This is a genomic window from Paraburkholderia madseniana (assembly GCF_009690905.1).
Taxonomy (GTDB): domain Bacteria; phylum Pseudomonadota; class Gammaproteobacteria; order Burkholderiales; family Burkholderiaceae; genus Paraburkholderia; species Paraburkholderia madseniana.
The window spans coordinates 1-47,587 of record NZ_VOSW01000071.1 but is presented as its reverse complement, the minus strand read 5'-3'; the positions used below and the strand labels follow the sequence as shown (position 1 = coordinate 47,587).

The window sequence follows — 47,587 nt, the reverse complement described above, 5'->3', positions numbered from 1 at the left end:
CATCCTAAGCCCCGCCGATCCGGCGCCGCCGGCAGTTCGTCGTCTTCGGCGGCTACGCCGCCTCCGACTCCTCACTACCGGCCAAGATGAATGTCGGTACACCGGACGTACTCATTGTCGCCCCCCAGCCTGCTGGAATTCGCACACCAATCCTTTCACATGCATTTAAGCTCAGGCTCTTGATCCGATCGAGGCGCACGCAAATTATAGGTGCAGAGTTTTGAATCCAAGGTCGGGGCAGCGGCGCTCGGCCTGACGATCTAGGATTTTCCCGACGCATTGTGGACCAAGAGAAGCATCGACCCATCTCGCAAACGAGGGAATCGATCCGGTGTTCGGCAATTGCTGTCGTTGAAGACTGCTTCTGGCGCCCACAGACAGACGGAGATACTCAAATGATTGCTCTAGCGCGACTGCTTCCACTACTCTCAACGATCGCTACAATAGTGCTCTATTGTTCAAGTGCCTTTGCTGATCAACCTTTTACTTCATCGCCACTCGGGCTGCAGAAGGTACTGGTCATCCCTGTCGAGTTCCCGGTGGGCAGCCCGTGTCCAAATTCTACCGAGACCTGTCCCGTTAAGTCCGCTTGGTATGCGGCAAATGTCGGGGCGCCACGGCACACTCCAGCCGAGTGGGAAAACCTCTTGAATTCAGTGGCAGGCTCCTGGTGGCAGCAGGTTAGCTACGGTCAGACGAGCTTCGAATTTACGGTATTGTCGGACCCACAGACTGCGGACGGTTGGTGGCCTGCACCGCATAGCTGGCAGGACTATGGAAGAAACAACGGTAACTGGTATCAGACAACCACTAACATCCCCCCGAGCTATGCACTCGTTCCCGATGTGACCGCGAACGTAGTGCAATCGATCTGCTCGAATCCACTGTTGCTTTTTGTGTGCCAAGTTTTGCCGTCGTACAACCGCCTGGTCATTCTGCAAAATGTCCACTCCTTTGGCGATCAGAGCCTTGGCAATGACTTTCCATTCACCATTGCAACGGGGACCGCCCTCGGAAACCTGGTGGTGAGCGCAAGCTGGGCGAACGAGGACAGTACGGACTCGGGGGTGACGTCCCTGATGCATGAACTGGGGCATCAGTCAGGCGAGCTGTCGCACTATGGGGACTGCTCTGCGTATTTCAGCTTTACGTCATTCAATTCAACCTTACCCGCAAGCGGAGCCGAATGCATCTCCGGCTGGGACATTATGGGCATATCGTATTCGCTCACCCAGTTCTCGGGTTACTCAAGGGTGAGCCGAGGTTGGATCAACGCGGCCAATACACCCAGTTTCGATCTTATTTCCGGAGGCCCGTTTACTCAGACATTTCTGATGAACCCATTGGAGGTGCCACCCACGGACACCAATCCCAATGTAATTCGACTCTCGATCGGGGACCTTTCGTGGCCGACGTTCTCGGGCTACTTTGTTGAGTGCCGGGAGCCGATCGGCGGTGACGTGCCCTCACCCTTCCCGTCGATCCCCGTAAGCACAATCCCCGATCAGGGGGTATTGATCACAAACATCCACGAGTTCAGTGTTAGTGACATTCCCGGAGCACCTGCGCACCATGTAGAGCGAACACTGTTTCCGGCGGACCAACTGACAAATGCCACGCTAAAACCGGGACAAACGTTCAGCGATTCCGTTTTGGGGCTGTCGATCCGATTCAACGGCTACGTCGGCGGAGACGCCAAAGTACGGCAATGCAGCGTGTCGATCGCACATCTCGAATCGCTTCCGCCACCCCAACAACGAATAATCCGCTTCGCTGGTAGTGCGATCCTGAACGGCCTCGCGCAAACACAGGACACAGCGTCCATTTCAAGCGATATCGCGATCAACGATCTTATTGACGCAGATGCGAGGGTCCGTGTTCCGATTCCGCTGGTGCCGCCTTGGACCGGGCATAAAAACCAGATCTTTGTTCGCGTGCACGATCGAAGCACAGGAGCCGTCGACAACGTGAACGTGGGTGTGAGTGTGCAGCAGCCGGCGGTCATTGCGAATGTTTGCGCGGCGGCTCCGAAAAGGCCGAATCTGGGAACCGTCAACCTCAAGCAGCTTGTGGCCGGCTCTAGCGCATTGGCAGAGCTGGAATGGACAACGGCGAAAGTCGGGTCGGTAAGCGTCGAAGCGGTCGCCAGCGGTCCGGCGAACCGAATCCATACCTCGACCCGGTTCGCATTTCAGTTCCATCACCAGGACATCGAACGCGGCGGCGTCCGCACGCAATTCAAAATTGCATCCGACCCGAGCTGTATGATGCCAGAGACGTACTTCGTGGCGCCCGCGGTGTCGCTGCCCGACTGGAAAGTACAAGCAATGCCGTCTGCAGTTACGCTCAAACCTGGCCAAGATGCAGTGATAACAGTGCTGGTGACGCCGCCTGCAAAACGGCGTCCGGGGCAGCACGCAGAGCTCCCCGTCGTGGTGCGAATGCAACAACAGATGCTGACCGACACAGGGCGCATTCCCAAAGACACGCCCGCAAACCTGATCCCGGGAGTGCACTACATGGCTCTTGGCGCGATAACGATCCTGGCGAAGGTCACAGCGGGACCAGGTTCCGTCGATCTACATTGCAAGCAGAAACAGGGCGACGACAGTGGCCAGTTGGACCCGTGCATCGGGCACATCGACCGGCCGCTCGCGATACGAGGAGCGGTTTCGCCAAAATCAGCAAACAGTCCAACGATAGTCGAATATCGTTCACCTTCCGGGACGGTCATCACACACCTAGTACTAACAGACGAAAACGGAAATTTCCGTGACAGTGTAGTGCCGCAGGATCGCGGTCGTTGGAAGGTCCAAGCACGCTGGTCTGGCGGTGAGATGAATGATCCAACGGAGTCTTCCACCATGAATGTTGATGTCCGATGGGGCCGATGACGTGCCCGCCACCGACTGAACTTGGCGACCGGTGTACTGCAGAAGCAACCTCAACCACGATTCAATATAAGTTGAGAGCCGACTCCAGTACATCGCAGTATCCGATCAGCGCAAGGTAACCGAACACATCTTAGCGCGCCGGAGAAACGCCTCCCTAGCTCCTTCAAGAATGGCGCACGCCGCGTCCCGTGTCCTTGGATGATCGATCCACGGGCAACTATCTCACCTTTGTCGTTGGCAGCCTTCACGACGATCTCTTCGGCGTCGCCCAGAACTGCCACGTTTGCGTAGTGGGTGCCTTCGTGACGTCAAAGGTAGGCGGCAGAGGTAAAGATTGCAGGTTTCACAGGTTTACCCTATGTCGCTTTTCCCAACTATTCTCCTAATATCATTAGGGAACACGAGCGCACCTAAGCCGCCTTGGCAAATCATTGCTCAGGCTCATCGGAATTTCCGTTGAGCGAGAATCCAGGGGCTGACACATCAACTAGAGCTTTAGTTCAAACATATACTTAGCATCACTACTTTTTAAGTTAACGCAAAACATACCCAGATCTTCATTCACGACGTAAGCGGAAATCAATCGGTGTTCGCGGCGGAAGAAGGACGGTCATTTGCAGACAAGAACACTCTAGCGCCTCGACAGTAGCTTGCCAAATTGAACACCACTCGCCTGTTGAGCCCTCGCGATATCAAATGCGTAGTACTCTGGGTCGCACATAACTTCGCTCTTAAAGACTATGGAGAAGTGCTAATGGTCGCCATCTATGTACCTATCCGTGGAAGCGAACGAACACTCCTACCTGATTCTCGACCGGCAGGCCCCATCGATCCCAAGGAAATAGCCAGCGTGACAGTGCGCGTCCGTTCAGTGGGAGATCCTCGCGCGCTTGTTGCAAAGGCGTACGAACTCGCAAGCAAACCGTTGGCGCGAAGGAAATATCTCACGCTTGAAGAGTTGGAGAAGAAACACGGGGCGGACCGCGCAGATCTCGACAAAATCGAGCATTTCGCATACGCGCACAATTTGACAGTGGTACATCGGAGCGCTATAGAACGGTCGATCGTATTGAAAGGTAGGCTCGGGGACTTGCTGGCGGCGTTTCATGCCGACGTCCAGTTATATCACCACGCAACGGGAACATATCGTGGACGACGCGGCGAGATCTCTGTCCCACAAACCCTCGAGTCCGTCATAACGGGGGTTTTCGGACTAGATACCCGCCCAAAAAGCCGATCGCCGCACCGCCTTAAGAGTGCGACGTTTGATGGACCCGGTGGACAGAACGGCGTGGCTGCGACAGTTTTCGCCTCCCGCTATAACTTTCCCGTCGAGCTAGGGGATACAACACTGGACGGAGCCGGGCAAACAATCGCCATCATCGAACTGGGCGGTGGCTACCAGAATAGTGACCTGCAGGCATTTTTTCAGGAAATAGGCTCACCCGTTCCGGACATTTCTTCAGTCTCCGTCGACCACGCGGGAAACAATCCTACATCCGGAGATTCGGCCGATGGCGAAGTGATGCTGGATATCGAAGTGGCAGGGGCTGTAACGCCGAAGGCGAACATCGTTATATATTTCGCCCCTAACAACAATGGCGACCAAGGCATGCTAGATGCCATAAGTGCTGCCGTTCACGACTCGGAACGAAAGCCGGGGGTCATTTCGATAAGTTGGGGTATGCCGGAAGACTACGTCGACAAGCAAGCCCTCGATGCGTACCACGAGCTATTTGCCACAGCCGGCACGCTTGGAATCACCGTCTGCGTCTCGTCCGGCGATCACGGAACCGCCGACCTCAGTGCAAGCCAATGGACCGACCGAAAGATTCATGTGGATCATCCCGCGAGTGACGATTTGGTGCTCGCCTGCGGCGGCACCCAGATCGATTCTGCTTCCGGTCAGGATGTGACCTGGAACGACGGCACGCCGTTCAACGTGAATGTATACGGTGGAGGTGGGTGGGCAAGTGGAGGCGGAGTCAGTGAGAAATTCCCCGTGCCAGACTATCAAGCCAACGCAAATCTGCCAGTCTCTCTAGACAACGGGCAGCCTGGCCGCGGTGTTCCCGACATCGCGATGAGCGCCACGAATTATTTCACCCGCGTTGATACGTACGAGGGCGCGTCCGGTGGAACAAGCGCGGTCGCACCTCTCATGGCCGCCCTCATAGCGAAGATCAACCAAGCAAAGCAAAAAAACGTCGGGTTCCTGAATCCTTTCCTTTACGGCGCGGCCGCAAACGGTGTCGTTCATGACGTCACGGTCGGAACGAACGCGATTACAGATACCGTCCAAGGCTATGACGCCGGCCCGGGCTGGGATGCGTGCACGGGCCTTGGGACGCCGGACGGAACTGCAATTCTCAACGACCTGCCGTAGATCTTTGAAAACGGACCGTGCTATCGCCAAGCGGCTAATGTCGCCGCCAGCAAATTGAGGTCGCATTGGACATGTAGTGACTACGGGGGCGCGATGAAGCAAATTCAATGGTTGGTGCTCGCAAGCACAATCACGCTGCTGTGCGGTTGCTCAACCTTGCCAAAATTTGATAGCCCATTTATTCCCGAGAAAGTGAGTCCGAAAGTGTCAGATGTATTGGATGAGATTCAATGCGAGGTACTCATTTCCGTGAACAAAGCCAAGGATTCGAATAGCCCCCTAGCTGGCCTGCAGGACGGGCAATACGTCGCAAACATCAACCTGACGCTAGACGTGACTGACAATCAGGGCGTCAATCCCTCGTTAAGCTACATTGACCCGTTAGCCGCGACAGGAACAAACTTTACTGCAGCCTTGAGTGGACAGGTTTCCGGGCAGCAGCATCGGAACTTCAATGTAACGTTCACTTTACTATTCGACAAAAATACGCCCACGGAACAAAGTCTCAAAGAGTGTCAGAACCAGAGCAATGGATCGGGCTTGAAAGGCAGTCTTGGCATTGAGGAGATCATTAGCACCGGCCTCAAATATGAAACCGGGTTCGCATATCAGAACGAGTACCCCTATAAAATTCCGGCAATTGCTGTAGGCACGGCTTCGCTTCCCAACGATCCCCTTACCGGTGGCGCAGCACTGGCGCCCAACTTTGGCTCGACCGTGGACTTCACTTTGATCTACGGACTCGGTGGCGGACCCAACTGGACTCTGACACATTTTGCCGGTCTAAATCCAGCATCGGGAGGCTTATTGAGCTTTCTGCGAACAAACAAGGACACGTTGGTTATCTCGATCGCACGAGTTGTTCCGACGGCAGCACCTGGCGCAGCAGCCCAAAGTGCCGCATCTCTTGCAGTACAGGCCGCAGGCAAGGTAGCTCAGGACAACGTGACGCGCATGATCTTACAACGCCTTCTTACTCCGTAAATGCGCTTCATACTTTATATGGATCTGCTACGGACGAACCTAGCAGCTTCAGGGTGAATGAAGTCCAAGATATGCTGAGGTTGGGTGTATGAAGACTCCAAGGCAGTTGCGATGTCAGGTACTGCCGAAAAGCTCCTGCTGCGACACGTCCATGCCTACGTCATCAGAACGGAGGGGGGAGAAGAGTTGCTCCATGCTTCCGATGCACAGGTCGAGAGCGATCCTTCTGCCGTTCCTGATGCAGCTTGCTGAAATGTCGCATATTGGTCAAATCCGCTTTGAACTGACGATGGAAGCTTCCCTCGCCTCGCTTGCGAACGGCCCAATCCGGGAGCGCCACCCAACGTCAACCGCATCGGAAATCATCTTGAAGTCGGGATTGTTATCGGAGACTCATCATGATCGAATGGCTTGGCTTGATCTACACGGTAGCAAAGGACATCCGCAACCGTCTGAAGTGCGGCGAGCAAGAAGGGCAGATCGACCGCGACTGGTTAGAGAAGTCCAGTTTTCACGCAGAAGCTGAGGCAAACTACCGCCGGCAACTTAGCAATAATGCCGCTGTGCCCGAATTGACTTAAACCAACCAGCCTCCACGATTCCCGGGGGGGGTTCACAACCGGACTTTTTCCTTATTGCATGTCATGTGGGCACGGCGCACGCATTTGAAGCGTAGATCCGTCAACTTGCCGATAGAACTTGAGCGCCTCACTTCGCGATTACATCGCCCTTCATCACCGAAACCGCGCAAAGATCAAATTGCCGAGATTCTGCTCTTCAAGGTCTTTGACCACGGCATCGAGCGATACGCCGTAGGACGTGCGGTAATCGGTTTTCTCGTCACTTCGGACAATTTTTCCCACGTGCATCGCGATAGGCAGGAGCGTACGAGCGTCGAAGCAGGGAGCACCGGACGAACCCAGCTGCGTGTCAACGCGATAGTGCAGCGGACGATCCGCTATGAGGACACCTAGATTGATCGCAAGCGGACCGGCACCCGTCGACTGGGCGATCATAATTCTTTCCCCACGCTCAACCTTGGGGAACCGTCGTGGCAATTCAATCCATTTCCGCAGAACAGCCTTCGATTCAGCTATTACGCCACCGACCGGCTGCGCACCCGGCGCCCCGTCGAGTTTCAACAACGCGTAGTCAAGCCCGCGCAATCCGCCATCCGAAAGCGATTCCCGCGCCCGGAACAGGGAGCCCTGCGTAAGCGTCTCGCCGTTTGCGTCGGTTCTATAGTCGAATCTGAAAATCGCGTCATGGATTCTAGACGCGCCGTTGGTCGTCGAGCCGATCAGATGATCGGCAGTGAGCAGTAGGTCAGGTCCGACCAGGAATCCGGTGCCGTACTTCCCGTTGAGCTCGACCCGGCATACGCTGCGCTCAATCTGGCTAAGGCGCGCGCGTACAATATCAGGATCGACCATTGGCCCCGAGCCATGGGCAATGCTCTCGAGCGTGTCCCTAAGGTTTGCGTCGCCCGTGACCGTCGAGATTCCCAAGCGCGATGCGACGCGCGCAATGCGCTCATTGTTGGGACGTGCCTCAAGAAGAGTAGTGACCAACGTTACGAGCCATCCTTCTCGCTCGGCCCCACTCAAGAGCTCAAAAACTACTCGGTTGAAAGGCTGCTCGGGCGTCCCGTACACTTCCAGGCTGCGATTAAGTCGGTACCGCAGCGACGCACGTAGGTCGTCGAGAGTGAAGGCCTCGACGATCGCGGCCATCAATTCCGCCGTCTGCGAGCCAGTAAGTCCAGCGTTCTTCTGACGTTCCGTCACGTCGTCAGGCGGCACCTCTAGGTGGGGCAGGTGACTCCTGATGAGCCCGAGCGCATCGGCCATCACTTCTTGAATCGCCGAGATCAGCTGCGCGCGATTAGGCGAGTTGTCGAGATCAAGCGCAGCCTCGACGGTGTGCTTCAGCTGTGCTGGCGACGCCTCAAGCACATACGCACTCCACGACTCGGTGAGCGAGTCACTCAGTGGGACATTCAACGCGCGGGCGAGCGCTCCCGGTTCAAGCCCGGTAGCAGCGGAGTACTCGACGTCGAGGCCCGTTAGCGCTAGCGCAAATCCACGCATCGACGCATCGGATGCGCGCGGGATGCCAATTGCGCGGACCACCGCGACGACGCGCGAGTGCGCAGCCTCCCCCGGAGCCGCGGCGGCCCATTGCCCGGCCGCAGGTGAGCGGCCCAGCACCGCTTTCGACACCTTCTCAATCAGGGTGCCGAGTTCGAAGCCCAGCGGGGGCGACACCCGCAACGACTGATCAAGCTCACCGAGGAAGATCCGCTGTCCCATGCTTTGGACGCGCTGCGTCATGGAAAGATGATGACTTTTCTCTACATGTATTAAGCGTTGATAAGCCCCTGCCGCATTTCCGAACTGCCTGAAACGGATCACGTATTCGGCATAAGCCAACGAAAGCAACACGGCGGCGTCGCTCTCCTCCCCGCGAACCGCCCGATCGTAGGCCCGGTCGAGAACCCGAAGTGCTTCTTGGATGTGCCCCAGACGCACCAGCGCAGCCGCCTCAATTGATACCAGCGGACTCGCGGCAGTGCGCTGCGGACGTTCCGCGATTTGCTCCAATGCGCCCTCGGCGTAGTCGTCATCGAGACACGTCGCGGCGCTACGCGCGACGATTCGCTCCCAATCCGCAAGCCGAGCCGCCGCGCGTGCTTCCGCGTCCACTGGCACCTCGAGCCGCGAAGCCAGAAATGCCCGCCGAACTGGATCAAATTCCGCCAAAGCACTGCATAAATGCCGTCGGACTCCGCGCCGCCACCGACTGTCAATCAGCTCAGGCGGCTGGTCGAGCGACAGTCGGTGATAGATCTCTTCCGCCCGCTCCATGTCGCTCTCCGTGCTCTCATAAAAGCGCACCGCTCCCTCGTGGATCAGGCGAGCCTTCGCGGGCTCGTCTTCCTGCAGCGGACCGAGCATCAGTTGACGGAGGTCCTGGCGGTGACGCAGCGCGCCGTCAGGATCGGCCTTCACGAGCGAAATTTCCTGCTTGAGCTTCTGAAACAGCACGTGCGCTTCCTCAAGCGAATTCACCGCAATACCACACGGCCTCGCCAGCACTTCGAAGATCAGTTCCGGCGTGATGCGGCGAAGCACGAGACCCGGATGGGCCAGCTTCTCAATCTCTGGAGTGTGAACATGATGGAGGACGCGCTGATACAGCTGGCGCTGGATGTTCTCCTCGCTCAAGCGGCGGAAAAAACGATCACGCGTTGCCACGCCCAACGACTCCGGCGATGCGTCGTCCTGAAGCGCGAGCTCGGCCGCGAGCTTCAGGGTGAGCGGGCTGCCACCGAAGTGCTGGAAGATCTCACGCGCAATATGTGAGTCGCGCATACCGCGAGCCTGAAGGTAGCCAATAGCGGAGGACTCATCGAAAGCCGTAAGTACAAGTGACTCGATGCGCTTTCCTTCGACAGCGGCACGGCCCACGATTACGATGCGAAGGGGCGGCATCGTGGACTTCATCGCTTTGAGAAATTCCCAGAGCTCATTGACCGCATGATCCCCTCGAAACTGCAGCTCCTCGAACGTGTCGAGGACAAGCACGAAGGGACGATCGCCGCCCATCAGACGAGTCAAGGCTGATGCAGCGTCGCGGATGGCGCCTGCGCGAATCCGCGCCATCATAGGGCCACGCTCGATCGCCGGCGCCCCGCTCTCGGCCGCAATTTTCTCCAACCACATTACCCGCAGCCGCTCGCATGTGTCACGTACCTCAGGATACTCCACACCAAGCTGTCGGATTGATTCTGCGAGGACCGTAAGCGGTTCGTCCGGAGAAATGTCCGGCCGATCGAAATCGAGGTAGGCGAACGGGAAGCGATCGTTTTCATGTGCGCGGGCGTGCTCAAGAATAAAGCGCGCAACGAGTGTCGATTTGCCGACGCCGCCTGGTCCAGAGACCATGAGAGCGAAATTCGGGGAGCGGCGCAAGAGAACATCAGCGACACGATTGACGACGGAACCGGTGATATCTCTCGCCGCGTCGACATAGGAGCGCGGCGGCACGACACCTACGAAAGCTCGCAGACGTCGCAGCTCTTCATTGCGCCCGCGAAAATGCTCGCCTGCCAGGTGCTCGAACGGCTGCAGAAGCGTCAACCATTCCACGCGGTTCGTGATCTCGCAAGGCGCGGGCGACACCGTAAATCCCGCCGCCTGCAGCCAGGTTGCGACGTCATATCCGGCCTGTAGCTCGCTGAGGGTTTGGTCCTCAAGGCGCACCGATTCGCCCCGAAGCCCGTGCTCGAGCGCCTGCTGTACCGGATCAGACTGTGGCGGCTCATTGGCGGCGAGCGCAGCCTCAATAGCACCTCGGTCACGCAACTCCCGAAGGCAAGCGATTCGGAGGTCCGGACGCAGCGCCCAGCGTCGAATGCCTTGCGCATCCGTAATTCGAATCGAAACGCCAAGCAGGTGGTCGATCTCTTCATCACAACCGACGTCCGAAACTGTTCCAAAGAGCGGCTTTAGTCTCGCCGGTTCGAACCAGGCTAGGACAGACGCGCTCTCCTCGAAGGCGCTCCTATTAGGGGTCGCCGCCGCAGCAGCACCATTCGGCACAGAGCGCGCGAGTCGCGCAGCGACACGCGCGGAGAGATCATCAATCTGGGACTCGGGGATTTCGGAAGCGCGGAAGGACGGTGACATCGATCAGCCCCCCTCGGGAGAGAAGCGCGCAAGTGCTACGCGGGCTCGGTTGCCAACTTCCTCAAGGTACGCGTCCGCTCCGGGATCGAGTCCCATGAGCGCTTCGGATGCTGCCTCAACTATCCGTTCGTCATCGATGATCAGATGCCGTTGTTGCGTCGCGCGAATGAAGAAATCGACCACATCGCGCTCGGAAAGCGCCCGGTCGATAGTCTCCTCTTCAACGTGAGGGAGCACTGCGGGCACAAAGGTGTCACGATAGCCAAGCAGGATAAGCCGGAACTGTGTCAGCGTCACGGCAACCCTGGCAGCAAGCTGCTTGACGACGTCAAGCGTAGCCTGTGGCAGTCCGACTTTGTTGAATTCATCGATGACAATCCAGACACTGCGTCCATCACCATGCGTCTGCGCCTCGAAATCGTCGCAGAAGTCGATCGTCCAGCGCGACCACTGCGAATCCTTCGGCTCGGGCGGAACTTTGCTAACGTCGTATCCCAATAGGCGAACAAGCTTTACTCCAAGATCACGCGGCTGGATCTGCACGCCGCTGCCAAGTTGATCATTGAAATTTCGCAAGTCGATCCACGCGAGTTCGAATCCGTGCAATTGCTGCTTGAGCGCGGAAATGAACTGCACACTGAGGCTCTTGCCTGTCTTGGTGCAAACGAGCGCGCCGTCCGTTGGCGGTGTCTTATCGCGCACGATCAGGATGCGCTTGCCGTGCGGCGCGCTCATGCCCCGCAGCGCACAACGCAAATGCTTGCGATTTACCATAACGTACTCGCCGCTCAGGCAGCACATCTCAAAAGGGTCGAAGTCTTGCGGTAAAGCGACTTGATTGAGAGCGCTCTCGATCCGTTGCAACACGACGTCTTCCGGACGTTCCGCCAGCGCATTCGCAATAAGCTTGTCGAGCCAATATTCCTGCGCTGCGCTCGTCACGATGGCCCTCACCTGATTTTTATAAGGAGGGTATCCAGCGTAATCAACGAAGTCGCGATTCATTCCAGTCAGCAGATCGCTCAAGGCTGCCTGGTCGAACGCGTCTTTCAATGCCGTAGAGAGTTCCAGCAACTGAGGCCCGGTGAACTTGACGTAAGCCATCATCTGCTCCCTAAAGCCACGAGCTTGCCGCGTTGCTCCAGCAAATTAACGATGGCCGACACCAGGATGCCCTGATTCCAACGCGCCGGATATTGAGGGCCGCCATACATCGGATCGCCGCTATGGTGAAGGGCAATCCACTGCCAGTCGGGCCCAAAACAGGGAGACCCCGAAGAACCGCCCTCGGTATTAGTTCTATAGCGCAAGCGGGTCTGGTTGCCGAATACGCCCGTGATCGAATCCGTATCGAGCGCGACCTGCATCGGCTTACCGTCGGGGTGCTGAACGATGAAGAGTGCCTTCTGCCTCCCGAAGTCGAGCTCTGCACGCCCTGGCGGTACCTCGATCCAACCTCGCGCGGCTGAGTTCGGATCACCCGGGAAAAGAGGCTCGCGTCCCGGCGCGCCAGCGGTCCGCATGAGCGCGTAGTCGAGCTCGTCCACGGCCGGCTCGCCAGTTGGAATTGCTTCCAGGTCGTGCGCGCTATAGGGGCTGTGATCGATAAGCCAGTCAGCGGCGAGACTATAGGTCTTGTCTTCACCGAGCTTCACGCCGTCGGATAGTACTTTGTAGTCGAAGCGCAGCAGCACGTGCTCCGGCGCCCACGTCCCATCGATCACGTCCTTCACGACGTGATAGTTGGTGATCACCACATCCGGACCGACCAGAAAGCCGGTGCCGCGCGCCTTGCCGGGGGGACATTCGACGCGGCACACACGCCCTTCGATCTCGCCCAGCCGCGTTCGCCAGACGAGGACATCGAGCATCGGGTTTGCGGCGCGCACCTTGGCCTCAAGGTCACCTGCCGGGATGCGTTCCGTCCCGCGCGCGGTCGTCTCGACCGGAATTGGCGCGAGGTTAAACTCCGCAGCGAATTCTGCAAGAAGCGGGTCAGTAGGCCTCGCAGTGTGAGCGGCGGCCAATAGCTCCATCCACCATAATTCTTCGTTCGCCCTGTCGACAAGCTTCTGCACGGCCTCTGGATAATCGTCGCCCATGCCATAGTAGTCGTCGAAGTCACGGTTTATCGCGAGCAGGAGATCCTTCATACGCGGTGGTGTCTTGAACGCATCGCGCAAAACTTTGCGCATCGTAAGCCTGTCCACCGGTTTCAAACTCCCTCTTTCCATCAGCCGCGGCATTGCGCCTCTCCTTGTGGCGGCCCCTCGCCACTTTCGTTCGCGGTTTGTACAGCGCAGTGCAAGTTCCGACATACCTAAACTTTACATATCACATACACATAGTTTGCCAATTTAACCAACCGATGACGGGGCTAAACCGCGTTGTTGGGGCCGCGTCAATGGATCAGGCGCTTCCAGGCTTTGTCTATTGCAAAGCTAAACGAGCGATTCACGTCGGTGACGTCAGGATGTTGAATCCAGGTGGAAGCAGAGCAACGCCACTATCGTATTAAACCTCTTGCACACCATCAATTACCAGACGCATACGCCTGCGACCGTTTCCAAACGCACACTACGCGATCGCCTCACTGGTCCGGGGCCGATCTCAGGGCTCGAGCCTTGCGACTGCGAAACCCAACGGCGCGACGTTCCGTGGCGCACCCTCGAAAGCCAACCGGAACAAGCCTGGGTGGTGCAGTGGTCCGACAACCAGACGCAAATTGGCGACTGGTGGCCCGCGATAGGTTACGTCTGCCAAGGTTTCCTCACCCCGTATCGTCGTGCCATCCTTCTCCATGGACTGAAGTACAAGCTTCCCCACGATTTCGGTTATCGGCGTCCCCGGCACCAGAAGAATCTCGAACTCGCATCCGCATTCAACGATCGGCGAAGCAATCGAGAGACGCATTGGATCGTCACGTTCACCAAGGGTTTCCAGCGCGGAGCCGAGATTACCTCCAAGAAGACGATAAAACACTCGTTTGAAGGGCATCCCCGCAAAAACGCTCGAATGCTCGCCAATTACAACCTCTCTTTGACCAGCTCGTGGTAGCGCGCTCCACATAGGAACGGTGCCGTCTCCGGAATGATTCGTCCTGGTCACGATGATTCGATCCCGATCAACATTCCCTGCGTCATCCAGATAAACGTTGATCCGGGTGACTGTCTCGTGGCCGGTGCCGGCGAAGTAAAAATATCGTATATGTTGCGGGGGCGGCTTTGTATTAAGACGCTGATGAACATAGCGCGCACGTTCGAGCAGTTCGGAGTCTAGTCCTAACCTCTGCGCGACTAGGGGATTGAAAAAGTCGACTGGCTGGAGACCCTCGGTACTCTGCTCCCAGCAAGCGCCCTCTTCCGCGCACGGAAGCAGCTGATATCCAGACGGATATCGACTATCCCCGGCAATTCTTTGAAAATCGCTCTTGCTGATGCCCAAGCTGCTATCTACACCTAGAATTCGCGCCAGTGCGAGTGGTGCCCCCTGATGCGGCACCGCAAGCGCAATAAGGTTTTTAACCTTTTCGTACCAGGGCTTCTGGTCGTACTTTCCGCCCTCGAGAAGAAGGCGTGCGACTAGTCCCCCCATCGAATGGGCAACCAGGGAAATTTGGCTCGCGCCCGCACTTTCGGCGGCATCGATCTGGTCAGCCAGCAACTGTGCGGTATCTTCCAGATCCTTTCGCCAGTCATACGGAAACTGATAAAGTCTTTTATGTCCGCCGTCTTCCCGAAACCCTAGGTCCTTCAACTGGTCGAGTATCGGTCCATAAAAGCTAAAACATGAAACGTTGCGAATGATCTCGCCGTGACGGACGCTCTCCGCTAAAAGCTGATCGGTCCGGCGATAGCCGACTTGGGTCTCGATCAGGGTTGGTGGCCACACTTCCTGCCCGTCAGCACCAAGAAGCCGCGTGCCCATGATCCCCGGAATGAAGAAGACCGCATGCATTTCGACCTCCATAACAAGGGTAACCACCGATTACTACGGAGACCGACAACCGTGCAAAGCACGCGACGCTCAACCCCGTCGCCGATAAAAGGACAACCACGTAGATAGGTGCCCACGCAATGGCATCCGACAATCGGTCAAAGGTGAAAGATTGTTGGACGTCACATCAAAGCTGGGCGCGTGAGGCAGTACGCGCGATGCGAATCTGACCGCGGCGTTGGGGCTCCGCCGAAGAGCCGCATACACATGCGGAGTCGCCTAAAACAAACAGCCACCGTTGAAGGTATAGATGGCTGCGCTCCAAAGTGCAAGCGGATGGTCCCCGTCTTTGACGAAATACCAGTCTGATCGCCGGGTCTAGCTAGGCACTTGGACTGATCCGGACCACCAATGGTAGCCATGCCGCGGTTGCTTTCGGTCTATTTTCTGTAGTGCACACGGATGAGAGATCCAAATGCACGCTCTCGCTATTGGACCGAATGCGCCCCGGTTGAGTCATTCGAGAAAAATTCGGAACGGTCTGTCCGTGGGCGGGCAAGCGACGCCCCCTTCGAACCGAGGTGCCAGTACAGATTGTTACGAGCGACCTCTAAGCGGCGAATTACCTAGAGTCACTCCGCAGGACCATATTGGGTATCCGCCGCGACATTCAACGCGGAAAAAGTGTGAACGATGCATACGTATCGCAGCAACAGGCTGTGTGGGCCCTGTCAGGCAACACCAAGGCGGCAACTTCGTTTGCGGCACTGCAGTCACGCCACCGCGATCTTGCGAGGTCCCCTGCCCTGACTCGCGCGTGTTTCAACGTCCGCGCCATGTGCGCAGACATGGACGCAACTCCCTGACTCCGGATCTCGAAGAAGCAGTAAGACGTCGGCCCATCTGGGATTTTTTCGCGGATGCCCGGAGCAGTGCGGGTAGCCAAGCCTAGACGGGCGGGTGTGTGCGGGCGCAGTCAATAACTGCAATGCATGAGACGACAGCGAAAGCCGACCTTTGAGATTTCAGATCGAATGCCCGAAATGCGAGTCCCTGCGCGTCGATGCGCTCAAGCGCCCCGGCTGAAGGCGATTCGCGGGACGGCATAGGCAGGTGCGCTACCCGGCGCACCTGCCATCGAGACCGTCATCTTTTTTTTGCCTGCCGCGAGCATGACAGGCGTTCGTCAGCGCCCTGCCGGCTTCCCCATCTCTTCCGCTGATAGAATCCCCACGAAACGACCGAACCTCGGGTCAGGAGAATCATGGATTACCGCGTCAGCTACGAACATAGCCTGAAAAGTGCACCGGACGACTTTATCGTTCACGTGCCGTCGCAGCTCGTCGACGATGTGCCAGCCAACGTGCCCCGCGCACTCCTGCCTGAATACATCACTGACCTGATCCTGAAGCGCTCGCCCCAGATCGGAAAAATCCGCCACCTCCGGCTTCTCTAACGAAGCGAACCCGGCGGTTCCCGCCTCGGTCGCGACACACGCGGTAACAGGACGACGTATGATCGAAGCTCGGGATCTCAGGATCATGCCGATAGCCGATCTTGACATCTACTACCGCTGCCACACGCGCGACACGACATCGCTGAGTATTCACATTGATGGCGTGACGATCTACACGCTAGACGTGCGCGGATTGATCAAACCCAACTCCCGCACAGGGACGATCGGAGCGTTCAGGAGCACCGACAAGCGCTCGCTCGTCGCGTGGATCGATCCGGTATCTGGCAACGTCATCACCAGCGATCCCACGGTCTACGATTCCGCTCTCGCCATCCCCGTCCTGGCGATAATGGCGGTGTTCGCAACGATGATGTTCCATCTGGCTCTGTTCGTCGCCGTTCCGCTTGCAGGCGTTGGCGTCATCTGGGCGACCAGACGTATCGTACGCGGACGCAGGAACAACGCCGAACTGGAGTCTATGCTGCGCGACGGCACCTGCTACCAGCCGAAATCAGCCCCTAATGCTTCCCGAAACACATAGCCCCCTTTTCTCGAACACGGACAAACGCGAGCCGCATAGTCGACATGCATCGCGCGCCGCCATATCGACGCCGCTCGTCGAACGTGCGATCATCGCCCGTCCATTTGCCCATCTGTTGCATATGCCGATCCGGAACGCCTTGGCGACCTGCCTGCTGACGACCTGTCTTATCCCAAACGGCCCGGCTTGCATGGCCGCCGGAACATCCGGCGCACCGGCGATCGGAAGCACAACGCTGCATTGGAAAGAACAGGGGCAAACGGCCGACGTCACGGTTGCCGAAGGACCGGCGATCGACGGCAGACGCTCAGTGCACTATCGCGTCGAATTCGCTGCGTCTGCGCAATGTCACGCCGTATTCGAGGGCAATGCACAGTTTTACTCGACGACCGACGACGCGGGCGACACCAGCGTAGCCCTGCCGAACGGCAACTGGGGCACGCTCAACCAGTTCCGCGACGCGAGTGCCAACGGCCTCGTCGACATCGAGCTCGATATCGATACTGCGCATCCGCGCTTTGTCGACTTTGTTCTGGAACATCCGTCGGGCGCCGCACCTCGTTGTCTCGGCGCTGAAGGCGTCGGGTTCATGGTATTCGCCGGCCCGCAGGCGAAGCTTTCAAATCCGCCGCGCAAGCAGGCCGGCAAACCGGCTGCGACTTACGCAAACGTGCGCTACGCGTACACGATTGACTATCCTGACGACCTGCTGTTCGCTGGCCGGGAAGCTGACAACAGCGACGGCGTCGTTTTTTCGGCGAAATCGGGTAAGACGCAAGTCGCCGTCTGGGGTCGGTTCAACGCGAACGAAGACACACCGGCGCAAATTTTGCACAGCGAAGAAGAGCTTCCCTGCGCTGGCGCGCGGGCGAGCTACGAGGTCAGCAAGCGGGATCTCGTCGCGTTTTCCTGCCAGACGCCGAAGAACGAAATCGTTTATGAAAAGATGATCATTCACGGCGATACGCTCGTCGCCGTGCAATTCACCTATCCCGTCGCGGAGCAGGCGACCTGGTCGCCTGTAATCAAGCAAATGGCGGGTTCGCTGCGTATCGAATAATCGAAAGCGCTTGTGCAAGGGCATGCCGCGCAGATTGCGCCCGAACCCGACGTTCTCGATCACGGTTAGCCACAGCAGCAGCGCATGCTTTGGGAGCACGCTTTCGCCACGTGGGTTATGTATTAATAGGAATCTTCCTACGCACCTTATGTAGGAGCAGGAACATTCCCACTCCCATTGACTGACGCGATAATTAAAAACAGAACTGTTAAATATCGTTAGCGATACTGACATTAGTCAACAATGGCGTCCGATGGCACGTTGAGAGAGGCACGGTATCCACCGTCTGTTTCGAAACCTTTTAAGGAACGAGTATGAAAACTCTCATCGCGTCTGCATTCCTTGCGAGCCTCGGGATCGGCCTCACCGGTTGCATCGTCCCATCCCCGATGGTAGTTGCGCCTGCGCCTGTCGGAATTACAGTTGGTTGGCATGGCGACCAGTATTACGACGGCCATCGTTACTGGGCACACGACGACTGGATGCGTAAGCACCCCGATGATCGAGGCTGGCACGGTCAACATGACGATCACCACAACAACGGTCATCGCAACGACGATCATCACGAGGACGATTACTAACGGTCTGCGTACCGCGCTATCGTCGTTCCGCCGAATGAACAAACCCTGTTTGTCACGCAGACACCACTGACTCCCGCGGCGCCGCAAGCACCCTTGTCCGCGAGTGCCGCAGTCGAGCAGAAGAGATAGCGACTGTGCAATACGGCCCATCTGGCCGATAGTCAGAGCTATCTACTGTTGAATAGTAGAGACGCCGTTGTCAGGTCGCATCACGGGATTACCTGCGTGGGCGACGCACCTGAACGTGATCGAAGCGCCACCGAGCCGGACGCCCGGTATGTTATCCGTCACGTGTTGCGTAACCAACTCAAACTCTTTGCCCATCCCCTCGCAGAACTCGTTCCCTTCGCCCATCAAACGACCAGCTACAGCCGACACATCGCCGAAGATCCCCGCTGTATTTGTCCTGGACGCGTAGTAGGTGTCTGCGCCAATTTTCGTTGGCGCGGTGCTGGCGCATCCGCAGAGACTCGCTGCGGCAACAATCAGAATGGTTTTTTTCATCGGAGTGACACGCTTAAAATTCTCAATAGCACGTAGCGTACTTGAAATGACGGCTCCTATTGGCAAATCTAAAGGGCTGTTCGGGGTCGCGTGCACCCGACCAACGTCGTCCAGGAGCAAAGCGGGATATGCAATTTGCATGAGATGGCATCCGGCCACAAGCAGCCGCTCGCCAAAGTCCGCTATGCGGCGATACCATGCCAGGGGAATACATCGGACTATCATCCCCTAACGCCCGGTGTGTATAGGCGAGTGATTTCGATCTCTGGAGGTCTTATGGCGACAAGTCTCGACTTGGGTGACGAAGAGCATGTTCGGCTGCTCTACTCGTATCCGAACAACTTCAACGAGGTGGGTTTCCTCAAGCAAACTCTCGAAGAGACTATTGAAATCTGGGTCGGGTGGACCCTCAAGCGAGACGGATTCACTGGCGCCGCGACTGTCGCAATTCTGGGCGGCCGGGTCATGCTGACTCTGTCGGGTGACGGTGAGGGAGCGTACGGCCAGTTGCTTCCGGACTACCTGGCTGCTGGGGCGCTCGCGCTGCAAGGCAGCATTGCGCTCAATGGCGCCAGCAAGTGGCGATACAACTGGCGATTCTTGCTACCCCATGGGCTCGCGATGGTACGCCACCGCAGCATCCAGCTCCTGCACTTTCCTCCAGACTATGTTTTGGAGAAAGATCAGGACTACCTGAACGCCCACACGACCACACGATGGGCTTCACTGCTTGTCGAGAACGGCGCGGTCGAAGCGGACACCATGCAGTATCAAACCATCATCGACATTGCGCCTATCGCCGCGCCTTCTGATGCAGGCCGGGACTTGCAGGGCATCTATGATTCTTACACCGGCTACATCACCGACTTGATGAAGTTGTGGCTTCCGAGGACCGATGGGTCGGTTAGACCCATGGTAGCGTTCGGCGCGCCAGTGAAGCAGTGGCTCAAGTCTGTCTATGGCATTGACCTCGCCGTATTGACCACCAAGCCATTGCAGGTCAACGGCGGCCCGCTGGTTCAGGTGCTCGGATCGAATCACCCAAGTTTCATCTACAACGCGGCAAAGCAGCAGCCTGACGAACCGCCACAGACACCAGAGGCATTGCTGCAAAGATCGATGCGCATCATGCAACAGGATCTGATCGCAGCAGGCTGGCAGGTGGCAATGGCCGCGAGTCCGAACGCTGACCCGAACCAAGTTCTGGCCGCAGCGACGGCGCGCTGGTCCGATCCGGCGCAGCAGGGTCACATCTGCGAGTTGACCTATGTGCAAGCGTTCAACAAGACACCAGCGGATGCCAAGCAACTGTGTGCTCTCCTCCCAACGCCGCATCCGACGCTGTTCTCGGCACCGGCGGGTCTGACTCAACTTGCCGCGCTGGATCAGGAGATAGACAGACTTCGAGAATCCCTCGGCGCCCTGGATGGACGGGAGCCGGACCAGATATCCGACGCTTGAGTACCTCTTGACTTCCCTGCGTGCTGCTCACATATTCAGCCATGGCTCGGCCGCTACGGTGGCCGTTAGTCTGTTGCCCACGGTCTCAATGGACGTAAGGCTATGCCGATCCCAGGAGCGACAGATTCCCGCGCAGGTGGTGATCGGGCAGCTCGCGTACCTAGGCCAATGCTGGTCCAATAACTGCTTTGTAGGAACTCAGTTCAAGATTCTCGATGTCAGCTTGGGGTCGCACTCTGTCTCACAGGCCACGGAGGGCATCAGGCAGTAGTGCTATCCGCTATCAGGCCAAGCGCCGCCAGTTGCTGGATGAGCGAAGCGAGTGCGGCGTTACCGCCTTTTGCTCCGCTGACCGTCGGCCGCGTTGTGCTCACGCCAGCGCCGAAGAATCCGACGCCAGATAGAGAAGCCTTCTTGAAGGTCGACACGCCCTGCGACGGCTCGATCACGATGGGCGTGTCAATCGAGGCTCCGGTCGAGGGGTTGTACCGGATCAGCAGCAGATTGCCGCTTGTATCGCGGGTCCATCCCCAGGCAGAATTGCCATTGTTTCTGAACAGCAGCTGAGCGATGTTCCCCGTTACAGAGTCGACGATCAGATCGCCGTCACCGCTGACAGGCTTGACCGTTACCTGGCCGAACAGGTAGTTACCCACGCCGCGGTTATCGAGCAACACGCCAACCGCGCCGCCGGCGGCAGTCCACGAACCGGGAGAGGCCAGGTTGATACCGACGAACCGGTTGTTGTTCCCGTTCGTGGCGTTGATGGCCGCGACGGCAGGACCGCTGCCGTTCGACCAGACGAACTGTCCGCCAATCCACGTGTTCTGCGAGACGTTCTGTTCATCGATGACGACGCAGGTGTTCACGACCTCACAATCGTGGGAAATGAACGTGTTGCCGTAGCTGTACCCGCCCGTCAGGTGGATGGCGGTATCCGCGTTGCCTGAGCTGCCGAAGATGTGCGAAAACTGGGTCTGCCTGATCCGAAGCGCATCCCCGTGACCATGACAGTTGCTAACCAGGAACGCGCTGCAGTTATAGAGGCCATTGAGTTCGGTACCGCAGGCGCTCTCCGTCGTATTGTTGTTCTTGACCTGAACCTTGATCTCGAACTCGTTGAAGGCATCGCTGTAGTCCTCGTTGCCGATCTGGAGCAATGGGCCGGGCACGTCGCCGATGAAGCCTATGTCTTTGAACGTGCCGTAGAAGCAGGCGTCGCTTCCTGTCGTGTCGGTCATCAGCCACGCCGGACTCGTTGTGACGGACGACAGGTCAAAGACAGACTGCGCCGCACCGTCACCAACGAATGTCGCGCCCGTCGTTGCCACCGGACCCCAGTCCATCGCGACCGGCTGCGTAACCTTATACGTCCCGGCAGGGGCATATCCGGTAATTCCGGTAGCAAAAACGAACGCAATCCAGTTGAGCACCGCCCGCGTATCGTCCGTCGATCCATCTCCTTTTGCGCCAAACCTTTTAAGGCTGACGCCGCCATCGATCTGCAGCTTATAGCGACCGCCGTCGGCGGCGACGATGATCGTTCCGTCGTTATCGGGACTCGTCGAATCGTCGGCGTCCAATACGTAGACACCCTGCGTTTCGCCCGTACTCGCGCCGTCGTAGTTTCTCACCAGCACAGTGGGGAACATTGCACCTGTCAGAGCGCGTAACGCCGCGATAGAAGTTGTTGGCGTGACGAGCTCGGACGCCGGATGCAAACCGGGAGCGAGCCCAGCAATTGACGCCGACAGCGCGGCAATTGAGGAGGAAAGTTGCTGTTGAGGAGTTGCCATAACACACGCCGCGAAAGGAATGGATGAGGAAAGAACACATAGGATTTGTGCTTTCCACGCTCCCCTTTATCGCGGCAGGATCGTGACGTGTTCGCTATCGGTCGGCACTCTCACCAACGTTGGATATGGCCTGCCACCCGGACCAGCGTGAATTTGGTGCGCTACTCATCTTTCCGCAGGTATCTCCGGGTGCTGTGCCAACCTGTGATTGCGGAATTGCGGCGTTGGCGAGCCCGCCTATCTCCTCCAGTGCGCTGACTGTGCCGTTTCCCTATTCTGAGTCGCGCTTGCGCGACTGCTCCCCGATTTCTGACTTAATTGTGCGGCGTGTCGCGAACACCCTATACATGCGTGTCGATAACCATCGCAAGCTGTGAATGAGGATCGACGCGAGTCTATGCATCAGTCCAAAGCATGCGCAAATCCATCGCCACATGTAGCGAATGAATTGCAGCGGCAACACGGCGAGCTTGCGCAGGGCATAAAAGCCACGACGTGTTTCCGAGTCTTCTCTATCGTCCATCTCTACCAGCTTGACCGTGGAGCCTGCGATCTTTGCGCCGACGAGGGCCGAAAAGATCAGATAGTAAAGCCACCTATAGGTTTTCCCTCTCGTGTCGCTGCTAACCTGTTTATTGAGACGCTCCTGAGTGTTGCGAAAGTCGACCAGTGCAGGAATGATGCACTCGCTCGAAATCGCCATAGTCGCAAGCATCTCGTCGTGATTGATCTTGCCGTCGATAGGATCAGGATATGCCGTACAGAACATGGGGGGCGTCATTTGACAACGTTCTGACGTAGGTGCAAGTTTCTGTACGCCCTTGCCCAGGTCCTGGATCGGGCAGATCACCCGGTTGTATGCAGCGATCTCTCGTCGGATGGTCAGGATATCCTGAGCGTCAAATTGCCTTCCGTTCCCTTTATACAGATCTGCTGACGACTTCGGTCCAAACGCCTCAAAGATCACGGGGATGTCGGTCGTGTATTCCAGCAGCATTTGCTGTACGTCCGAAGCCCATTGGCATGACAATGTGTTGTCGTGCCCACTTTCGCGGCACCAGGCCTTATATGCCATGGTCTGCTTAAGCAGGTACGCGCTTGCGGTCTGAGAGGTGCTGGAACTTGCCCGCCACTCGGCGATGTGCTCGTTCGTCTGCGCGTCTACTACAAAGAAAATGGCCGCCAAAAGGCCCAATGCAGTCCAAACGTGATCGTACAGGTGCCAGAAGTTTTTTCTGAAGCGGCAAATGTCGACGAGCAGAATCGACGTGCTCCACCCTAGCAACATCCCCTCAATGACCAACGTCACTGTCCCAATCGTACTTCCGTATACCCCTGCACTTTCGGCATAGTACCTTTCCGGCACGGGGGAAAGCTCGGGCCAAAGCGAGGCAAGGCTCAAGGCTCCGGGAACTACGATTAGCGCACTCGCATACACAGCGCCTCTTTTTCTTGCGACGACATAGCCGGATAGTATCGTCCAGCAAGCGATGCAGACTGTTCCCACAATGAGCAAGCCGAAAATGGGCATCGTCGCCTCTTGTGCAGACCAGTAGCTCGTCACAATACCGCCCTGTGGATCGCGCTCCACAAAGTTGATGGAATGCAATCCAAGACCGTCAAGCGCTTGTTGAATGTTGTACGCAGCGCCTAGCGAAGTGGAAATGTAAGGCAGCAGGAATGTAAAAAGGATGTTCTTCATTTTTTGAATTGTGCAAATAACTTGCGACTCGGCGTGAACCCAGGCAACGTTCGGAATTGGTGTTGCGATCGCACCGGCCGCCCGCTTGTCAAGATAGTCCGCCCAGATTTGTATCACGTGAGGGCGCTCATCCAAAAAGGCCGTTCGGTCGTTCGACACTCCTACGGCCGAGACGATAAGGCTAATCCATGGTCACGCAAGCACCGCACGTCGTATCAATTGCCAGCGAAGCAGATAACAAGCATCGGAGTTCGTGTATGGGTCATCTAAGTGGAAAGTTTCTTTTTGCCGCAGCCTTTTTCGCCGGGGCATGTATCGGATGGTTTATTCGGTTTCCACCTGCGGATAGCTCCTCAGCGGCCAGTTGGGCACAAGCGGTAGGTACAGTGGCCGCTGTCATAGGCGCGTTTGGGGTGGCGAGATACCAGATCCAGGCTGAAAGGAACAGACTTGCACGGATCGCAATTGCGGACCAGGCGAGAGAACTCCTCGGACTGCAGCAGCTCGCGGCGGAACTGGCACAGATACGCGTCCTCTCGAATTTTGAAAAATCCAATCGAGTCGAAACGACGATCTATCCTGATGCGGCGGCAGAGTTTCGCTATATTGCTGACATGCTCGCGGCGTTTCCGACAGTCGCGGTGACCGCCCTGGGAAAGATGGAAGAAGTACTGTATCTACGCAGAATTGCTATCGGCGCCTCTCGCATCTTCGCCGGCGACCCTGACCTTACAGGTGATGCCTTCGTCTTGAAGCATCGGAAAATCTTTGAAAAATACCGCGGCGACAGTCTGAGAATTTCCATCGCCCTCGCCGAGCAAATTGAAGAGGTAGCGCCAGGTGAATTCACATCGCAGATCCGTAGACACCTCTAACGCACAGCCTCAATCGAAAGGAGCATGTCGCATGACGTCATCCCCAACAGAATTCTTGACAATGTTGACGGCGCTGACCGGTGTATACGCTGCGGGTCTGTGGGGCCGAGCCAGCAAGGTGTCGATCATCGCTCCTGCCTCGGTGCATAACGGCGGTATCGAACCCGGCGATCCACTTCAGGCCATAAATGACTGGCTCACCGGGATACAGCAGGCCGGCAACACAGCGGCTGTACTCAATCAACGTGCTGCACGGTGGACAGCCGTCTCCGTTTCCCTAGCCGCGATCACAACTGTTGTCGGCAACGTACTATAGGGAAAACCGCCTCTGCCGCGCCAGTCACTCCGCAGCTCGCTATTGGCTTGCTATCAGTCACCTAGATCATGATCGCTATTCGAACAGAAAAGCTTCGATTCACCCTAGAAGAGATGCAAATCACGCTGTATTTGACGGAGCATCTCACAGATCCCTTCGTAAGCCGCACCCTTGCTCGCCATATTCTCATCCGAGCCAGGAGCTTCATCGATATCGTCCGCAGTCTCCGCAAGCCGCTAAATGTTGCCGGACACGATACGCAGGAATTTCATAAAACGAAAGAGGCTTATGCAGACACGTTTGATGAGTATTTTCAGATGTCTAGAGACCGGCTCGGCGCCCATGTCCAAGACGTCGATTTTGGCGAACGCATCGAACTGTGGAACGACATCGAGATCGGCAAGATCGGATTCTTCGTTGACGGGGCGCGCCAGGTATACGACGGCCTGTCGGCATTTAACCTGCAAGGATACATCCCGTACGCTGAGCCGGCAGAAATCACCGACGCCAGTCTACTGGCGCAGCTCCAGTCCTATCAACGCGGCCTCGACAGCCGCACTGGCATTGAGCTTGGAGCAGACTCACTTGCAGTGACCCGCAACAATACGAGCGCCGCGTTAAATTTAACGCCCGTGCATTCGAGAGCAGCACAACTGGCATTGATCCGCCGCTGGATCACACTCGAACGAGATCTTCTCCAAGCATTGAGTTCGCCTCCCAGTATCGCCAGAATCGTCAAGGCGCGCCTCGTTACCGATATTGTCAGTTTCTGCGACTGTCTTGTCACGCGTCAGTTACAATCCGGTGCTCCTCAGGAGATGGACGGCCTGGACATGTTGGTTGAGGCCTCCGGTCAGTCTGCGTCACCAATCAACGATTTCGTCTCAGCGTCAAACTTCGATACCGAATCGCAGTTGACACGAGAAGTACGGAACCACATTGGCGCCCATATCGAAGCGAGCGATACCCCCACTATAACGTCGCTCATCGCTGACCTTGATGCCTATGATCTGGATCGAGGGTTGAGGCTTTATGAGCGTATGCTTGCCGCCTTTCTCAAGACTTGCCGCAACGTCTTATTCTTACGGTCGTACGCAGCGGACGGCGTTCGTATGTACGGCGTCACAATGGCCGGCGCCCACGCCATCTCATATACAGGCGACTCTCCCGCCAGTCTCGTCCCGATTGGACACCAGGCAATCGACGACGAAAGTGCTTACCACCAAAATCTGCTTCGTTGGATAGCGGGGAACGACTCCCAAAAGGGAGATGCTCGCCAGTTCTTCCAGCATGCATTCATGGCATCTGCGGTCGTCGAGACCATCGAAGAGACCGAGCATTTCAGTCAGGGCTACAATCAATCGCACCATAAATTCAGACACGCCCATCAATTCCTTACCATCACCCTAACAAGTGGTGTCAGCGACCCCGAGTTCATCAGTCTCCTCGAGCTGATTCAAGTCTGTGCTGGCCTTACACCCTACCAACTTGTCGAAGCGCTTGTCCGGTACGCACGAGGCAACCATAACCTATCCCCCTTACGGACCTTTCTAACCTGTCGGGTGCTCGGTGAGATTGAGAGGTGGCCTCACTCGTTCGGACAGTCTTCTGAGATTTTTAAGTGGAACGTCCGGGGCGGTCATGCTGCCAATTTGATCGCAGGCAGCGTCGCGAAGTATGCCTCATCCGGCGTGCGGTCTTCCAGACTCGAATGAGGTCGTCTCTGGTTATATAGATTGATGTAATCGCCGATTGAGCGCCGGGCGTGGCCGACCGATTCATAGGCTTTCAGATACACCTCTTCATATTTCACGCTTCGCCACACGCGCTCGACGAACACATTGTCTCGCCAGGCACCTTTGCCGTCCATGGACAAGCTGATACCCCGGCTGAGCACGGCCTCGGTGAACACTGTCGCGGTGAACTGGCTGCCCTGGTCGGTATTGACGATCTCCGGTTGCCCGTGCTTCGCGAACGCTTCTTCCAACGCCTCGACAGCGTGCATCGCCTCCATCGTGATCGCTACGCGGTGGGCCAGTACCTTCCGGCTGGCCCAGTCCACCACGGCGGTCAGATACACAAAGCCGCGTGCCATCGGGATATAACTCGTATCCAGTGCCCAGACCTGGTTTGCCCGATTGATCGTCATGCCCCGCAGCAGATACGGCCAGATCTTGTGCTGCGCATTGCGTCGGCTCGTGTTCGGCTTGCAGTACAGCGCCTCGATACCCATGCGCTTCATCAGCGTGCGCACGCGCCTGCGGCCAATCTCGTGTCCCTCGCGACGCAGCAGGCGCGCCAGCATCCGCGCTCCCGCAAACGGAAACTCCATGTGCAGTTCATCGATCCGGCGCATCAGCAACTGGTCTGCCTCGCTCACCGGTTGCGCCTGGTAGTACACGCTCGATCTTGCGATACCAACGAGTCGCGCCTGCTGCGAGACCGGCAATGCGTGCGTACGATCTATCATCGCTTTGCGCTCAGCAATCCCGCCTTGTTGAGCGCGCCGCTTAAAAAATCGTTCTCCAGCGTGAGTTGGCCGATCTTCGCATGTAGCTCCTTCAAATCGACTTGCGGCTCGCTCGACGCCGCGCCACCTGCGCCAAACACTTCGACGGCACGTTCCTGCAACTGCCGCTTCCATTCGGTGATCTGGTTCGGGTGCACATCGAACTGCTGCGCCAGTTCGGCTAGCGTCCGCTCGCCCTTGACCGCCGCCATCGCCACTTTCGCTTTGAACGCGGCTGAGTGCGTCCGTCGGGTTCTCTTCGTCATCTTCAAGGTTCCTTTGTCGGCATTATCGCCGGCTCAGGCCCCGAGCGTTCCACTTATCCGACTGTCCGAATTTGCGCGGCCACCTCTTTGCCAGTGCGCCACATACATCGGCACGGACATTTCTCGAAACTCAATCCCAGCACGGAAACTGGCAGATCGAGCTGGAAGCCATACTTGCGCGCTTCAAAACGTATGTCCGCGCAGAGGGAATTTTCCGTCTCAATCACAATGGGACAACACGCACTGACTATGATGAGACAGTTCGTTCGTTGGTAGAAAAGTTATCGGAGAGGGAGAAATCGATCGCCCTCCTCGCATTTGCGAGCGCATTTTTTGACCAGAGAATAGGGTTCTGTGCCAAAGCCTTCATGGTCAACTACGTCGACCTTCAGCACCAGATCGAGATGAGATGGTCCTCGTTGCTGGCGGACGACAATGAAAAGATCGCCGACCTTAAAAAGCTCATTGCCGTCCATGACTATGTTGGCGTATGTGTACTGATCACGCTGACCCTGACCGCTCCGAACCAGCAGGTTTTGCGTGAAGCCTTACTAGACGGATGCTACAACGGAACCATCACCCCAGCCCCCCATGTCGAAGCATCATGCAATCTTGTCTCCTGCTTTCTACTGAAGAACGATTACCGTCGAGCTTTCGATACCATTTCCAACCTGGCATCAAGAAACCCTGAGCAAGTCGATTTCCAGATTCAGGCTGCCGAAATCCTCATGCAGATTCCAGGGGAAGAAACAGGTGTATCGCAAAAGATCGCATCGATTCGACACGCATACAAGCTTGGTGATGCAGATGAAAAACGCTTGTTCGAGATCGAACAGGTATTGGCAACACGCAACGCATAGACTCAAGCGTATGAAAGCTGGCGATACCGACAAGAGGTTGATGCAGGCATTCAACGCGGACAATCATCGACAGGTCTTGCACCGGTGAGGGGAGCCAGTTGCCTGACTCCTCTTCTTTTTTTCATCACACACGATTTCAGACTGCTGACAAGGTTGCTTCAGTCGGAAATGGCAGCGGGACACCCGACTTGCGCCAGCGGCTTGCAGGGCCAACAGCCGCATCTACAGATGCCTTTGCGTACTCCAGCACCTTCTTGTTGCACACCAACGAGAACTGCCAAAGATTCGCCGGAATCAGCATCCTGAAACTGTAATATTAGGAGCTTGGGGTCGCGCGACGACATTCGTGCATTCTCGGAGCCTAGCATGAGCACAATAACGACCATCCTCGACTTGATTTCACGAAGCCATCTTGCAATGGGCGTATTGTCGGTCGTAACTGCTCCGATCGTCATCGGCGTTACCTTGACCAAATTTCGCAATGGGAATTTGAGACTGTCGCAAGGGCGCACCAAGCGCCTGTACGACATCATGAACCGGAAGCAAGGCGGATGTAGCGCTTCCTCGGGAGCGCTGCAAATTGCTGTCAAGGACATGCTAGGGATCGAGCTACCCGGTGACGCAATTCGATTCGCGCTAGAGCGTGACAGTCCACTGACACTACTTCGCAACATTCAGCAGGCAGGTGTGCTCGTCAAATTCCATCACAATGAGAAATGCTTCAAGGATGCGCGAACCAGACCAAGGCTGTCGCTTCAACAGATCTTTCAAGCCTTGATACTGCTTGCCATCGTTCCCTATGTCGCGCTGATATTCGTCGGCATCGTTTTCAAATTCATCGAGCCGATTAAGGTGGCGGCGCTACTCACGCTCGACCTGATTGCAATGCCAATGATTATAAAGGCTGCATTGCGCGCAGATGCCGCGGCCCGATTGCTCAAAGCCGATACGGTATATCCGCCACCGCACCCCAAAGTGGGGCTCCGGGACGCCGATCGCTCGGAGACATCCCCTAGGCCCAGGAAGCGCCGGACCAAAGCCTCCGGGAACGAAGGAACTGCACAAGAAGAACCAACTCGTGTGACAGCTTCAGCTGGCGTATTACCTGCACTCGCGACAGAAAACGTCTAGATGCCACGGAAGGCTTCGTGGTCGCACTCCTATAGACGGCTTAGTATCACACGCCATCGGAGCCGCGGGATTGGCGCGACGCGACTCACGCAATTCTTCCGCGCGATTGGCCTGGTCGCGAGGCCGCTCCTGTTCGGTCGCACGACGCTTGGCCTCTGTCGCCACGGCATTGAGCGCCGCCAACTGGGCCGAGAGTTCCCCCTTACGGATACGCAAAGCCCTGGACTCGCCCACGCAGCGACGCGCCTCGACGTGCGCCAGGTCGATGCTGACCTTCGCAATGTCCTGCGTGATTGCCGTGAGACCACGACCGGTCGGTTCAGTCGCGACCGGCGGCACTACGACAACTGCGACCGTCTGCGTCCACATATCGGCGGCATGCGTGTTGGCAAACGCCACGATTGTGGTTGGCGTGCTATAAATGGTAGCCCGTCGGTGGAACACCGCCTGAAGGCACGACCGCAGGTGAATGTTCGCGAACGGGAAAGGAAGCGCAATCGAACAAGCCGAGCAGTTTTCGACAATCTGGGAGCGGTAACCGCGCGTCGGCGGCCCGGCATGGGAACCCGCGAAAGCCACAGAACGGCCTCCTCACACAACTCCCGCGCAACCTCTCAAGAATCGTGCTCACTGACATATCACCCGCAACTTGAACCATGAATCACGAATACACTTCGGATATATTGCCTAACAAACTGGTCGAGTATTTCGCAAATGCTGGCGGGAACGAACGCTTTCGCCGACGCGCCGTACTAACAGCCGCCAACGGCAATTGGGGACTACTTTGCTGTACCGTCGAACGGCTGCTTTGCGATGAAGAGACGCCCGCTAATGCCTCCACCCGCCGATATGAAAAGGCCATGCTGTACGAGGATGAGCTCTCCGCGCCGCAATGCCTTGAATTCGCAACAGAACTAGCTGATGGGTCCGTTCAGCTTGGCGACGTGAGACTGGTGCGCGAGGCAACACTTCAGTGGAGTACTGAACTCGTGCCTCTGAACAATGAGTACATGGTTAGCGCCGGCTTGGTTGTCGGGCTACGCATCAGTCAAAGTGGGATGCACGCTCACCCAGCGCCGCTCCTGTCGCCCGATCAGCCGTACTACCCAGATGTTGAAGAAGCGGCCCGCGACTGGCTGTCCTTTCCCGTATACCACGGGCACCGCGATGGCCGGAATGGTGACGTCTTCTTCTTGTTGCCAGAAACCAGAGCATTTGTTTCTGATGCAAGATTCTCCGATGACGGAACACTCGAAATCACCGTGGCAGGAACGCTGGTTGATGAGATCCCTCTGATCGCAAAGGGGGCATATTGGGAAGGAACGGCGATCCGCCATTTCGACGCGTCAGTAGAAAATTCCACGTGCACGGTCGCAGTCCCCGCTCATGTCGACCGCCTCGAGTACTACCTGATTGGCCGCGATGGCACGGTGTTCGATTTTCATCGCGAGGAACTCCTTTCTGGCATCTCCTTGGGAAAGAAAATACTCGGATCAAAGCAACGGTCACTCAGCGATCAGATAAGGACAGCCCTACATGAGGGGGAAGGTCAGCGTGTCGAGTTCAAGCCCTTTATCGAACCGGAACAATCTCTCGGCTCGCCCGCACAGAAATCAAAGCTACGGGAGGTCGTAACAACGGTAGTCGCGTTTGCTAACACACAGGGCGGCCACATCTACATCGGAGTTGATGATGACTGTAACGCGGTCGGCATCGATCACCAATTGGCGCGGTGGGCCAAGGCACCGGCTAACGACGTTAGCGTCGATCAGTATATCGGTACGCTGAAAAGCAAGATCAAGAATTTCGTTCACGGAGAGGTCGAACTACAACTTTCCAGGACTTACTTCGATGGGGCGCTTATAGTGATTGTCGAAGTCCTTCCAGCCACACAAAAACCTGTCGCCGTGCAACAGGACGCCTACCTTTACGCACGAGCGGGGGCAAGCAACCGGAAGGTGCAGCCCGAATCGTGGAGAAGCATCTTGGACACCCAGTCGATTGACGCTTTTTGGCTCCCGCCATCGCGCTAATTTAGCGTAGTGCGCCAGCCAAACCTGCTATGCAGTCGTCCGTAATCCCCGGAGTCTTCAAAGGAACGTTCAGCATTGGCGTGTACCAGAGGTGTGAACTCCCGCCAAGTTCAACAAGGGAGTACTACTAGACCCTATGCATGATAGATTGCGCGGGCTTCATCAGAAAACCTATCGAACCACTCTACGGCGTTCTGCGGTGCGTCGACAAACACGTCTCGTTCGTCTTCATTCTCGAGCAAGTAGGTGTAGAGATACACCACGCTCACCTTCGCCACATCTAATTGTGGTAACGTCATCAAGAGTTCATCGTCCAGGTGGGCGATGAACTTGTCGCGTAGAAACCGCATTGCTTTGACATACGCCGACCACGTCACTTCGTCCGTGCCGAGCCTCGCGAGCAATCCGATCATAAATGCCCTCTCGTCCCGGACAACCTTTGTCCAATGATGCTTTCCTTTGTCGTCGGCAAGCACCTTACACCACTCGAGAACGGTGACATCCGCGAAGTTTCCGTTCACCGAGATCCAAAACTGCTCATTCGCCCGCGGCTTTTCCATCTCGAACCACGCCCGATAGTAGGCGAGGTTTCGCAGTGTGTGACAGCACACCGTGCCAACACGACGCAAGCGTTGTCGCCGGGTAAGTGCCATCGATTCACTCCGCTTTTTTGTAGGTCGGCGATTTAGGTACGGATTCACGTGCACACGTGCGGTTTACAGCGAACTCGGCCGGCGCAAATTACCCTGAACCAACACGACGACAATGGCGACTAGCCCAGATGACGCGCTCTTTTCGAGTATCCCGATGCCTGCGTCTGCAGGCTCCGGTGCTGACGTCTTCGGACTACAGTCCAAAACACAAAGCACGCCGCAGCTTTTTCCTTTCGCTGCGACGTAGCTTGCTGTCTGTTCGACATACTGCTGACAATCCCCCAATGAGAGCGTTCGCTTTGATTGCGCCTTCAGCTCAATCGGGATGCCGTGAAATGAAAGGTCAGTAATCCCTCCGGAGGCGTGAGCGTGCTCGTCTAGCTCCGCCCCAATCTCGGGTCTCCGCCGCAGCTCCTTTCGAACATAGTCTTGGAACCGAGCCTCTGACCATATGCCCTCGAACTCGGCGTCCTGAACAGCACGTCCAGCCATATTCGACAGAACGGAAACGATTTTTAGCAGATCACCCAAATCCGATCCGACGCCCGATCCACGCTGCCGAAGTTCGTCGCGTATCTGCACGATCTTTCTGTCAACGTTAGGGTAGCCAGTGATTGGGTTCGCCTGTAGGTCAAGTCCTTCTATCAATAGCGTCCGGTGACCAACGACTGACACTGGCTGCTCAACCCTGGTAGGCAGAAATTCGGCGGCGTATTTGAATTCGAACGGACGCGATTGAAGTCCTTGCGCGACCTTCAAGAGTGCCCTGCCTCGATCTACCAGTACAAACGGCGGTTGGCCTGTGGGCCGATTGAATACGAAATCGGGGAACGCGTAAGTCGCACTGGGTTCGATCGTTACAGGCGAAAGGCGGAGTTGTTCGGCGTCGCCGGGCCATCGTGAGACTCGCACTTCGATCTCAAGGTCATGAACTTCGTTGGGCGTGAGATGGTGTAGCTCGCTCGCCGCTGTCCCGTCGATGCTGAATTTGAGAAACGCAACCGAAAGCTCGGTCGGAACCGACTTCGCTTCCGATTCGGAATCAGTGGTCCGGACGATGCCCCGCGGCTCAGCGAAGACGCCTACGGGTAGAGGTATTGCGGCAATCATTGAACACAGTCGCTCAACTTCCTCGAATGACTGGAGCCCGGCAATATCGCTGCTCGCCGCCGCGAGGGCTTTGGTCGGCTCCTTGTCGCCGTATTCCTTGGTCCACAGACGATACCGCTCCTTTGCGCTGCGAGCGAAGCGGTCGGCGTCGGACGCCGCATCCAATACGGCTCCCCGCCATTCAACCAGTGCAGACACAATCCGAAGCAGGCCCGCCAGTCCGGCATACGCAACGGCCGTCGAAGCGTGACCATAGCGCAACGACGCTTCGTCAAGCTCGCTGCTTGCGGTCGTTAGATCAGTCCCGTGCGGGTAATCGCCCTGTGCTATCCGCAGAAGAGCCTCAATGGCCTTGATGCGAGCGGGATATACCGCGGAGAGGATCACGTCTCTCTGCATAATCCAGTCGGTCCTTTTCAATGAGTGCCGTAACTTCCGTCCACTCGTGTCCTATCGATGTCAACTTCTCTACTTGGCCGGCTGCGATTGCGGCTTCAAAGCTCACAGCCAGATACAGCAGGCGCGCCGACCACTTCCTCGTCCGCATTTGAACGGTATCTGGGAAGCTCTGCCAATGTGTCCGAGCGACCGTTACCGCCTGCTCCCATGCCCCTGCACGCGTCAATACTTCAATGAAAGCGCGAACAGTGACGTGATTGTCCTTCCATCTAATTGCCTCCGCTTCAAACAGCGGCGCGCTCTCCAGGACCGCGGTCGCAGGAACCATCTGCAAAAGTTTCAATGCATCATCTTCCAGCGACGACGTCATCGCCTCCTGGTCCGCGATGATCCGCAAGATCATCTTGGCGAAGCCATTCGTTGTGGCGAGCGCGTGACCGAAATAGCGAAGCTCGTGTAGCGCTATGTACGGTTCCACATGTTCTATCACCGCGACCATGATCTCGTCTACCCGCGCCTGCTTTGCGGCTTCGTCAAGGTAACGTGTTACAAACAACGCGATGCACTCCATTAGGAATTCGTGTGACTTCGTTTCCCTCCTGTAGTACACAATAAGTGCCCACAGCGCTCCCTTGATCGCGGAATCGAACGCGGCCGGAAATTGCATCTTTTCCAGCGTACGCACTGCCGATTGATGAACTATGAGATAGCTGTCTGTGAGCAGCGGTACGAACGCCTCAAATACGAGATCTGGCAGGTCGGACTGCCGCCGGTATCTGAGCTTGCCAAGCGTCTTGGCCGCTGCGGCACGGACAACCTGCGATGGACCGACCATTGATGAATACATCAGTGGCAGCACTGCATTAAGGCCGTGCGGCGTAGTCATCAGTGTGCCGGCGTGCTCGACCAGCGAGGCACGAAGTCCGTCCAGTTCGTTACTAATGCTAGCGACGAATTCGATGTATTGTCGTGTCGCGTGTTCGTTTCCGCTGGCAGCGTTCGCCGCCCAGCCGACAAAGTTCTCACGAAGCGCTCGAAGTGTATTTCGTCGGCCATGCAATTCCATCGCCTGCAGCATGTCGGCGGGCTTCTCGATTCGGCTGTCGGCTTCGTGTTTCCGTAGCCTGTCATCCATCAGTGCTGCAGCGCCGAGGAGAACATCGAGTTCTGACAACGCGATCCCAAGCAGGTTGTCCGGATCATCGCCAAACGCACGCTCCACCTCGTGCAATACGTCGTCGTTTGACGAAGTGGTCGCAGCCCAGAGCAGCCGGCGCAACACCACTCCCGCCACGGCCGGTTCGGGCATCGACTCGTCTCTGCGCGCCCGGGAGAACACCCGTTCGTATACGCCGATAAGTCGGGCTTCGCCTTCCGACGATGCACCCGCGAAGTACGCCATCACCGTCTTGTCCGTGGCTGACGGATCGGCGAGAAGCGCCAATGCGAGCCCTTCTTTGAGCGCCTCGCAAACGTCCCTCAAGTCGTCCCGCCCCTCCCCTTCCTCGAGCAAATGCGCGCGAGTCAGTTTTGTTGCCAGACTGCGTACAAAGCGCAAGGACACCAAAGGATCGACTTGAACCAAAACGCGAAGCGATCGCGCGCCGGCCATCACTTCGAAAGGCCGATGCTCGTCCAGCAATACCTCCACTCCCCGGCACGCTGCGTCGGGCCATCGCTTGAATACCGCCAGTAGCGGTTCGGGATGGGAAGTCCGATGATCGAATGGGACTGGAGACCGGGGAGGTCGCGCAAGCAAAGCTAGCGCGAGGATCGCGGCCGGAATCAGGGTCTCGTCGGCCTCTTCAAGATTCATTTCGAGAATCGAAGCGGCAATCTCAACGCAAACGTGGCGCGTCAGACAGATCAACGCGCACCGCGCAAGGCGCCTTTGATCGCAACCGAGTTGATGCAGCACCTGAAGGCCCGTTTCCAGAAACCAAGACTCTTCCGCCTCCACCAAATCAAAAAAGTGTTCAGTGATGGTCTTCGAAAATATCTCGGGTGCTAGCCTCGAAGTCTCCAATATTCGAAGTCCGGCCTCGCTAGAGCCCTCCGAGTCGAATTGCCCGAGGTCATCGAGCAACGTAAGGACTGGTGTAGGTTGACCTGCTCTCAGGGCATCCCGGGTCTGACGCCGGCGCAACTTGGCAGCAGCGAGTCGCTCTTCGTGTCGTTTGCGTTCTTCAGCGGCTCCCGCCTGCCAACGGTCTCGCGCAGCGACGAGCTCGGACAGGTTTGGCAGGCGAACAGGCTGCCGTTTGTCGCAGTGGACGCAATTCCTATCGTAGAAGTCAATGGCAGCATCAGCGAGATCCCAAGTGGCCATCCCACCAGCCGGCGCGTGGTCACACGTAACGGCGTGATGGCCGATGGGTAATCCGGTTTGTTGCTCAATGAGGCCGGTTCCACCGAACTTCTCAACTTTGGCATGCGCACACCAGTTCTGAACCAGTTCCATGGTCCGCTGGTTCCGCTCGCCCGAGGCGACCGCCCTTTCGATGTCCCGGTCTCTGCTCATTTTAAAGAGTGTGACTCCGTTATGCGCCGGCGCACTGCCCCACCCAGCAAATCAGGCATCTTACTCTCGAATCGCTGGCGCCCACTTATTGCACGTTGCAGCATGAACCGCCGCCGGGCGATAAGCCGGAGCGGGTCGAGCGGCAACACCCGTGTGCTGGGAGACCGTGATCGCCACATCACCGAGGAGCCGACTTACCAGATGTGCTGACAAGTGCTCGAAGACTGAGTCGTCGTGGGTCTCGAGTTCGGACTTGAGCAAGTCCAGTTGTGGATTTCAGGCAGTTGCAGCGGACTTCTTCGAAGCCATTTCCTCTCCTGACACATCATTGTGTTGGTCGCCATGCCCCCGTATCTTCGTCATATCCAGCACTAAAATACCCGGCGTGGTGACATAGAGCGCGAACGGTAGCTCGCGCGCTCCTGTCATGATCGCTTCCGTTCACCTATCTGGTGTTCATTTGGCTCGGACTCGCCTACGCTGCACCGGACTTGCGCTTTTTCGCTGTCTCCTGGCTACGTTTTTCAATCAGCGTTCGCCACGTTTCAAGCGCCGTGATGTCGGCGAGCAGTTCGTCCGGATCTGGCACGGCTACACCCCCTGCGACGGCCTTGTCATGGGCATAGTTTGAACACCTGGTCATCCCGGCGTCGACCTGAGCGTAATCACTGTCATCGACTGAAACTTCGGCCAATCGTTGGGTCTCTACGCCTTTCCGGAACCGAAGAACAACCTTGCGCAGCAACACCTCCTCGACAGCCCTTTCCCAAGCCATCCGCAATCGGAAATAGGCATCGACCGTCTGCTTCCGGTGCTCCGGTTCGTCGCCGTCCTTATGCAGTTTGGCAATCACCTGCTGTTGCGCCTTCAATGCGCCAATCCGTTTGGCGGCGCTTTTTCCCTCAAATGGCAGTTCAGGATCGGCAACGCCAAAGCCCTCCGGACGACGAGTCAGGCTTTGCGTTACAACAGGCACACCCGCGGACTCAGCCTCCTCCGCCAGGATGCACAGGAAGTAAACATCATGCGTGAAGACGATGACCTGCCGATCAGCGGCCTCAGTGGCCAGACGTTTCGCGACGCGCTCACGCCGGCGATGATCGAGCGAAGACACCGGGTCATCAAATACGACGCCGCTCTTATTGCCGCTGAGACGCACCTCTGCGAGAAAGGAACTGAGTGCTATCGCCCGTTGCTCGCCTTCGCTAAGAATTTCTCCCGGACTACGGCTCTGTGGCAGTTCCAGCTTCAACTTGTGCAAAGCTTTGCCCCTGTCGGAACGGCTTTGCAGTGAAACGCTCAGGGTACCGACACCGAGCAATTTGAACTCCCGGTTCAGTGCATCGGCCAGTTCCTTTGAGACGACTTTTTCGGCGAGTTCCGACGCCTTCAATGAAATAGCATTGGTTCTCACCGACGAGAGGCATTTCGTGAGTTTCGACTGGTGGGCAAGCCGCAACACCGCATTCATGAATGCTTCTTTGACTTGCGCCATACGCGCACGGGCATCAAGCTCAGCAAATTGCGCCTGCAGCACAGCGCGCGCTTTCTCGTCGGACGCCTTTTCAAGCGTTTCAGCCTCTGCATTCAGCTTGTTTGCTACCGCGTGCAACCGATCCCCCGGGTTTATCGCCAGTGGCTCCATGCCGTCCCACTGATGTGAGACGACCGCTGCCTTGATCGCCTCGCGACGCGGTGCCAACGCCCGTTCAAATGTACGCGTATCAATCGCAAGCTGGGAATCAAGCGCCTCAATTTCGCCGTACGTGACGTCATCCAGACTCAGGGTCAACGCCTGTTCTGAAAATGGCTTGTATTCGGCATACAAGGCGATGCGCCGGGCCTGGGCCGTCTTCTCAGCCTCCTGCTGGATAAATGCCTCGAACCGCTTCAGTCGGTCAGCGCCCTCCGCGAGAGGCTGCTGGCAAAGGGGGCAGGCCGCGTCCGCGCCAAGTTCTGGAAAGGTCCGGTCCGGATGGGATTCGAGCGAGAACTTGCGCGCGGCTTCAAACAGCTCGCGCCAGACTTCGCCGCCAGTTCCCGGCAGGAGCTTCTCGCCTTCATTGAACTGTTTCGCGGCGAGCGCTGCGGCGGCCTGAGCAGCACGGTAGCTGTCTGCCAGCCCACGCAACCGGGCGACAACAGTCTCGTCAACCACGGCGGCCTTGTTGATGGAGTTAGCGGCAATTGCGGCGATGCGGCGTGCACGTAACCGCAACTGAGTCGCCTTCTCCTTCGGATTGTTCTCTTTCAGACCCTTGCCCAACTCCGCAAGCCGGGTCAGTTCTTCCGGCGTCAGTGTCGCGAGAGCCTCAATCTGTGCCGTCGTTGTTTTCGCCGACAATGCCGCCACCAACCTGCCGACTGCGGTGTCTCCGTGTAACGGAGCGAACGCCGTCACGTCCGGTGCCGATTGTGCATGCTCGGTCTCGATTCGGGTTTTCAGCTGTTTGCATACCTTCGCGAGCCCCTCGAACACGTCAAGCCCATACGGAACGTAGGAAAAGTCATCCTCGCTGTCGAGATAGGCACGTGCGCAGCGGGAATCGAAGATCGCAATGGTCGAAAGCTCCGCAGGCGATGTCTTGCCGTTGACCCACTGCAGTTCCCTGCCGACACCATTGACCGTAACCTCGAAGACCGCTTCTGCTGAACCAGCTTTGCCCGACGGCAAATTTGCATTGGGATGGATGGCCTCGACCTGATCGCGTGCACGACAGGCGCGCTTGAGCACCCGCGAATATCCGGACTTCCCCGATCCGTTGTCGCCGTAGATCACGGTTAGCCCAGGTGAGCCGAATGGAAGTCGCTGATTTTCGGCGATCGCATTCACATGCCGAAGGTTCTTCACGGCATGCAGCTCTACGTGCGTCGCGGCTTTTATCGGCGCAGGAATCTGGTCTGCTGCAAGCGGCTTGGGAACCCTGCCCTTCGGATCGGCAATGCCGTGGGAGAGCTTGAGCAGGGCGAATAAATCGTCCAGATCGTCAGCCGTCAACTCCGATCTGTTGAGCAAGCGGGCAACCGCATCACTCTGCCAGGCTGGCAGACCCTGTGTCCACGCCAGAATCTCTTGCATTATCGACATACGCCGCCCCCGTTTATCGTTGGTTTTCGCTTTGATCGACTGCCGCTTACGTTGCAATTGTAGTGCACTCGAGCAAGCCAGATTTCTCCTCCGACACTGACCTTCAACAATGCTTTCCAGCTCAGCTACCCAGCGGCACGTCCAGTAGCCAAAGTGCAGCATCAGCACGAGTTGCCGCGTCTTGTTCTCGAAAACCGTCTGCTCAATCGTCAGGCTTTACTGCCAGACTTGTTGAGCGATATTTCAGGCGCCAGACGCAAAAAAACCGCCCTTGGGTGGTTTGACCAGACTAATTAACTACTAGGCTCGCGGCAACTTGTCTTGCAGCATCGCCAAGAGCATCAGCAGGAAGGTCCCGATCATTTGCGGCGTCGAAGAATCCTGATCGCCGAAATACCATTCGAAGTCTCCCTCCGTGTCCCAAGTTGCAGCACAATTTGAGTTGAACAGGATTGCCCAGACTTCTTCTGCTACACCTTTCCCGGTCGCATCCTTCTCAACGGTAAAGAAACGATAACGCCCAAGTAATACGTTATCTTTCAGTACATGATCAAAAAGGGCTTCAACTTGGCCATGAACCGTCGAAAGACCGAAGTTCAAGACCACGTCAGTACGGGAATCAATGATCGTAAAGGCAAGTCCACTACTGCTGGCGTCCGCCCTGTCGAGGACAAACTTCAATGCCGAACGGAACTCAATGGCCGCGCGACTGAGGCCTGCGGCAGATGCCGCTATGCGTCTTGCATAAACTAGATCGCTGTTACTAATAAGTGGCATTTTTTGTGGTCTCCAAGAAGGGAGACCCATTGTATCCTCAGGTACGCTCGCGAATCATGAGCGTTTGGATCTGGCGCGCCAGATCCATAGAAGACGAATTAAAGTTTTACTGAAGCCATGCTGGCATACATGTCGGATCAGCAGGAGACTGAAACACTGCCCGCAGGGAAATCAAAGCGCATAGCGACGCCGAATCGAACATCCGTACAAGAAAAAGTACATCAATTCATAGACCAGAAAAAACGTGGTGAGAAAAGTCCGTAGACCGGGCATCCAGGCCCCCGAACAACCGAAGCCCCCAACCGTCCGTGATCAACTCGGGCTGTACAGAGATTTTCTTGACGCTATTCTCAAGACCGGAGCGGTTTCCCCTGCCCATTCCAGCTATCCTCATCTACAACTATCTCAGACTGATCGGACACAAGGATCTCTTCGCGGCTTCTGTGCTCTCGCTTGCGGGCCTGTCCGCTCTGCTTCAGGCCTTTCTCCTTTTGTGGGTCGCCCTCACTATCTCGGTCATCGCTCCCTCAGGTATCGTTTGCCTGTTCCTGAGCGGAACGTCGGATAAGCGCCCGACCAGAGGGCTGCCCGCATTCGTCTTGTTGAGTTCCGTGATATGGGCAGCGTTCTACACCACTGCGGGGTACTTTGGAGATAGCCCGACGCCACTCACCTGGCGTTACTGGGCAACTGTAGTGTTTATGCTGTTTGCAATCTGGACAATCCTCGGAGCGATTGCATGGTGGAGCCCAAACTTCATGAGTGCCGTTCCCGACTCAGCGCCCAAAGCCGCCAACTGGTCACCGCCGCCGACAAATCGGAAGGCGCGCGTCGCGAATCGCTTTCGAGCTATCTGGGCCCACCGCATATGGCGTTGCTTCTGCGTGACGGCCGCCATATTCGGGGCTGGGTTGTACGCCGTGTTCTCGATATACGTTATATCCGCGTTTGCCGGGTCCTTGCATCTGCCCCAGCATGGGTGGAAGGCATCGGCCGTGCTATTTTCCATCATTCTCTTCAGCTTCTTTCCGGGTGCGGTCTACCTTAAGGTGCGAGCCTCCAATGGATCGCACGGCAAGGCCCTTAAGGTGGCTCTTGTTGTTACCATCGCACTCACATACGCCGCGTTGCTAAACGGGTTTTCAGCCGAGCCCATCGCACTTGTTGCGATGAAGGGGATGGCAGTCATCGACAACGCGGAAAGAACCTACGAGGTTGTCAAAGCCGACGAGCGTCCTACCTATCAGGCGTTAGGCTACAGGCCGAGAGCGACCGATCGATTTGTTCAGGCGTTCATCCGTTTTCAGTTCGCTGATGTCAAGCTTGTCTGCCCCAACAAGTATCCGTTTCTGGACGTGCCATCGTCTTCGGTCAACAAAGGCCGCGACACGCCGGACGACTCACCTTCGCCGGTACCACCTGAATTGAGGACGAGCCACGCTGATTCCGAAGGATGCCTAGTGCCAACCAAAGATGAAATCAGGACAGTCGATTTGCCCGATGGATTCAGCTTACAGTCGCATCCGCCAGTTGCCATATCACCCAGCAGGCCGGCAAAGCATGTCGGCCAGAGCAAAAGATACACCCGGCATGGCAGAACCAAATGCTGAATACGCCCACACGTAGAGTTTCTACGTAAGGATGGCGATCAAATTCAACTCAGGGGGGCACATGGACGCTTCGACGGTCGACTTGCTTGAGATAGTGCCGCCTTCTACGGGCATCGGTTCGATCACGGGGGCTGTTGTCGGAGGTCTTTTCACGTTACTTCGAGACTGGCAACGAGCACTAAAGCACACGGCTGCCGCGGCTCTCCCGTTGGACGCCTGACTGCGGGTTATCCGCGTGTCCAGTGCAGTTCTCTGTAGATAAGGCCGAGCAACGCAATAGCGGCTTCTGCATCCGCTTCGGACGGCGGCATGGTATCCCTGTTGATCCGTTCCGCAGACTTCCCTCTCGAATGCCACCGGGCGAGAATGAGGGCGGCGTTGCCGAGAACCTCCATCCCTTGACGGATGAAGAAGTTGCCCAAGGCACCAAGATCCTTGGCGTCGGACGCATCGTCGCCTGTCTTTTCAAACCGTCCGGCATTCAACGCCGCGCTAGCAGCCTCGCGGCATCGATCGATCACGCTCTCCGCATCGTCACGATACGCGGCACTTGCGGCCTTTTCATATTGCTCGACAACGAGTGCGGCATACCGCTCCGGTATCAACGCAACGATGAGTTCTGGAAGACCGCTCATGCTCGGACGCGTTTTCAGAGTGATCAACTCCTCCCCCGTCGCTAACCGCTCGACGTCGAGTACCTGATGAACCAACCCACAGTCGCCAGCCCCCACAATCATCACGGCATTGTGGCGTTTCTTGAGAAAGTCTTCCGAGGCTCTCCACGATTCAAATGTCATTAGCCGCATCGAAAAAAAACCGCGCTCGTCCGGACCACCATAACCGTCAAGGTTCGTTGAAGTGCTCAAGCCCGAGGTCGCATAAGCAGGGTGCCTCTGGACACGCCAATATGCAGGGTTTTCCTGCTGACGACGGATATACAGTCGACCGCGTCTCACGCGTGCACAGGATCGAACGAGTCTTCTCGAAACAAGATAGGCGCGTCCGTCAGGTGCACGACCGCTCGATCGCGCCCCCGGGCCGACAGTTCCCCGATATGAGACACCACGGACACGAATGGCGACGGCCAGATGGCGTGTCCATAAAGGCTCAGCGAGCCCTCATAGAAGAGAGACGTGTTGTCGTCAATCCCGATATTCAATCCGTTCATAGCGCCCCCTGGACACCAAGTGACTCAAGCCCTTGATGAGCTGCTGGAATCGTCTCAGCGCCTATCAATCCGTTCCCCTGCCTCGTTGTAATTTAACGAGCCCTCCATTCCTGCAGACTGCCACACGAGGTCGAAGACGGGCTTCAATGCCTGTTCAGGCGTTAATTCCGATGCCAACAGTACATCGGGCAACACAAGCGATTTTCGATCGAAGTAGCCCTGGTGCTCGTCAAGCACGTAGCGCACGCGCTCCAAGCCGAGTTCGGCGCGATCGGCGCTCAGGATCGAGATCATGCACGTCATTTCGGTGCCGATGCCGAGATGCACGTACTCCTCCCTGATCCGCCGCAATAGCTCGATGAAGTACTCCTCGTAGGCCACACTGCCTAATCCAACCCGCCCCGCATCGACAAATGGGAGAATTCTGACCGCCTCAAAAAAGCCGTTGCGAAAGAGCTGCGAGTATCCGTGCGTACCTTCGGGCCGTGGGTTGCGGACGACGAGGGCGCCATCAGCATTCACTCGCGCAATCGGCATCGTAGCCCCCAACACTGGCAGCGAGCGATGATGCAGATAGGGAATCGGATCAATCTGCACTGCCCCGAGCGCCGCCTGGGTGGGGACGAAGTGGCCGACCAGAATGACGCCAGGCACAAGCCGATGGGGGGCTTCTCCCGCCAGTAGCTTCCCCAGCCGCTCGGTGCGGAAGTCCCGGACGCGTTCCGCCTGCTGGATCGAGCGCACGAACAGGCTGCGAATTTCCGGGATGTCCAGTTGCCGCTTGCGGCCGTTCTCGCGAATAAAGAAATGCTGATTCGACTTCACACGGTGGGGGCCTGCCCAGCTTTGAGGCACACGGATGACCACGACAAATCCCCCATCGACAGGAACAGGCTGGATCTGAAGGCCTGGTACCCGCGGTTCGATTCCGTTCATCAAGACGTCTTGCAGGCGCCGCGCCTCTTCATCGGGATTACCAGGCTGAGGAACGATAGCCGCCGCATGCCCTTGCCCATCTTCGTCGATGCCGTAGATGAGATCACCACCAGAGCTATTTGCAAATGCCGATACGTCGGCCAGGAACTCGTGACGCCCGCCACCGTCCGGCCGTGGAAGCTCGCGTTTGATGTCAAGGTAGGTACCTTCGCTCGCCTGATCAGCAATTAAGGCATGTAGATCGGCTTCATTGGTGGCCGCAAGATCGCGAAGCAATGCCATATTTGCTCTCCCCCTGTGCAGATTGACACCGGTCGGCCTGTGAGCCGATGCGGCCTGAGCGCGCGTGAACACCAGTATGCCCACAGACTAAAGGCACATCAACGATCCCAGCTCGACCGACCTCCCTGGCCGGTAGCAGTCTCATGGCGCACGACGTGCGTAAGCGAATGTCGAACATAGCCGGCTCACTGAGTGCTCTTCCGGCTTACCCGACCACCAGTCGTTGTCGACCGTTCGCCCGTCGCCGACGGCGATACCGACGTGCCAGTGAGTGTTTGGACATCGCACTATGCCAGTATGCCGCGGTCGCCAGAACACGACGTCACCGGGCCTCAGGTCTTCGATCTTCATAACCATCGGCCAGCGCGACAACGCAGCGTCGACGGCCGAGACCGAAGCAAGATTCCCGATCGGATGGCATGCCGTCCGGAAGATGGCGCTCACCGTGTAAGCACACGAGAGCAACCCCGGAAATTGCAGACCGAGATAGCTCGCACCCGTGGAGGAGTTCCAGCGCTGCACGCCGTAGAGAGAGCCGTCCCGCTGCACGGCGGCAGGTGACGCAAGCGCAGCCTGAGTCAGGCGCAGTGCGAGCGGCTGCCCGCACTGCAAGGGCAACACATCGTTGCTCGCCGCCGGCGTGTGCACGCTTATCATAATCAGTGCGGCCGACGCTACCGCGCCGAGACACCTCATTACCGTCAATCGATTACCTGGCGTTGCCATCGGCTTCGGGTTCCCATTGCATACAACACTCCAAGCGAATGCCGCTTAGATTAAAAACGTGCGTCGGATGATGCGCTGCCGGCGGAAAACCTGCCCGACTCGTCGAGCGCCACTACTCTGCGGAGCACCATCAACCAACGCAAGCGGAAGTCCTATGACTTTGCGAACGTCAGCGACAAATGGTCGACGCTCGCAAGCTCGGCGCGATAGCGATCAAAACTCTTTTCGCCTGGCCTTTCGACGGTCGTCCTTTCTGGATAAGCGCCGACGAAAAATGCAAGGACCTCTTCTCCGGCCGCGATAGCCTTTTCCAACTCCGACATTTCGGCGAGAAATGCCTTCTTCCTGCGAGACTCGTCAATGCGTTCCTGTGGCACGTAAGCCCAGATTCGACAAGGCTTCCGCTCAACCCAGACCGGCTCGACAAAGCGCAGGCCGACGCCCTTGCCCTTGTAGACTTTCAATTCGGCTACCGCGCCGTAATAGATCAGGCCGGTCTCGTCACCGAAATACTGTATCTTCTTGAAAAACCTTGAGAACGCTTTCGTTTTGCCGTCAATCGTGAACTGGCGAGCCTTGCTATCCTCGTCTCCGGAAAGAAAGCAGTCGACGACCTCATCGAGGTAACGCGTTTTCGTGCTCGTCTTTCGCCCGCCACCGCCGCCGTGACCATCAGTCCCGGTTCCTCCACTCGTTCCTCCATCACCACCCTCGCCGCCCCCGCCGTTCGTGCCACCACCGGTCCTGTTGCGCTTGGGCGGGTTCAAAACGAATTCCGTGGGAAAATCAGTAGGCTTATAGTCATCCTCGCCATCGGATGGACGGCGAACCTTTGCGCCGCCGGAGCCAGACTGAAGGAAATCACAGTCAGGGTTGTGCTCGTCCTTCGTGCGAAAGTGCAGTGCACGTTTCGACTTGCGCGTCATGTAGATGCCGACGGGCGTCAAGCGAACCCGACAATCCTTGTCTTCACACTGAAACGTTAACTCCCTGCCGTAGTACTCGCTGTCCTCGTCCGTGTACATTTCGCGGGCTCGATACGGCGTCAGCGCGTCGTCAACCTCTTTGCACCACGCGCGACCAAATTTCATTGCCATTCTTTTTCTTCTCCAAACCGGCGCCTGCTTGAAGGATCACGTAGCATGGTCGGCGGCAGGCCACGTCGGCCGACATTACGTAGACCAACAAGAGAAAAGTTTGTTGCACAAGAAACTTGCATTTAACAATCGATCTCAGCAGCTCGACCGTTATCGCTGTGTCAGCGGCAGTTGAGCGGCCAGCAACAATGAACGTCATCCGCAGTAACGCTATGCGGTCGCAAAAGCAACACTTCACACTGCCGCCGGGAATCTTTTCCCAGTCAGAGTCGCCAAGCTGCCGGCGAATCACACGGTACTGACCACGCCCGTACCCACTCGGCTGCGCGCGCTACCGAAGCGATCGACGTAAAGGCGATTCGGCCGAACGGCTTTGAGCGCCGCGCATCAACATGCGCCAAATCGATGATGGCAGACTGTTCACGAAACCGAGCTTGCGCGACAATCACTCGACTTTCGACGAGGGCCGTCGTCGAAACTATGACTCCCATCATTGATGCACCCGGAGCCGCCTCGTGACCGAACCGAACACCATCGCACCATTAATCGCCTCATTCCTGTCAAGCTACGATGCACAGCAGAAAGATCAGACCTGGCAGCAGCTAAGTCAACGGGTTCGAAATTTCTGGACAGCGCGGGTTCTGTCCAACGCCGTCGACCCGCTGTCAGATGCAGAGTGCGATGAAATCATCCGAATCCTCGATAGGAACGGAAAGGGAAACACACGGGACGACGAAGCTGTCGCCAAGGTCATGGTGCCGCAGGGAGCATGGCGACGTATGCTGAATGAATTTCATAGCAACCGGCCGCTGGGTGAACTCGTCTACAACGTGTTGAGCGAAAACGACGATGAGCGCAAAGCGGCATTGATCGACGATCTTTACCTAAAGAATGCAGGCCAGAAAAACAACCTGACCGGGCCTAGCGGCAACACCGTTGGCGCCTATCTCGCAGCCTTCGATCCCGTACGGAACCTCTCGATTATCTCGCTAAAGGACCGACGTGCTGTCATCCAGTATTTTGGCCTTTCAAATGACATCGACTGGAGCACTATGCCAATTGGCGAGCGTATCGTCACTTCGAATCGCGTCATTCTCGATGGCATGCGCCGCCTAGCAGGCTGTTGAAAAGTGCCTCGTCATGATGACCGAAGCTATGTTCAGGAGGCTTGCGCGTGCGATTTTCCGCTGAATTACCGGTTCGCCGCGCAATCTGCGCGGGGCATGCGCACGCATGCA

The 47,587-nt window shown here is 57.0% G+C and carries 35 protein-coding genes and 1 pseudogene; 17 read left to right on the top strand and 19 right to left on the bottom strand.

Annotated elements, in window-relative coordinates; translation table 11 throughout:
* Positions 1–647: 647 nt before the first annotated feature.
* Positions 648–2,894, top strand: a complete 2,247-nt coding sequence (locus FSO04_RS30895) for a hypothetical protein (protein WP_154565405.1) — start codon at positions 648–650, stop codon at positions 2,892–2,894.
* Between the two features lie 105 nt (positions 2,895–2,999).
* Here FSO04_RS30895 and FSO04_RS48640 read toward each other — a convergent pair.
* Positions 3,000–3,190: pseudogene (locus tag FSO04_RS48640) on the bottom strand (hypothetical protein); the annotation flags it as partial.
* A gap of 458 nt (positions 3,191–3,648) precedes the next feature.
* Here FSO04_RS48640 and FSO04_RS30890 point away from each other — a divergent pair.
* The 3 genes from FSO04_RS30890 (at position 3,649) to FSO04_RS30880 (ending at position 6,845) form a co-directional block, all read left to right on the top strand.
* Positions 3,649–5,280 (top strand): S53 family peptidase, encoded by a 1,632-nt coding sequence (locus tag FSO04_RS30890; protein WP_154565404.1) that lies wholly within the window; start codon positions 3,649–3,651, stop codon positions 5,278–5,280.
* A gap of 93 nt (positions 5,281–5,373) precedes the next feature.
* Positions 5,374–6,264 (top strand): hypothetical protein, encoded by an 891-nt coding sequence (locus FSO04_RS30885; protein ID WP_154565403.1) that lies wholly within the window; start codon positions 5,374–5,376, stop codon positions 6,262–6,264.
* Positions 6,265–6,662: 398 nt separating this feature from the next.
* Positions 6,663–6,845, top strand: coding sequence for a hypothetical protein (locus FSO04_RS30880; RefSeq protein WP_154565402.1), 183 nt, complete (start codon positions 6,663–6,665; stop codon positions 6,843–6,845).
* Between the two features lie 153 nt (positions 6,846–6,998).
* On the opposite strand, the gene FSO04_RS30875 is transcribed toward FSO04_RS30880, so the two are convergent.
* The 4 genes from FSO04_RS30875 to FSO04_RS30860 all read right to left on the bottom strand — a co-directional run bounded on the left by FSO04_RS30875 (position 6,999) and on the right by FSO04_RS30860 (position 14,912).
* On the bottom strand, positions 6,999–10,955 hold the full coding sequence (locus FSO04_RS30875; protein ID WP_154565401.1) for an effector-associated domain EAD1-containing protein: 3,957 nt from the start codon (positions 10,953–10,955) through the stop codon (positions 6,999–7,001).
* Positions 10,956–10,958: 3 nt separating this feature from the next.
* A complete protein-coding gene (locus FSO04_RS30870; RefSeq protein ID WP_154565400.1) occupies positions 10,959–12,059 on the bottom strand; it encodes an effector-associated domain EAD1-containing protein in 1,101 nt (366 codons plus the stop codon).
* Positions 12,059–13,189: a trypsin-like peptidase domain-containing protein gene (locus tag FSO04_RS30865; RefSeq protein ID WP_267905062.1), complete on the bottom strand. Its 1,131-nt coding sequence runs from the start codon at positions 13,187–13,189 to the stop codon at positions 12,059–12,061. Before FSO04_RS30865 ends, FSO04_RS30870 begins: the two co-directional genes overlap by 1 nt.
* Positions 13,190–13,565: 376 nt before the next feature.
* Positions 13,566–14,912, bottom strand: coding sequence for an alpha/beta hydrolase (locus FSO04_RS30860; protein WP_166618284.1), 1,347 nt, complete (start codon positions 14,910–14,912; stop codon positions 13,566–13,568).
* Between the two features lie 1,243 nt (positions 14,913–16,155).
* On the opposite strand from FSO04_RS30860, the gene FSO04_RS30855 reads away from it, so the two are divergent.
* From FSO04_RS30855 to FSO04_RS30840, 4 genes are all read left to right on the top strand, one after another.
* Positions 16,156–16,347: a hypothetical protein gene (locus FSO04_RS30855; protein ID WP_154565397.1), complete on the top strand. Its 192-nt coding sequence runs from the start codon at positions 16,156–16,158 to the stop codon at positions 16,345–16,347.
* A gap of 58 nt (positions 16,348–16,405) precedes the next feature.
* Positions 16,406–16,888 (top strand): hypothetical protein, encoded by a 483-nt coding sequence (locus FSO04_RS30850; protein WP_154565396.1) that lies wholly within the window; start codon positions 16,406–16,408, stop codon positions 16,886–16,888.
* Positions 16,869–17,948, top strand: coding sequence for a hypothetical protein (locus FSO04_RS30845; RefSeq protein WP_154565395.1), 1,080 nt, complete (start codon positions 16,869–16,871; stop codon positions 17,946–17,948). Before FSO04_RS30850 ends, FSO04_RS30845 begins: the two co-directional genes overlap by 20 nt.
* Before the next feature lie 314 nt (positions 17,949–18,262).
* Entirely contained in the window at positions 18,263–18,529 is a 267-nt protein-coding gene (locus tag FSO04_RS30840) for a hypothetical protein (protein ID WP_154565394.1), read from the top strand.
* A 171-nt stretch (positions 18,530–18,700) separates the two neighbouring features.
* Here the strand turns inward: FSO04_RS30840 and FSO04_RS30835 are convergent, their stop codons facing one another.
* The gene (locus FSO04_RS30835) at positions 18,701–19,174 is read right to left on the bottom strand and encodes a hypothetical protein (RefSeq protein WP_154565393.1); all 474 of its coding nucleotides are present in this window, start codon (positions 19,172–19,174) and stop codon (positions 18,701–18,703) included.
* 135 nt (positions 19,175–19,309) lie between these two features.
* Here FSO04_RS30835 and FSO04_RS30830 point away from each other — a divergent pair, with 135 nt between their 5' ends.
* Positions 19,310–20,494 (top strand): polyadenylate binding domain-containing protein, encoded by a 1,185-nt coding sequence (locus FSO04_RS30830; RefSeq protein ID WP_154565392.1) that lies wholly within the window; start codon positions 19,310–19,312, stop codon positions 20,492–20,494.
* Between the two features lie 260 nt (positions 20,495–20,754).
* Here the strand turns inward: FSO04_RS30830 and FSO04_RS30825 are convergent, their stop codons facing one another.
* Positions 20,755–22,146 carry a glycosyl hydrolase family 28-related protein gene (locus FSO04_RS30825; RefSeq protein ID WP_166618283.1) on the bottom strand — a complete coding sequence of 464 codons (1,392 nt, stop codon included), beginning with the start codon at positions 22,144–22,146 and terminating at the stop codon, positions 20,755–20,757.
* A 415-nt stretch (positions 22,147–22,561) separates the two neighbouring features.
* The gene (locus FSO04_RS30820; RefSeq protein ID WP_154565390.1) at positions 22,562–24,109 is read right to left on the bottom strand and encodes a hypothetical protein; all 1,548 of its coding nucleotides are present in this window, start codon (positions 24,107–24,109) and stop codon (positions 22,562–22,564) included.
* Positions 24,110–24,249: 140 nt separating this feature from the next.
* Between FSO04_RS30820 and FSO04_RS30815 the strand changes: the two genes are divergently transcribed.
* The 3 genes from FSO04_RS30815 to FSO04_RS30805 all read left to right on the top strand — a co-directional run bounded on the left by FSO04_RS30815 (position 24,250) and on the right by FSO04_RS30805 (position 26,898).
* Positions 24,250–24,867, top strand: a complete 618-nt coding sequence (locus tag FSO04_RS30815; RefSeq protein WP_154565389.1) for a hypothetical protein — start codon at positions 24,250–24,252, stop codon at positions 24,865–24,867.
* Positions 24,868–24,898: 31 nt separating this feature from the next.
* Positions 24,899–25,183: a hypothetical protein gene (locus FSO04_RS30810; RefSeq protein ID WP_154565388.1), complete on the top strand. Its 285-nt coding sequence runs from the start codon at positions 24,899–24,901 to the stop codon at positions 25,181–25,183.
* A 68-nt stretch (positions 25,184–25,251) separates the two neighbouring features.
* Complete coding sequence (locus FSO04_RS30805; protein WP_154565387.1) at positions 25,252–26,898, top strand: hypothetical protein; 1,647 nt, start codon at positions 25,252–25,254, stop codon at positions 26,896–26,898.
* On the opposite strand, the gene FSO04_RS30800 is transcribed toward FSO04_RS30805, so the two are convergent.
* A protein-coding gene (locus tag FSO04_RS30800; protein ID WP_154565386.1) for an IS3 family transposase occupies positions 26,823–27,958 on the bottom strand; the annotation gives its coding sequence in 2 pieces (ribosomal slippage) (positions 26,823–27,694 and positions 27,694–27,958; 1,137 coding nt in all). The two genes, FSO04_RS30805 and FSO04_RS30800, sit on opposite strands and share 76 nt — an antisense overlap.
* Positions 27,959–28,029: 71 nt before the next feature.
* Between FSO04_RS30800 and FSO04_RS30795 the strand changes: the two genes are divergently transcribed.
* The 3 genes from FSO04_RS30795 to FSO04_RS30785 all read left to right on the top strand — a co-directional run bounded on the left by FSO04_RS30795 (position 28,030) and on the right by FSO04_RS30785 (position 31,982).
* Positions 28,030–28,818 carry a hypothetical protein gene (locus FSO04_RS30795; protein WP_154565385.1) on the top strand — a complete coding sequence of 263 codons (789 nt, stop codon included), beginning with the start codon at positions 28,030–28,032 and terminating at the stop codon, positions 28,816–28,818.
* Between the two features lie 366 nt (positions 28,819–29,184).
* Entirely contained in the window at positions 29,185–29,949 is a 765-nt protein-coding gene (locus tag FSO04_RS30790; RefSeq protein ID WP_154565384.1) for a hypothetical protein, read from the top strand.
* Positions 29,950–30,605: 656 nt separating this feature from the next.
* Positions 30,606–31,982, top strand: coding sequence for an AlbA family DNA-binding domain-containing protein (locus tag FSO04_RS30785; RefSeq protein WP_154565383.1), 1,377 nt, complete (start codon positions 30,606–30,608; stop codon positions 31,980–31,982).
* A gap of 134 nt (positions 31,983–32,116) precedes the next feature.
* Here the strand turns inward: FSO04_RS30785 and FSO04_RS30780 are convergent, their stop codons facing one another.
* The 6 genes from FSO04_RS30780 to FSO04_RS30755 form a co-directional block, all read right to left on the bottom strand.
* Positions 32,117–32,635 (bottom strand): hypothetical protein, encoded by a 519-nt coding sequence (locus FSO04_RS30780; protein ID WP_154565382.1) that lies wholly within the window; start codon positions 32,633–32,635, stop codon positions 32,117–32,119.
* A 63-nt stretch (positions 32,636–32,698) separates the two neighbouring features.
* Positions 32,699–34,132 carry a hypothetical protein gene (locus FSO04_RS30775; protein ID WP_233465034.1) on the bottom strand — a complete coding sequence of 478 codons (1,434 nt, stop codon included), beginning with the start codon at positions 34,130–34,132 and terminating at the stop codon, positions 32,699–32,701.
* Complete coding sequence (locus tag FSO04_RS30770; protein WP_154565380.1) at positions 34,089–36,605, bottom strand: hypothetical protein; 2,517 nt, start codon at positions 36,603–36,605, stop codon at positions 34,089–34,091. Before FSO04_RS30770 ends, FSO04_RS30775 begins: the two co-directional genes overlap by 44 nt.
* Before the next feature lie 336 nt (positions 36,606–36,941).
* Positions 36,942–37,094, bottom strand: coding sequence for a hypothetical protein (locus FSO04_RS47115; RefSeq protein WP_154565379.1), 153 nt, complete (start codon positions 37,092–37,094; stop codon positions 36,942–36,944).
* 46 nt (positions 37,095–37,140) lie between these two features.
* The gene (locus FSO04_RS30760; protein ID WP_233465035.1) at positions 37,141–39,915 is read right to left on the bottom strand and encodes an AAA family ATPase; all 2,775 of its coding nucleotides are present in this window, start codon (positions 39,913–39,915) and stop codon (positions 37,141–37,143) included.
* A 138-nt stretch (positions 39,916–40,053) separates the two neighbouring features.
* Positions 40,054–40,530, bottom strand: a complete 477-nt coding sequence (locus FSO04_RS30755) for a hypothetical protein (RefSeq protein ID WP_154565378.1) — start codon at positions 40,528–40,530, stop codon at positions 40,054–40,056.
* A gap of 338 nt (positions 40,531–40,868) precedes the next feature.
* Between FSO04_RS30755 and FSO04_RS30750 the strand changes: the two genes are divergently transcribed.
* Positions 40,869–42,140 (top strand): hypothetical protein, encoded by a 1,272-nt coding sequence (locus FSO04_RS30750; protein WP_154565377.1) that lies wholly within the window; start codon positions 40,869–40,871, stop codon positions 42,138–42,140.
* A 227-nt stretch (positions 42,141–42,367) separates the two neighbouring features.
* Here FSO04_RS30750 and FSO04_RS30745 read toward each other — a convergent pair whose 3' ends face one another.
* The 4 genes from FSO04_RS30745 to FSO04_RS30730 form a co-directional block, all read right to left on the bottom strand.
* On the bottom strand, positions 42,368–43,006 hold the full coding sequence (locus FSO04_RS30745; protein WP_154565376.1) for a hypothetical protein: 639 nt from the start codon (positions 43,004–43,006) through the stop codon (positions 42,368–42,370).
* A gap of 356 nt (positions 43,007–43,362) precedes the next feature.
* Complete coding sequence (locus tag FSO04_RS30740) at positions 43,363–44,526, bottom strand: AlbA family DNA-binding domain-containing protein (RefSeq protein ID WP_154565375.1); 1,164 nt, start codon at positions 44,524–44,526, stop codon at positions 43,363–43,365.
* Positions 44,527–44,667: 141 nt separating this feature from the next.
* Positions 44,668–45,183 carry an NlpC/P60 family protein gene (locus tag FSO04_RS30735; RefSeq protein WP_154565374.1) on the bottom strand — a complete coding sequence of 172 codons (516 nt, stop codon included), beginning with the start codon at positions 45,181–45,183 and terminating at the stop codon, positions 44,668–44,670.
* Positions 45,184–45,404: 221 nt separating this feature from the next.
* Positions 45,405–46,349, bottom strand: coding sequence for a hypothetical protein (locus FSO04_RS30730; RefSeq protein ID WP_154565373.1), 945 nt, complete (start codon positions 46,347–46,349; stop codon positions 45,405–45,407).
* Positions 46,350–46,864: 515 nt separating this feature from the next.
* Between FSO04_RS30730 and FSO04_RS30725 the strand changes: the two genes are divergently transcribed.
* Positions 46,865–47,476, top strand: a complete 612-nt coding sequence (locus FSO04_RS30725) for a hypothetical protein (RefSeq protein ID WP_154565372.1) — start codon at positions 46,865–46,867, stop codon at positions 47,474–47,476.
* The last annotated feature ends 111 nt before the right edge of the window (positions 47,477–47,587 follow it).

Excerpts from the sequence above, each read along its gene's own strand:
- FSO04_RS30890 (WP_154565404.1), top strand. The coding sequence starts at position 3,649 with ATGGTCGCCATCTATGTACCTATCCGTGGAAGCGAACGAACACTCCTA.
- FSO04_RS30885 (WP_154565403.1), top strand. The coding sequence starts at position 5,374 with ATGAAGCAAATTCAATGGTTGGTGCTCGCAAGCACAATCACGCTGCTG.
- FSO04_RS30880 (WP_154565402.1), top strand. The coding sequence starts at position 6,663 with ATGATCGAATGGCTTGGCTTGATCTACACGGTAGCAAAGGACATCCGC.
- FSO04_RS30875 (WP_154565401.1), bottom strand. The coding sequence starts at position 10,955 with ATGTCACCGTCCTTCCGCGCTTCCGAAATCCCCGAGTCCCAGATTGAT.
- FSO04_RS30870 (WP_154565400.1), bottom strand. The coding sequence starts at position 12,059 with ATGGCTTACGTCAAGTTCACCGGGCCTCAGTTGCTGGAACTCTCTACG.
- FSO04_RS30865 (WP_267905062.1), bottom strand. The coding sequence starts at position 13,189 with ATGGAAAGAGGGAGTTTGAAACCGGTGGACAGGCTTACGATGCGCAAA.
- FSO04_RS30860 (WP_166618284.1), bottom strand. The coding sequence starts at position 14,912 with ATGCATGCGGTCTTCTTCATTCCGGGGATCATGGGCACGCGGCTTCTT.
- FSO04_RS30855 (WP_154565397.1), top strand. The coding sequence starts at position 16,156 with ATGGATTACCGCGTCAGCTACGAACATAGCCTGAAAAGTGCACCGGAC.
- FSO04_RS30850 (WP_154565396.1), top strand. The coding sequence starts at position 16,406 with ATGATCGAAGCTCGGGATCTCAGGATCATGCCGATAGCCGATCTTGAC.
- FSO04_RS30845 (WP_154565395.1), top strand. The coding sequence starts at position 16,869 with ATGCTTCCCGAAACACATAGCCCCCTTTTCTCGAACACGGACAAACGC.
- FSO04_RS30840 (WP_154565394.1), top strand. The coding sequence starts at position 18,263 with ATGAAAACTCTCATCGCGTCTGCATTCCTTGCGAGCCTCGGGATCGGC.
- FSO04_RS30835 (WP_154565393.1), bottom strand. The coding sequence starts at position 19,174 with ATGCAAATTGCATATCCCGCTTTGCTCCTGGACGACGTTGGTCGGGTG.
- FSO04_RS30830 (WP_154565392.1), top strand. The coding sequence starts at position 19,310 with ATGGCGACAAGTCTCGACTTGGGTGACGAAGAGCATGTTCGGCTGCTC.
- FSO04_RS30825 (WP_166618283.1), bottom strand. The coding sequence starts at position 22,146 with ATGTTCCCCACTGTGCTGGTGAGAAACTACGACGGCGCGAGTACGGGC.
- FSO04_RS30815 (WP_154565389.1), top strand. The coding sequence starts at position 24,250 with ATGGGTCATCTAAGTGGAAAGTTTCTTTTTGCCGCAGCCTTTTTCGCC.
- FSO04_RS30810 (WP_154565388.1), top strand. The coding sequence starts at position 24,899 with ATGACGTCATCCCCAACAGAATTCTTGACAATGTTGACGGCGCTGACC.
- FSO04_RS30805 (WP_154565387.1), top strand. The coding sequence starts at position 25,252 with ATGATCGCTATTCGAACAGAAAAGCTTCGATTCACCCTAGAAGAGATG.
- FSO04_RS30790 (WP_154565384.1), top strand. The coding sequence starts at position 29,185 with ATGAGCACAATAACGACCATCCTCGACTTGATTTCACGAAGCCATCTT.
- FSO04_RS30785 (WP_154565383.1), top strand. The coding sequence starts at position 30,606 with ATGAATCACGAATACACTTCGGATATATTGCCTAACAAACTGGTCGAG.
- FSO04_RS30780 (WP_154565382.1), bottom strand. The coding sequence starts at position 32,635 with ATGGCACTTACCCGGCGACAACGCTTGCGTCGTGTTGGCACGGTGTGC.
- FSO04_RS30770 (WP_154565380.1), bottom strand. The coding sequence starts at position 36,605 with ATGGAACTGGTTCAGAACTGGTGTGCGCATGCCAAAGTTGAGAAGTTC.
- FSO04_RS47115 (WP_154565379.1), bottom strand. The coding sequence starts at position 37,094 with ATGACAGGAGCGCGCGAGCTACCGTTCGCGCTCTATGTCACCACGCCG.
- FSO04_RS30760 (WP_233465035.1), bottom strand. The coding sequence starts at position 39,915 with ATGCTGCACTTTGGCTACTGGACGTGCCGCTGGGTAGCTGAGCTGGAA.
- FSO04_RS30755 (WP_154565378.1), bottom strand. The coding sequence starts at position 40,530 with ATGCCACTTATTAGTAACAGCGATCTAGTTTATGCAAGACGCATAGCG.
- FSO04_RS30740 (WP_154565375.1), bottom strand. The coding sequence starts at position 44,526 with ATGGCATTGCTTCGCGATCTTGCGGCCACCAATGAAGCCGATCTACAT.
- FSO04_RS30735 (WP_154565374.1), bottom strand. The coding sequence starts at position 45,183 with ATGATAAGCGTGCACACGCCGGCGGCGAGCAACGATGTGTTGCCCTTG.
- FSO04_RS30730 (WP_154565373.1), bottom strand. The coding sequence starts at position 46,349 with ATGGCAATGAAATTTGGTCGCGCGTGGTGCAAAGAGGTTGACGACGCG.